The sequence below is a fragment of the Pseudomonas sp. GW460-12-10-14-TSB1 genome (genome assembly GCF_017349775.1).
Classification (GTDB): Bacteria; Pseudomonadota; Gammaproteobacteria; order Pseudomonadales; family Pseudomonadaceae; genus Aquipseudomonas; species Aquipseudomonas piscium.
In genome coordinates this window covers 1-57,671 of record NZ_JACNAC010000044.1, presented here as the reverse complement: position 1 = coordinate 57,671, position 57,671 = coordinate 1, and the positions used below count along the sequence as shown (strand labels likewise).

34 protein-coding genes and 2 pseudogenes (1 of these 36 running past the window's edge) are annotated in these 57,671 nt (G+C 64.4%); 19 read left to right on the top strand and 17 right to left on the bottom strand.

Annotation, left to right across the window (positions count from 1 at the left end; all coding sequences use genetic code 11):
- The 4 genes from J4D52_RS22225 to J4D52_RS22210 form a co-directional block, all read right to left on the bottom strand.
- Nucleotides 1-647 carry the 5' portion of a PepSY domain-containing protein gene (locus tag J4D52_RS22225; RefSeq protein ID WP_102677667.1) on the bottom strand. The gene continues 529 nt to the left of window position 1, outside the view, so the window shows 647 of its 1,176 coding nt (coding positions 1-647); it begins with the start codon at nt 645-647; the stop codon falls past the left edge of the window.
- A 63-nt stretch (nt 648-710) separates the two neighbouring features.
- A complete protein-coding gene (locus tag J4D52_RS22220; protein WP_102677666.1) occupies nt 711-3,206 on the bottom strand; it encodes a TonB-dependent siderophore receptor in 2,496 nt (831 codons plus the stop codon).
- A 103-nt stretch (nt 3,207-3,309) separates the two neighbouring features.
- Nucleotides 3,310-4,329 (bottom strand): FecR domain-containing protein, encoded by a 1,020-nt coding sequence (locus J4D52_RS22215; RefSeq protein ID WP_164485742.1) that lies wholly within the window; start codon nt 4,327-4,329, stop codon nt 3,310-3,312.
- The gene (locus J4D52_RS22210) at nt 4,326-4,826 is read right to left on the bottom strand and encodes a sigma-70 family RNA polymerase sigma factor (RefSeq protein WP_016705108.1); all 501 of its coding nucleotides are present in this window, start codon (nt 4,824-4,826) and stop codon (nt 4,326-4,328) included. The genes J4D52_RS22215 and J4D52_RS22210 overlap by 4 nt, the downstream gene beginning before the upstream one ends.
- On the opposite strand from J4D52_RS22210, the pseudogene J4D52_RS30790 reads away from it, so the two are divergent.
- Nucleotides 4,825-6,165 (top strand): annotated as a pseudogene (locus tag J4D52_RS30790) (cache domain-containing protein); the annotation flags it as partial. The gene J4D52_RS22210 and the pseudogene J4D52_RS30790 overlap by 2 nt on opposite strands.
- Nucleotides 6,166-6,234: 69 nt before the next feature.
- Nucleotides 6,235-7,020, top strand: coding sequence for a methyl-accepting chemotaxis protein (locus tag J4D52_RS30785; RefSeq protein ID WP_370686837.1), 786 nt, complete (start codon nt 6,235-6,237; stop codon nt 7,018-7,020).
- A 62-nt stretch (nt 7,021-7,082) separates the two neighbouring features.
- Here the strand turns inward: J4D52_RS30785 and J4D52_RS22200 are convergent, their stop codons facing one another.
- The 6 genes from J4D52_RS22200 to J4D52_RS22175 form a co-directional block, all read right to left on the bottom strand.
- On the bottom strand, nt 7,083-7,547 hold the full coding sequence (locus J4D52_RS22200) for an SRPBCC family protein (protein ID WP_063427697.1): 465 nt from the start codon (nt 7,545-7,547) through the stop codon (nt 7,083-7,085).
- Between the two features lie 23 nt (nt 7,548-7,570).
- The gene (locus J4D52_RS22195; RefSeq protein WP_102677665.1) at nt 7,571-11,005 is read right to left on the bottom strand and encodes a non-ribosomal peptide synthetase; all 3,435 of its coding nucleotides are present in this window, start codon (nt 11,003-11,005) and stop codon (nt 7,571-7,573) included.
- Between the two features lie 15 nt (nt 11,006-11,020).
- Nucleotides 11,021-11,950 (bottom strand): diiron oxygenase, encoded by a 930-nt coding sequence (locus J4D52_RS22190; protein WP_102677664.1) that lies wholly within the window; start codon nt 11,948-11,950, stop codon nt 11,021-11,023.
- Nucleotides 11,947-12,723 (bottom strand): DUF3050 domain-containing protein, encoded by a 777-nt coding sequence (locus J4D52_RS22185; protein WP_025808580.1) that lies wholly within the window; start codon nt 12,721-12,723, stop codon nt 11,947-11,949. Before J4D52_RS22185 ends, J4D52_RS22190 begins: the two co-directional genes overlap by 4 nt.
- 680 nt (nt 12,724-13,403) lie before the next feature.
- Complete coding sequence (locus tag J4D52_RS22180) at nt 13,404-14,159, bottom strand: thioesterase II family protein (protein WP_053276881.1); 756 nt, start codon at nt 14,157-14,159, stop codon at nt 13,404-13,406.
- A gap of 72 nt (nt 14,160-14,231) precedes the next feature.
- A complete protein-coding gene (locus J4D52_RS22175; RefSeq protein ID WP_102677663.1) occupies nt 14,232-14,924 on the bottom strand; it encodes a GntR family transcriptional regulator in 693 nt (230 codons plus the stop codon).
- Nucleotides 14,925-15,201: 277 nt separating this feature from the next.
- Between J4D52_RS22175 and lapG the strand changes: the two genes are divergently transcribed.
- Entirely contained in the window at nt 15,202-15,891 is a 690-nt protein-coding gene (gene lapG / locus J4D52_RS22170; RefSeq protein WP_025808577.1) for a cysteine protease LapG, read from the top strand.
- Nucleotides 15,892-15,905: 14 nt separating this feature from the next.
- Nucleotides 15,906-17,852, top strand: a complete 1,947-nt coding sequence (gene lapD, locus J4D52_RS22165; protein WP_102677662.1) for a cyclic di-GMP receptor LapD — start codon at nt 15,906-15,908, stop codon at nt 17,850-17,852.
- Between the two features lie 68 nt (nt 17,853-17,920).
- Here lapD and J4D52_RS22160 read toward each other — a convergent pair whose 3' ends face one another.
- Both J4D52_RS22160 and J4D52_RS22155 read right to left on the bottom strand, forming a co-directional pair.
- Nucleotides 17,921-18,259, bottom strand: a complete 339-nt coding sequence (locus J4D52_RS22160) for a hypothetical protein (protein ID WP_025808575.1) — start codon at nt 18,257-18,259, stop codon at nt 17,921-17,923.
- A gap of 147 nt (nt 18,260-18,406) precedes the next feature.
- On the bottom strand, nt 18,407-33,445 hold the full coding sequence (locus J4D52_RS22155) for a LapA family giant adhesin (protein ID WP_102677661.1): 15,039 nt from the start codon (nt 33,443-33,445) through the stop codon (nt 18,407-18,409).
- Nucleotides 33,446-33,803: 358 nt separating this feature from the next.
- Here J4D52_RS22155 and J4D52_RS22150 point away from each other — a divergent pair, with 358 nt between their 5' ends.
- From J4D52_RS22150 to J4D52_RS22100, 11 genes are all read left to right on the top strand, one after another.
- Nucleotides 33,804-35,153: a TolC family outer membrane protein gene (locus J4D52_RS22150; RefSeq protein WP_102677660.1), complete on the top strand. Its 1,350-nt coding sequence runs from the start codon at nt 33,804-33,806 to the stop codon at nt 35,151-35,153.
- Nucleotides 35,154-35,191: 38 nt separating this feature from the next.
- Complete coding sequence (locus J4D52_RS22145; protein WP_025808572.1) at nt 35,192-37,348, top strand: type I secretion system permease/ATPase; 2,157 nt, start codon at nt 35,192-35,194, stop codon at nt 37,346-37,348.
- Nucleotides 37,338-38,705 (top strand): HlyD family type I secretion periplasmic adaptor subunit, encoded by a 1,368-nt coding sequence (locus J4D52_RS22140; protein WP_097306287.1) that lies wholly within the window; start codon nt 37,338-37,340, stop codon nt 38,703-38,705. Before J4D52_RS22145 ends, J4D52_RS22140 begins: the two co-directional genes overlap by 11 nt.
- A gap of 353 nt (nt 38,706-39,058) precedes the next feature.
- Nucleotides 39,059-39,949, top strand: coding sequence for a TauD/TfdA family dioxygenase (locus tag J4D52_RS22135; protein ID WP_102677659.1), 891 nt, complete (start codon nt 39,059-39,061; stop codon nt 39,947-39,949).
- A 27-nt stretch (nt 39,950-39,976) separates the two neighbouring features.
- Entirely contained in the window at nt 39,977-41,014 is a 1,038-nt protein-coding gene (locus J4D52_RS22130; protein WP_009046329.1) for an ABC transporter substrate-binding protein, read from the top strand.
- A 5-nt stretch (nt 41,015-41,019) separates the two neighbouring features.
- The gene (locus J4D52_RS22125; protein ID WP_063427707.1) at nt 41,020-41,880 is read left to right on the top strand and encodes an ABC transporter ATP-binding protein; all 861 of its coding nucleotides are present in this window, start codon (nt 41,020-41,022) and stop codon (nt 41,878-41,880) included.
- A gap of 20 nt (nt 41,881-41,900) precedes the next feature.
- Complete coding sequence (locus tag J4D52_RS22120) at nt 41,901-42,767, top strand: ABC transporter permease (RefSeq protein ID WP_102677658.1); 867 nt, start codon at nt 41,901-41,903, stop codon at nt 42,765-42,767.
- 235 nt (nt 42,768-43,002) lie between these two features.
- Nucleotides 43,003-43,920 carry a LysR family transcriptional regulator gene (locus J4D52_RS22115; RefSeq protein WP_063427709.1) on the top strand — a complete coding sequence of 306 codons (918 nt, stop codon included), beginning with the start codon at nt 43,003-43,005 and terminating at the stop codon, nt 43,918-43,920.
- Between the two features lie 172 nt (nt 43,921-44,092).
- Nucleotides 44,093-45,637, top strand: a complete 1,545-nt coding sequence (locus J4D52_RS22110) for an MFS transporter (protein WP_063427710.1) — start codon at nt 44,093-44,095, stop codon at nt 45,635-45,637.
- A gap of 25 nt (nt 45,638-45,662) precedes the next feature.
- Complete coding sequence (locus tag J4D52_RS22105) at nt 45,663-46,721, top strand: HlyD family secretion protein (RefSeq protein WP_063427711.1); 1,059 nt, start codon at nt 45,663-45,665, stop codon at nt 46,719-46,721.
- Entirely contained in the window at nt 46,718-48,166 is a 1,449-nt protein-coding gene (locus J4D52_RS22100) for an efflux transporter outer membrane subunit (protein WP_102677657.1), read from the top strand. Before J4D52_RS22105 ends, J4D52_RS22100 begins: the two co-directional genes overlap by 4 nt.
- A gap of 6 nt (nt 48,167-48,172) precedes the next feature.
- Here J4D52_RS22100 and J4D52_RS22095 read toward each other — a convergent pair whose 3' ends face one another.
- The 3 genes from J4D52_RS22095 to J4D52_RS22085 all read right to left on the bottom strand — a co-directional run bounded on the left by J4D52_RS22095 (nt 48,173) and on the right by J4D52_RS22085 (nt 52,019).
- The gene (locus tag J4D52_RS22095) at nt 48,173-48,862 is read right to left on the bottom strand and encodes an NYN domain-containing protein (protein WP_063427712.1); all 690 of its coding nucleotides are present in this window, start codon (nt 48,860-48,862) and stop codon (nt 48,173-48,175) included.
- A gap of 236 nt (nt 48,863-49,098) precedes the next feature.
- On the bottom strand, nt 49,099-49,845 hold the full coding sequence (locus J4D52_RS22090) for a DUF3142 domain-containing protein (protein WP_063427713.1): 747 nt from the start codon (nt 49,843-49,845) through the stop codon (nt 49,099-49,101).
- Between the two features lie 2 nt (nt 49,846-49,847).
- A complete protein-coding gene (locus J4D52_RS22085; RefSeq protein ID WP_102677656.1) occupies nt 49,848-52,019 on the bottom strand; it encodes an outer membrane assembly lipoprotein YfiO in 2,172 nt (723 codons plus the stop codon).
- A gap of 241 nt (nt 52,020-52,260) precedes the next feature.
- On the opposite strand from J4D52_RS22085, the gene J4D52_RS22080 reads away from it, so the two are divergent.
- From J4D52_RS22080 to J4D52_RS22065, 4 genes are read left to right on the top strand one after another with little or no spacing between them, the layout of a single operon-like run.
- On the top strand, nt 52,261-53,043 hold the full coding sequence (locus tag J4D52_RS22080) for an efflux RND transporter periplasmic adaptor subunit (protein ID WP_063427715.1): 783 nt from the start codon (nt 52,261-52,263) through the stop codon (nt 53,041-53,043).
- Entirely contained in the window at nt 53,040-54,359 is a 1,320-nt protein-coding gene (locus J4D52_RS22075) for an efflux RND transporter periplasmic adaptor subunit (protein ID WP_063427716.1), read from the top strand. Before J4D52_RS22080 ends, J4D52_RS22075 begins: the two co-directional genes overlap by 4 nt.
- On the top strand, nt 54,359-56,455 hold the full coding sequence (locus J4D52_RS22070; protein ID WP_063427717.1) for a biotin/lipoyl-binding protein: 2,097 nt from the start codon (nt 54,359-54,361) through the stop codon (nt 56,453-56,455). Before J4D52_RS22075 ends, J4D52_RS22070 begins: the two co-directional genes overlap by 1 nt.
- Before the next feature lie 27 nt (nt 56,456-56,482).
- Nucleotides 56,483-56,986: a GNAT family N-acetyltransferase gene (locus tag J4D52_RS22065; RefSeq protein WP_053276899.1), complete on the top strand. Its 504-nt coding sequence runs from the start codon at nt 56,483-56,485 to the stop codon at nt 56,984-56,986.
- Nucleotides 56,987-57,046: 60 nt separating this feature from the next.
- Here the strand turns inward: J4D52_RS22065 and J4D52_RS22060 are convergent, their stop codons facing one another.
- Nucleotides 57,047-57,358 (bottom strand): DUF6916 family protein, encoded by a 312-nt coding sequence (locus J4D52_RS22060; protein WP_025808557.1) that lies wholly within the window; start codon nt 57,356-57,358, stop codon nt 57,047-57,049.
- A 53-nt stretch (nt 57,359-57,411) separates the two neighbouring features.
- Nucleotides 57,412-57,671: pseudogene (locus J4D52_RS22055) on the bottom strand (phage tail protein); the annotation flags it as partial.

Below are 57,671 nucleotides of genomic sequence, written 5' to 3'. Positions count from 1 at the left end.
GGCAGCAGCAGTAACCACAGCCATAACCCTCCTGCCCGATGCAGATCCATATTGAGACGATAGGCGTGCCCGCCCTTGATCTTCCAGGCAGTCGACCACTTTTTCCAGAACGGCCGGCCACGGGGCAGGGTGAGGAACAAGGCAATGAAGCAATCGATGACCCAGAAGATCGCCACCAGCCCCATCAATACCAGCCCCCAGTTACCCGGCAGCGTCAGGTTGTAGTGGAATTCGAGAATGAAGGGGATGAGATTCTCCCGCTGAAAACAGCAGGCACCCCAGAACCGCTTGCCGGTCTGCTCGCCACTGACCGGATCCAGGTAAAACACCTGGTTGGGATCGTCGAATGGCTTGCCCGTAGCCGGGTCGTTACGGGGTACCGCGGCGAGCAGCGCGGTATGCCCTGGCTCGTTGGGGTACTCCATGTACCAGACCTGCAGGCGCGGATGCTGCGTCTGCACCTGGTCGACCAGGGTTCCAGGCGGCAGTGCCTGACCCTCGGCAGGGGCCTCGTAGAACCCCGGGTTGAGCCACTCGTCCAGCTCGTGATTGAAGGCCAGCAGGCTGCCGGTCAGCCCCGCCAGCAACAGAAACACCGCGGTGGCCAGGCCGATATAACGATGCAGTAGAACCAGAATTGCGCGCATGGAATTTTCCCGTAGAGACGACAAAGCCAGCGCGTGCGCTGGCTTCGGGGGAACGACAAATGATTAGAACTGGTAGCTGACCGTGGCCGCGACGTTACGCTCCTCGCCCATGTAGCAGAAGCTCAGGCTGGCACAGGAGGCGATGTAGGATTCGTTGGTCAGGTTGTTGGCATTGAGCCGGACATCCACACCCTTCAGGCCGACCTTGCCCAGGTCATAGCCGATGGAGGCATCGAACAGGGTGTAGGACGGCACCTTCATGGTGTTCTCCGCATCCGCCCAGCTGTAGCCCACGTACCGCACACCGCCACCCAGGCGCAGGCCGTCGAGCGAACCGCTGTCGAACTTGTAGTCGGCCCAGAGCGAAGCCATGTGCCGCGGCGCCTGGGTCGGCGAGTTACCCTTGTTCTCGATGATGTCGGTGGCGGTGCTCAAGGTGCTGATTATCGACTTCGAGTACTCGATGTCGGTGAAGGTGTAGCTGCCGAGCAGCTTGAGGTTGTCGTTCAGCTGCAGGTGCGCTTCCAGTTCAAGGCCCTGGGAGCGTACGGCGCCGACCGCGCGATAGAAGTTTTCCTGGGGCAGCTTGGTGGCCAGGTTCTCCTGGTCGATGCGGAACAGGGAGGCGGTGTACAGGTCATCCGTGCCCGGTGGCTGGTACTTCAGGCCCAGTTCCCATTGGGTGCCATCGGTAGGCGCCAGCGGGTTGCCGGCGCTGTCCGCGTAGGAGTTGGGGTTGAAGGACTCGGAGTAGCTGATGTAAGGCGCCAACCCGTTATCGAACAGGTACAGCGCCCCGGCGCGGCCCGTCAGCTTGGTGCGCTTGTCATTGATCTCGGTGCCCACCGGGCGCGAGGCTTCGGCCAGGCGGTTTTCGTCCGAGGTCTCCACCCAGTCCTGGCGCAGGCCCAGGGAGAAGCGCCACTGGTCCATCTCGATCAGGTCTTGCAGGTAGACGCCGGTCTGCTCGAGGCGGCGCAGATAGCTGAGCGGGTCGTAATAAGTGATGGCCGAGTTGCCATAGACCGGATCGAACGCATTGATCGGCGCCACCGAGCCGCTGGTCCAGTCCACCACCGTCTTGCGGCGCTGGTAATCGGCGCCCATCAGTACCGTGTGCTTGGTCGCGCCGGTGAGAAATTCGGCCTGCAGCATGTTGTCGACGATGAACGCATGCAGCTTCTCGTCGCCACCGGTGTAGTAGCGGTTCAGCTCGTTGCTGGTCGGGGTGGTCCAGCCGTAGCCGTAGATCTGGTCCAGCTTCACCTTGGAGTCGAGGTAGCGGAAGTTCTGCCGCGCGGTGAATACATCGTTGAAGCGATGTTCGAACTGATAACCGAACGACTGCTGATCGCGCTTGTAGCGATCGATGCCCGGTTCGCCTTCGAAGAAGTTCTCGGAAATCCGCTGGCCGTTGCGCTGGTGCAGCGCACCGTCGGCCGGCATGCCGCTGTGGTAGCCGCCATCCGGATCGTGTTGCAGGTACGCCTGCAGGGTCAGCGAGGTGTCATCGGTGAAGTCGATGCTTAGGGTCGGTGCCAGGGCGTAGCGTTTTTCCTTGTTGTGGTCGAACTGGGTGTCGGAGCGGTCCGCCAGCCCGGTCAGGCGATAGGCGATGCGCTTGTCGTCGTCCACCGGGCCGCTGAAGTCGAAGCCCATGCCGCGCTGGCCCTGGGTGCCGACCGTGGCCTGGATCTGATGGTAGGGCTCGAACAGCGGTTTCTTGCTGGTCAGCGCCACCAGGCCGCCCGGGGAGCTGCGGCCATAAAGCACCGACGAGGGGCCCTTGAGGATGTCCACCCGCTCCAGGAAGTACGGGTCGACCTGCATGGTGCTGTAGGTGCCGCTGTCGCCCATGGACTTGAGGCCGTCGAGGTAGATGTTATCCACCGAGCCATCGTTGAAGCCGCGCATGGCCACGTAGTCGTACCTGTGGGTCGCGCCGTAGGGGTTGGTCAGCACCCCGGGGGTGTAGCGCATGGTCTGGGAGACGGTTTGCGAGCCCTGGTCGTCCATTTGTTCGCGGGTTACCACCGACACGCTTTGCGAGGTTTCCAGCAGCGCGGTACTGGTCTTGGTGGCGATCTGGCTGTGGGTGGCGTTGTAGCCTTCCATGCTGCCCAAGGCATTGCCCAGGGCGAAACCCTTGATATCGGTGGTTGGCAACGACAGGGCGCCGGTCTCGGGCAATGCCCGCAGTACATAGCTGCTGCCGTCCTGGCTCACCGCTTCCAGGCCGGAGCCGTTGAGCAACTGGCCCAGGGCTTGGTCGGTCGAGTATTCGCCTCTCAGGCCGGCGGACTGACGGCCCTGGAGCTGCGCCGGGGTCATCGACAAGGTGATGCCGGCCTCGCGGGCGAAGCGGTTGAGTACGTCGCTCAGGGCGCCGCCAGGGATGTTGTAGCTGTGGCTGAGGCTGGCCGCGCCCGTCTCGGCCGCCTGTGCCAGGCAAGGCAAGGCGACGACGCCCAGCGCAGAGGAGAGCAGGGCCACGCGCACGGCATGGCGCAGGCCGAGGGCGGGCCGTGCAGAAGAGAAGTGGTGGAAGTGCACAATCATGGAAGGGTTCCGTTGAGTCACTGAAGGCAGATGGAAGTGCTTACTGTCTAAGCCGGACTCACGGAAAAAAGCCGCCAAAAAAATTTCAACGAATTACAGCGCCTCAGGCCAGGCGCTCCAGGGTGACCCACCAGCGGGTGCGATAACGCAGGCGCACGGGCAGGGTTTGCGGGAGGATCGCCAGCAGTTTGTCGGTGTCCTCCAGGCGGAACACGCCGGACAGGCGCAGATCGCCGATCTCGTCGGCACAGCCCAGGTAACCGTGGCGGTAACGCCCGACCTCGCGGATGAAGTCCGCCAGCCGCATATTGCGGGTGACGATCAGGCCATCGGCCCAGGCGCCCACGTCCATGTCCAGCGGCGGCACTGGTAGCGCCTGGGACGCACTGACCAGATAGCTTTGCCCGGCCTGTACCCGGGCCGAGGCGCCATCGGCGGTATGTGGCGAGTGAATGGCGACGCTGCCGGCGGTGACGCTCAGGCGCGTGCAGCCGCCTTCCATGCGCACCACGAAACTGGCGTCGAACCCTTCGAACAGGCCATGGCGGGTCCGTACCAGTAGCGGCCTGGAGGGGTTCGCCTGCTGATCCGGCCCGCAGGTCAGCATGATTTCCCCACGGCTGAGCCGGATCAGCCGCTGCTGGGCATTGAAGTCCATGTCGGCGGCGCTGTCGGTGTTGAGTTCCAGGCGTGAGCCGTCCGGCAACTGGAAGCCGCGGCGTTCGCCAGTGGCGGTGGCGAAGTCGGCGCTCCATTGCTGCCAGGCCAGTTGCTCCTTGCCCAGCCATGCGGCGCAGCCCACCAGCATGACGCCGCCGAGCAGCTTCAGGGCCTGGCGTCGGCCGAGGCGCTGGGCGCTGTTTTCCAGGGTATCGAAGGCCACCTGGGCACCGGGCACCGCCCGCAGGTTGCTGTGCAGTTCCTGCTGTAGCGATTGCACCCGTTGCCAGGCCAGCTCGTGTTCGTGATGGGCCGCGCGCCAGGTATCGCACTGCTGCAACAGCCGGGGATTACCGGCGTTGTTGCGCAGGCGCAGCATCCAGTCGATGGCCTGCTTGACCACCAGGTGCCTGGGGTCCACGGGCCGGCGCAGATTGATCGAAGGGTTATCCACAGCGCTCATGCCTCATAGCGCAGCAGGTAGCAGTGGAACAGCGCGTCGGCCACGTAACGCTCCACCGAACGCAGGGACAGCCCCATCTGTTCGGCGATCTGCTTGTGGGTCAGGCCTTCGCACTGGGCCAGCAGGAATGCTTTGCGCACTTTCGGCTTCAGCCCTTCGAGCATGCGCGCGATGCTTTCCAGCAGCTCCAGCACCAGGGCGCGGGCTTCCTCGCTGGGGGCTTCGGCTTCTGGCAGATGGGCGATGGTTTCCAGGTAGGCGCGTTCGATTTCCTCGCGGCGCCAGTGGTCGATCACCAGGCCACGGGCGATGGTCCGCAGGAAAGCGCGTGGGGCCTTGAGTTCGAGGCGTTCGGTGCGCTGCAACAGGCGCACGAAGGTGTCCTGCGCCAGGTCGGCCGCATCGGCGGCGTTGCCCAGCCTGCTGCGCAACCATGTGTTGAGCCAGCCATGGTGATGGCTGTAAAGCGCCTGTACCGCGAACTCAGGTGATGACATGGATGCGACTGCCCGGGTGTCACAAATGATAATTAGTCGCATTGTCATCAAGGGTTTGGGATTTTGCAACAACCGCAGGGCGACCGGCTACGGAAAAGTCCGACGCGGCCGCTCTAGCCTGCCGTTCAGCAGGTTTTTTGCAGATAACAGGTACATTTCTGACAAATCGCTAAGATTTATCCGACTCGTGCCGACAGACAGTGAGACCCATGCGTGCACCAAAGTAGAGCGGTCGCAGAACGCCGCCTGCGCTGTTACATGGAAAGTTGCATCCCGTACGCATCCCCACTTTCGGCATAAGAAGTCCCATGACATGAATCTCAAGTTCAGCCATAAAATCCTTTTGGCCGCCTCCGGTGTAGTGGTTCTGGCATTCGCGTTGTTCACTTTGTACAACGACTATCTGCAGCGAAACACCATTCGCCAGAACCTCGAATCGTCGATCCAGCAGGCGGGTGACCTCACTTCCAGCAGCGTCCAGAACTGGATGAGCGGACGCATCCTGGTGCTCGAGAACCTCTCGCAGAACGTTGCTCACCAGGGCGCCAACGCCGACTTCCCGGGGCTGGTGGACCAGCCGGCGTTCACCACGAACTTCCAGTTCACCTACGTGGGCCAGGCCAACGGTGTGTTCACCCAGCGGCCTGACGCGAAGATGCCCGACGGCTACGACCCGCGTCAGCGTCCCTGGTACAAGCAGGCCGTGGCGGCCGACAAGACCATGCTGACCCCGCCCTACATGGCGGCCGTTGGCGGTCTGGTGGTGACCATCGCCATGCCGGTGAAAAAGAACGGCCAGTTGCTGGGCGTGGTGGGGGGCGACCTGAGCCTGGAAACCCTGGTGAAGATCATCAACTCGGTGGACTTCGGTGGCCTGGGCCATGCCTTCCTGGTCAGCGCGGACGGGCAGGTGATTGTCAGCCCGGACAAGGACCAGGTGATGAAGAACCTCAAGGACATCTACCCGGGCGACAACGTACACATCCAGAAGGGCACCCAGGAGGTGCTGCTCAAAGGCCAGGAGCGCATCCTGTCGTTCACCCCGGTGACCGGCCTGCCGAATGCCGAGTGGTACATCGGCCTGTCCATCGACCGTGACAAGGCTTTCGCCCCGCTGAGCAAGTTCCGCACCTCGGCGCTGCTGGCGATGTTCATCGCCGTGGCCGCGATTGCCGTGCTGCTGAGCCTGCTGATCCAGGTGCTGATGCGTCCGCTGACCACCATGGGCCGCGCGATGCAGGACATCGCCCAGGGCGAGGGCGACCTGACCCGCCGCCTGGTGGTGGAGAGCAAGGACGAGTTCGGCGTACTGGGCGGCTCGTTCAACCAGTTCGTGGAACGTATTCACGCGTCGATTTCCGAAGTGTCCTCGGCCACCCGCCAGGTGCACGACCTGTCCCAGCGTGTGATGGCGTCGTCCAACGCTTCGATCATCGGTTCCGACGAACAAAGCGCGCGCACCAACAGCGTGGCCGCGGCGATCAACCAGCTGGGCGCCGCCACCCAGGAAATTGCCCGTAACGCCGCCGATGCGTCGCAGCACGCCAGCGGCGCCAGCGAGCAGGCCGACGATGGCCGCCAAGTGGTGGAGCAAACCATCCTGGCCATGACCGAGCTGTCGCAGAAGATCAGCCTGTCCTGCACCCAGATCGAAACCCTGAACGCCAGCACCGACAACATCGGCCACATCCTCGATGTGATCAAGGGCATCTCCCAGCAGACCAACCTGCTGGCGCTCAACGCGGCCATCGAAGCGGCGCGCGCCGGTGAAGCCGGTCGCGGTTTCGCGGTGGTGGCCGACGAAGTTCGCAACCTGGCCCATCGCACCCAGGAATCGGCCGAGGAGATCCACAAGATGATCACCTCGCTGCAGATCGGCTCCCGCGAAGCGGTATCGACCATGAACGCCAGCCAGGCGTCCAGCGAAGAGAGCGTCGAAGTGGCCAACCAGGCCGGTGCGCGGCTGGTCAGCGTGACCCAGCGCATCACCGAGATCGACGGCATGAACCAGTCGGTGGCCGCGGCTACCGAAGAGCAGACTGCCGTGGTGGAAACCCTCAACGTCGACATCAGCCAGATCAACCTGCTGAACCAGCAGGGCGTGGCCAACCTCAACGAAACCCTGAAGGATTGCGACGCCCTGTCGCTGCAGGCCAACCGCCTGAAGCAACTGGTGGACAGCTTCAAGATCTGACCCGCTGCAAAACGCTGGGGCCGCAACGGCCCCAGTGTGTTTCACCGCAGGCCTTCTACGGCCTACTCGAACATCCTCCGCACATTGCCCATCGCCTCATCGGCAAACCCCTGCAGGAACCCCTGGAAGGCCGCCACCTCGGCACCGCCTTCGGCCGGGTCGGCGACGATGCGCCAGGTGGCGCGTGCCCGTTCGCCGGGCAAGGCCTCGACGCTCATGGCCGCCCACAGGTTGCCGATGCCCAGGGTGTCGTAGATCAGGCTCCAGGTCATGTACAGCGCCTGGTCGTCCCGTGAGTTGAGTTGTTCGATGACGATATTGCCGTCGTGGAAGAACTTCTTGCGCACCGAGCGCACACCTTCGCCCGTCATCTCGATATGCGACAGCGCGGGAATGAAGGCCGGGAAGCCGGCGAAGTTGCCGACGATGCTCCAGACGCGTTGGGCATCGGCACCGATGTCCACGGTGGACAGGACCTCGCAGGCGTTCGGGTTCTTGATCAGGGTGTCGGGTTGCAGGTTTTTCATGGTGTTCTCCAGCGTGGGTGGGTTCAGATAAAGCGGATGTCTTTCAGGTACTGGCAGCCCTTGCGCAGCAGCGCCGGGTCCTTGGCCGGGTAGTCGGCGCCCATGCGCCGCACCCCGGCCTCGGCGTTGGCGTGGCCGATCAGCGAGATATCGCCGATGTCTTCTTCGAAGCCGTTGAGGTAGAAACCGAGGACGCCGAACAGCGCGTTGTCGCGGTCGACCCGGCCCAGCTGGCGCTGCCAGTCGACAACGCTGACCATGCGGAACTCGCGCCCGGCCTCGCGGAACGAGGCGACATAGGCCTCCCAGCTCAAAGGCTGCGGGTTGTGCAGGTTGAACACCGCGTGGGCCGGTTGATAACGGCTGGCGTGGAAGGCGATGAAGCGGGCGAGGAAGTCCACCGGCATCAGGTCGAAGTTCATCGCCAGCTGCGGCACCTGGCCCAGTTGCAGAGAACCCTTGAGCATCAGCATCAGGCGGTTCCTGTGGGGCTGGCAGACCCCGGTCTGGCTGTTGAAACTGATGTTGCCCGGGCGATAGAGATTGACCCACACCCCTTGCTCGCGGGCGCGTTGCAGGATCCGCTCGCCGACCCACTTGGACAGGTTGTAGCCGTTGCGGATGTAGATCGGCGGGGTGGCCGCGGGCGGCTGTTCCAGCACCCGGCCCTGGGCATCGATGCTGCTGGAGGCGGACAGGGTCGAGACGAAGTTGAAGACCTTCTTGCTGCGCCCTTCGCACAGGCGCAGGCACTCGAACAGCGGCTCGACGTTGTCGCGCGCCAGCGCCGGGTAATCGAGCACGTGATTGACGTTGGCGGCGTTGTGCACCAGCGCGCCGTATTCGCGGTCGATGCGTTCGTATACCTGCGCCGCCAATCCAAGTTGTGGCTGGCTGATATCGGCGGCATGCACCCGCACCCGGCTCAGGTCCAGATGTTCCAGGCGGTTGTCGCGCAAGGCCTGGGCGAAACGTTCGGCGGCCGATTGCGTGGGCGTTTCCCGCACCAGGCACGCCACCTCGCTGGCGCCCCATTCCAGCAGCGCCTCGACTATGTGCACGCCGAGAAAACTGTTGGCGCCGGTGACCAGCACCTTGTGCACGTCGCCCAGTTGGCTGATGGGCAGCACTTGCAGGTCGAGTTCGGCGTTGGCATCGGCAAACACCTGGTCGAGGGCTGCGTCCGGGCCGTCGTGGGCGGCGCCGCCGATCAGGGTCGCCAGGTTGCTCAGGGTCGGGGCCTCGATAAAGCGGTTGATCGACAGGCTGCGGCCGAACTGTTCGCGAATCGCCAGCAGCAGGCGCGACAGCAGGATCGAGTGGCCGCCGAGGTTGAAGAAGCTGTCGTCGGTGCCGATGTCCTCGGCCGGCAGCTCCAGCAGCTCGGCCCACAGCTGCAGCAGGTGCTGTTCGTTGGCGTTCTGCGGCAGGCGTCGCTGGCGGTTGCTGCCCGGGGTACGCGGCAGGGCCAGCAGGGCGCGGCGATCGACCTTGCCGTTGGCGGTGTAGGGCATGCTCGGCAGTTCGATGTAGGCGCTGGGCTGCATGTAGTCCGGCAAGCGCTGGCGCACTTGTTCGCGCAGGGCTTGCAGCGCATCGCCGGCAGCGCTCGGCTGGGCCAGGTAGGCGAGGATCCGCCGCTGATCGTCGATCACCACCGCCACCTGACGGAACAGCTGGCCGTCGCGCAGGCAGTGTTCGATCTCCTCGGGCTCGACCCGGAACCCGCGGATCTTCACCTGGTTGTCGCGCCGCCCGCAGATCTCGATGCCACTGTCGGTCCACTGGCCGATGTCCCCGGTGCGATAGACCCGCAGTCGGCGCCCGTCCGGCAGGCCCAGGGTCAGGTAGCGTTCGGCGCTCAGCGCCGGGTTGTTCAGGTAGCCGAGGCCGACGCCCGGCCCGGCCAGGTACAGCTCGCCGGGGGTGCGCTCGGGCACTGGTTGTAGCTGTTCGTCGAGGATCAGCACCTGGCTGTTGGCGATGGGCAGGCCGAGGTTGCGCGGGTTGTCGTCGACCCGCAGGCGGCGGGTGGTGGCCAGCACCGTGGTTTCCGTCGGACCGTAGATGTTGTGCAGTGCGCACTGGCCGGCCAGGTGCTGGATGACGAAGGGTTCGCAGACGTCGCCGCCGGTCACCAGATGCTGCAGGCCCAGTGGCTGTTCCAGGGGCAGGATGCTCAGCAGCGCTGGCGGCAGGAAGGCATGGCTGACCCGCTGGTTCTGCAGCAGGGCCAGCAGTTGCTGCGGGTCGCGCCGTTGGTCCTGGTCGGGGACCACCAGCAGCGCGCCACAGAGGAAGGTGGGCAGGATATCCAGCAGCGAAGCGTCGAAGTTGATGGTGGAGAACTGCAGCACCCGGCTGTTTGGGGCCAGTTCGACATGGCCGATGTACCAGGCGCAGAAGTGGCTGAGATTGCCCTGGCTGAGCAACACGCCCTTGGGCTGGCCGGTGGTGCCCGAGGTGTAGATCGCCACGCAGGGCGCCTCTGGCGGCAGTGCCTGGCGCAGCAGTGGGAGGCTGTCCTCGGTCTCGTCAGGCTGCAGGGTGCGTACATCGAGTTGCGCCAGGTCGAGGTCGCCCAGGTCTTCGCGGCCGTCGTGCAGCAGCAGGGCGGCGCCGGCATTGTCGAGAATGTAGCGTCGCCGTTGTGGCGGATGCTCCGGGTCCAGCGGCAGGTACACCGCGCCACAGCCGAGAGTGGCGAGAATGGCGGCATAGAGCGCTGCTGACTTGGGCAGGCACAGGCCGATCACCGTTGGTTGGTCGGAGCTGGCGGGCAGGTGTCGGAGCATCTGCCGCTGCAGGTTGCGGCTCAGGCGGTGCAGGGTCTGGTAGCTGTAGTCGATGCCCTGGATATTCAAGGCCGGACGCTGGGCGAAGGCCAGCAGGCTCTGGTCGATGCGCTGGGCGATCGGTACCTGCATCTCTTGCAGCAATGCCGGTGCCGGCTGCTGGTTGTGCCGGTGTTCGAAGGCCAGCGAGTCCAGGCGCTCCAGGCCCAGCAGCGGTTCGCTTGGTTCATCCAGGGTGGCGAGCTGGCGGAAAAACGCCGCGCCGCGGGAAAAGCCGCTGACCAGCCGCGCAGTGCTGGCCACCAGCCTGGCGATAGCACCGCTGCGCACGGCCTGGCCATTGCCGCTGGCTTCCTCCGGCAAGGTCGCCTGCTCGATCAGCCGGGAGTCGTGGCGGTGGAACAGGCGCACCTGTGGCAGCCCGCAAGCCGCTTGGGCGATCAGGGCGATACGCAGTTCCAGGCGCATGGTGTCCGCCGCGAGGATGGGTGAATCACCCAGGCTGCCATCGTCGATCAGCAGATGGGGCCGCAGCCCCTTGGCGTTGGCGATCGCTTGCGGCGAGTCCAGCCGCCGCAGCAGATGGCCATGGCGCTCCAGCTCCGTGGCCAGTTCGTTCAGGGCCTGACTGCGGCCCGTCAATACAATGTCGAGGCGTCTCATGCTCGGGTCCCTCCGTTAGGGCAGGTAGTCGGCCAGTGCGTCCTGGACGCAGGCCGAATCCAGCATCGAACTGCTGCGGAAGAAGCGCAGGATGTTGGCGATCAGGGGGTGATGGCGGTTGATCGGGTAGGCCAGGGCGGCTGCCTCCTCGCGCAGCGCCTGCTTGATCGGGGCGGCGACGGGCAGTTGCTCGATCAGTCGCAAGTCGAAGCCCTTCTGGATGTCGTTGGTCAGGTACTGGGCGATGAACACCGGCAGCACCCGGGCGATCTCCGTGCGGTTGGCGTCGCTGGCGCCGTGCCAATAGATGCGCACCAGGCGCGACCAGAAACCCGAATGCCGGCCTTCGTCTTGCAGGTGGTCGGCCATCAGGCCCTTGATCGACGGCTTGACCGTGTCGTCCTTGGCGAAGGCGGCGACATCGTTGGTCACGGTGTTCTCGGCGATGGCCACACAGATCAGTTCCACCGCGTCGCGCAGGTGCTCGGGCGCCCGCTGCAGGGCGGCGGGGATGGCCCGGCTGAGTTCGATTTCCCGGGGCAGCTCGATGGGGTCGATGCCGCTCATGGCGATGGTCTGCTGCATGAAGTCCATCGCCACCAGCGCGTGGTAGTCCTCGTCCACCACCACGGTCATGGCGTCGTAGCGGCAGGCGAAGGGAAAGGCGATGGCGAAGCGGTTCTTGGCGATATTGCGGGCGGTCTTGTCCACCAGCTCGGTCTCGAAGATCACCACGTCGTTGATGAACTTGTAGAGGCTTTGCACCAGCACGAAATCCCGCAGGTGGGGGCAGTGGTCGAGAAAGCTCTGGCTGTGCACCAGGGGCTGGCGGCTCAGGGGGTAGATCAGCTTGTCGTCGTCCTCGAGCATGCGCCGCGGGCGGGTACGGATGGTCGCGCGCTCTTCCCAGGTGTCGGCGAAGGACTGGTAGTCGAGGGCGTTCATGCGCTCACCCCGATCGACGATTCCGCCATGCTCAGGCGCAGCCCGTCCCACAGGGCGATGCGGCTGTCCACCGCGGCGATGGCCGCGGCATACACCTCCTGCTGGCGCTGCGGGTCGTCAGCCACCAGCCGCTCCAGCAGCTGTTCCGCGGCCGGGCCGTGGTCGTCGGAATCAACCTCGATATGGCGTTGCAGGTAATAGCGAAAGGTCGGCGCCTGCTCGATACCTATGCCCCAATCGTCGAGGATGCGCTGGAACATCCGCGGGATGACGCTTTCCCGGCCGTGGAGAAAGGCCGCCGCCACGCAATGGGCTGGCGCCTGCACGGCGGTGTGCAGGGTCTGGCGGACAAAGGCGCTGGCGGCCGGATCGGCGTCGACGCTTTGCAGGGCGGTGTCGAAACTCACACCTTCCTGCTGCAGCGCGACGAAACGTTCCACCACCCGGGTGGCGGCGCCGACCTCGCGCATGGCGTCCAGGTACAGCTCGAAATGGCTGTAATGGCCTTGCCCGGGGCGATCGTCGGACTCTTCGCCGAGCACGATCTCGTTGATCAGTCGCGCGGCGTGAGGGTCTTGCGGTGGTAGCCAGGGCAGGCGTACGCAGGTCAGTTCCTGTTGCAGGCGCTTGGTCAGCGACATGAAGTCCCACACGGCAAAAACATGGGTCTGCATAAAGCGTTGAAGAACGGCAAGTGTGTTGATTTCGGCAAAAATGGGGTGGGCGCTGAGTGTGGCTTTCTTTGCGTCGAGAAGTTCTTTGCTGGCGTTCATTTAGGCTACCTGTCTAAGTGTGTTCGATTGGCCGATTAGTTGCGGCTCGTATAGGTGTTTTAATCAGTGTTTATTTGTTGCGGGCGAGCAGGGGCCTCAAACCTGAATTGATAATCTGGAAAGTTCTATAGTGCTGGCCGGTCTATCCGTTAAAGAACCGTTGCCTTGGCCTTGTTGGGTTTTTAGAGCCAATAAAGCCAAGGCTTGCCAGGTGTTCATAAACGGGTGATCGACGTTGCTTTAACGTCGACGAAGAAAAAACTAATACAGGGGTAAGTGTCGATCAAGTTGTTTTTGCAATACTTTTAAAACTTGTATTTTTGTCGCGCGACAAGTTGCTGCAAAACTTCTTGTTCAAGTTTTGTTGGGATGAAGTTGCCCCTTCCAACTTATATAAGTCAGAATTTTTAACGCTGAGTGAATGCCTCACTCGAAGCAAACTTCGAAGCGCTGAGTTGAAGTCATTGAATATCTGGGAGAAGGCATGCGGGAGCCGATCCCGGTCATGCCCTCCAGTCGCTGGGCTCCTTGCGTGGGTCTGCAGATCGACGTGTGCGGGCAAGTCTGCGTGCCGCTCACGTCCCTTTTTCAGTCGGCGACAGCAAGAGTGAGCCCAAATCGGCGACTGAGCCATCGCCGGCAGGCCTGTGAGGGCAGGAGCGGAGGAGGAAGACGGCGGATTATTCGCCGAGCAGGCCCAGGTGGGTATTGATGATCTGCAGCAGGCGCTGGCGCTGGGACTTGATGAAGAAGTGATTGCCGGCCACCTCGATCAGCTCGAACTCACGACGGGTGAACTCTCGCCAGTTGGCCATGTTGCTGGCGGGGGCCAGCGGGTCCTCGCTGCCATAGAGGGCGGTGAGGGGAATGTCGAGGTTGCCGCTCGACAGATCGCGCCAGGATTCGAACAGCTTCAGGTCGGCGCGCAGCAGCGTCTCGTACTGGTCCCGGCTGGCCTGGTCGCGGGGGATTTCGATCGGCGTGGCGCCCAGCGACAGCATGGCTTCCTGGAAGGGCGCCGTGGGCAGCACGTGCAGCATTGGCCGGGGCGATGGGTAGTCGGGGCTGCGGCAGGCGGAAATGAACAGGTGGCGGGTCTGGCCGGGGTAGTGCGCCTGGGCGTGCTTGGCGGTTTCGTAGGCCAGCATCCCGCCCAGGCCATGGCCGAACAGGGCGTGGGGCTTGGCCAACAGCGGGCGCAGCGCGGAGAAGGTATCGGCCAGCAGCCGCGGCCAGTCGTCGAGCGGTGTTTCAGCCTGGCGGCTACCGTGCCCGGGCAGTCGCACCAGCACCAGCTCGATGTGCCCGGCCAGCCCCGTGGACCAGTTGCGCAGCTGTTCCGGATCCGCGCCGGTCTGCGGAAAGCAGATGAGTCGGGTTTTCGCCGGCTCGCCGGAGTTGAGCACCATCAGCCATTTGTCATTGCGCGCGTGCACTGCTTTTCCTTAAGCCGGTGTGCCGGTCATTGAGTGTTGCATCGTGGCCGCGTCATGCCGCCGTTACCACTGTCAGGTCTCGGCGGACCGTTCGAGGTAGTTGCGAATGGTCTGCGCGGCCTTTTCCAGATGGCCCCGCAGCACCTCCACCGCCCGTTCGACGTCCTTGGCCTCGGCGGCGTCGGTCATGGCGTTGTGATCGTCCTGGGTCAGCTTGCCCAGGCCCATGGAGGATAGATGGAACCGCAAGAAGCGTTCCTCCTCGTTCAATTCGAGTTCGATCAGGCGCAGTAGCTTCTGGTTCGGCGCCCGGTGGTACAGCGACATGTGGAACAGGCGATTGAGACGGCCGATTTCGGCGTGGTCGGTTTCGCTTTCCAGCTGGGCGATATAGCCGCGGGCCTGGGCGATGTCCGCGGCGTCGAGCAGCGGGATCGACAGGCGCAGCGCCTCCAGTTCCAGCAGCAGGCGCAGGCCGTAGGTTTCCACCGCGTCATAGCCGATCAGCTCGGCGACCACCGCGCCTTTGTGCGGCACCACGTGCAACAGCGATTGCGCTTCGAGCTGGCGCAAGGCCTCGCGCACCGGCATGCGGCTGACGCCGAAGAGGTCGGCCAGATCCTGCTGGCGCAGTGCCGTGCCGCTGGGCAGGCGGCCGTCGAGAATCGCCGCGCGCAGGGTTTCCTCGATCACCGAGCGCGCGAGGTGGGCGGGGATTGGCCCGCTGACTGCGATCTTGCTCAAGGGCCTCGGTTTTTCTGTCACGTTAACGCTATCCTGTTTTCTATGAGATTTGGATCCAATGGACGCTAGATAGCGCCCTGCAGCTTGTCAAACCAGCCGTCTGAGCCCTGTCATGGCTTTGCCGGCGCTGATTCTCGGGGCAGCCCTCCTGCCGCTCAAGCACTGGCCGATAAACGAACAGGTCCCTGCTTTCAGCTTAGCGTCTCCAGAGGGGCTGTGATTGTAAGGTGCCATTGTCTTTTGGCGGACCAACCTGCACCATCCTTCGACCCACGACAGCTCCCATGGACTCTTCGCATTGGCGGCACGTTTAGCTCTTTCTCGGACCCTGCGCTGGCTGTTTTCGGCGCTGCTGCTGGCCGGCCTGCTGCTGGGCGGTCTGCAGGCCGATTGGGACTTTTCGCAGATCAGCCGCCGCGCCACGGCGCTGTACGGGCCGCTGGGCGAAGGTCAGAAGCGCATCGACGCCTGGCAGCAACTGCTGGCGACCCAGAATCAGGCCAGCGAGATGGAACAGCTCAGGGTGGTCAACCTGTTCTTCAACAAGAACATGCGCTACGTGGAGGACATCGACCTGTGGCGTCAGGTGGATTATTGGGAAACCCCGGTCGAGGCTCTGTGGAAGGGCGCCGGCGATTGCGAGGACTATGCGATCGCCAAGTATTTCAGCCTGCGTCACCTCGGTGTTTCCAGTGACAAGCTGCGCATCACCTACGTCAAGGCGTTGCGCCAGAACCGCGCGCACATGGTGTTGACCTACTATTCAAGCCCGGAGGCCATGCCGTTGGTCCTCGACAGCCTGATCGACGCCATCCAGCCGGCCAGCCAGCGTACCGACCTGCTGCCGGTGTACTCCTTCAACGCCGAGGGCCTGTGGCTGCCCGGCAAGGGCAACAAGAAAGTCGGTGACACCAAGCGCCTGTCCCGGTGGCAGGACGTGTTGAAGAAAATGCAGGCCGAAGGTTTTCCGGTCGAGACGACTCACTAGGAGCACGAGCTCAGATGTCTTTGTTCAAACAACTGTTGATCGCAATCTGTCTGTTCCTGGTGGTCGCCTTCAGCGGCAGCTTCATGGTCAGCCTGGAAAGTTCGCGGACCCAGTACGTCAACCAGCTGCGTTCCCATGCCCAGGACGCGGCCACGGCGCTGGCCTTGTCCCTGACTCCGAATATCGACGACCCGGCGATGGTCGAGCTGATGGTCAGCTCGATTTTCGACAGCGGCTACTACTCGAGCATCCGCGTGATCAACCAGGTCACCGAAGAGGTCATGGTCGAGCGCAGCGGCACGCCCGAGGTCAGCGATGTGCCGGACTGGTTCGTCAAGCTGATCGGCCTGGAGCCGGCCGGCGGCGACGCCCTGGTCAGCCGTGGCTGGCAACAGGCGGCGCGGGTCGAGGTGGTCAGCCACCCGATGTTCGCCGTCGCCAAGCTTTGGCAAAGCGCCCTGGGCAGCCTCGGCTGGCTGCTGCTGTGCGGTGCCGTGAGCGCGGTGCTGGGGGCCTTGCTGCTGCGGCGCCAGCTCAAGCCGCTGGACTACATGGTGCAGCAATCTCACGCCATTGCCCGCCGCGAATTCCTCAGCCTGCCCGAGCTGCCGCGTACGCCGGAACTGCGCCGCGTGGTGCAGGCGATGAACCAGATGGTGGAGAAGCTCAAGGCGCTGTTCCAGGAACAGGCCGAGCGCAGCGAAAAGCTGCGGGTCGAGTCCTATCAGGACAACCTGACCGGCCTGGCCAACCGCCGTTACTTCGAGATGCAGCTCAACGCCCGGGTGAGCAACCCGGAGCAGGCCAGCTCCGGCTACCTGCTGTTGCTGCGGGTCAAGGACCTGGCCGGCCTGAACCAGCGCCTGGGCGGGCAGCGCACCGACCAGCTGTTGCAGGCGGTGGGCGAACAATTACAGCGTGAGTGCGCGCGCTACCCGGAAACCCACAACCTGGTGACCCGTATCCGCGGTGGCGAGTTTGCCGTGCTGGCGCCGGGGCTGGTGCGCGGAGAGGCCCTGCAACTGGCGCAAAACCTGGAGAATGCCCTGGCCAGCCTGCACGCCACTGGTGCCACCGACGTGGCGTCCGTGGCCTCCATCGGCCTGGCGCCCTTCGTCCATGGCGACTCGCCGCAGGCGGTGCTGAGCCTGGGCGACCAGGCCCTGGCCCAGGCCGAAGCCCAGGGCGATACGAGCTGGGCCTGCCTGGAGCATGGCGCGGCGGCCAGCATCGGCGACGACCATCACGCCTGGCACACCCTGCTGGACGGGGCCTTGGGCCAGCAGCGCTTCGAGCTGTACTTCCAGCCGGTGGTCGCGACCCGGGATACCAAGCTGGTGCTGCATTACAAGGTGCTGTCGCGCTTGCTCGACGAGCAGGGCCAGACCATTGCCGCCGGGCGCTTCCTGCCGTGGCTGGAGCGCTTTGGCTGGACCTCGCGCCTGGACCTGCTGATGCTCGAACAGGTGCTCAAGCAGATGACCGAGCATCAGGACTCGCTGGCGTTGAACCTGTCGGCCGCGACCCTGGCCGATCCGCAGGCCTTGAACAAGGTGTTCGAGATCCTGCGCCAGCACGCCAACCTGGGGCCGCGCCTGACCCTGGAGATCGGCGAAGAGCAGTTGCCTGAACAGGCGCTGCTGGAACAGCTGACCCGACGCCTGCGCGAGCTGGGTTTCTCCCTGAGCCTGCAGCGTTTCGGCGGGCGCTTCAGCATGATCGGCAACCTGGCGCGCCTGGGCCTGGCCTACCTGAAGATCGATGGCAGCTACATCCGCGACATCGACCAGGAAAGCGACAAGCGCCTGTTTATCGAAGCCATCCAGCGCGCCGCCCACAGCATCGACCTGCCGCTGATTGCCGAGCGCGTGGAAACCGAAGGGGAGTTGCAGGTGATTCGCGAGATGGGCCTGTACGGCGTCCAGGGCCGCCTGTTCGGTGAGCCCGCCCCCTGGCGCTGAGGCGCTGCACGAAGAGCGCCGGCCAGCGGCTCCCGCGGTAGAGGCGGGAACCGCTGGCCGACGACGGATCAGATCAGGCCGGTTTCGTCGTCGTTGATCAGGTGGCTCAGGCCGCCCAGCGCTTCACGCGCCTGGGTCCGGTCCATCAGCTTGGCCTGGGCCGCCGGTGGCAGGTCGGTGACGCGGATCACGCCCTTGCTGGTCAGCACCTGAATCAAGTCGTCGAGTACCCGGATCATTTCCAGGTCGCTCTGCTTGAGTTGTTTCAGGCTGACTTCCACCACCTCGTTGGCGAACCACTGCTGGATCTCGCTGTGGTCGGCCTGCAGTGTTTCCGTGGCCTCGGCGTAAGGTGCGGGCTCCACGCGAACCAGCTGGCCCTGTGCATCGCGTTGCACGTAGAACATGGGGAATCCCTCGAAATATGGTCCGGCATCATGCTGTCAGCAGCATAGGCCAACGGCGCGCTTTGGTCGCGAGTATGCGACGTGGCGGCAAAATCGTCACGGTGGGAACAACCGGCCACCCAGGGCGGGTGGCCGGTCGACCCTGGATCAGCTGTTGTTGTGATCGATCTTGATGGTCGGGTCGCTACCGGCGATCAGCGAGTTGATGTTGGTGTTGGACCAGTTGTTGCCTTCCAGCTTGATCGTCACGTCCGCGTTGGCGATACCGCCCGCCGCGTTGAGCTTGCCTTCGGAACTGACCTGCAGGGTCGAGGTGCCGTCCACCGTGGTGATCTTCAGGAAGTTGTCGATGGTGCTGGCGCTCTCGCCCTGCAACAGGTCCCGCAGGTCGATACGGTCGCCTTCGCTGGCCTTGAAGTCCTTGATCACATCGTTGCCGGTATCGCCAGCCTTCCAGACGAAGGTGTCGGCACCCGAGCCGCCGATCAGGATGTCATTGCCCGCGCCACCGATCAGCGTGTCGTTGCCGGTACCGCCCAACAGGATGTCGTTGCCCTTGCCACCGTCGAGCAGGTCGTTGCCGCCCTGGCCGAAGATGATGTCATTGCCGGCGCCGCCCAGCAGCGTGTCATTGCCGTCATGTGCACCGGAGACATCGAAGTCGGTGTAGTGCTCGGTGATGTACTGGTGCACGTTGCTGGTGGTGACGCTGCTCGCGGCCACGCCGGTCTTCTGCGCCACGAAGGCCTGCATGGCCTGGTAGCCCTCGCCGGCGATGCCGTTGAAGCTCACCAGGTCGCCGAACAGGATGTCGTTGCCGTTGCCGCCGTTGACCGTGTCGGCGCCCGGCATGGTCGCTTCGGTATGGCCAAGGATGGCGTCGGCCAGGTTCGACGGGTCGATATTGGTCTGTGGGGTGCTGTCGGTGTCGTACGGCCTCAGGTCGTTGAGGCTGACGTCGTTGTTCAGGCCGATCGCTTCCACCTGCGACAGGTTGCTCAGCAGGGCGAAGCCGCTGTTGGAGTTGGTGGTGGTGGCGTTGTTGGTGTAGCTGCCCGCGCCGGCCAGGCTGGACAGCTCATAGGTGCCATCGCCCTGGGCGTGCAGGGTGCCGGCGTTGTAACTGGACCAGCTACCCCAGGCCTGCGTCCAGACCGTGACGCTGCCGCTGCTGTTGATATCGATCAGGTGAGTACTGTCCGGTTGCAGGCGAACGGTATCGCCCAACTGATAGTTGCTGGTCGTGATCACACTGTCGAGCCTGACACTGCCGTACAGGATCGGGTTGGTCTGCTCGCCGGACTGGTAGTACGTCGGTTTGCCGTCGGTAATGAAGTACGTCAGGTTGGTGGCGTTGGTATTGCTGGTGGCCGCGCTGCTCTGGAAGAAGTTGGCCGTGGTCTTGAACACGTCCTCGTAGTTGGTGCCGCCGCCGGACGCCATGGAGTCCAGGACCGACTTGAGCAGGGTCAGGGCGTTCGGATCGTTGAGGTTCACCGAGATCTGCTTGTTGACCTGGGTATCGAAGTCCGCCAGGAAGATGTTCACGGTGCCCGAGGTGCTGCTGCCCAGGCTGTTCTTCAGGGTATTGAACACCGTAGTCAGTGAGTTCTTGGCGGCGGCGAGCGAGGCATCGCTCATGCTGCCCGAGCTGTCGACCATGAACGCGATGTTGTAGTTCTTGCCCTGCACCACGTTCAGGCCGGCGACGTCGGCGACCATGATGTCGTTGCCCTCGGTGCCGACGAAGTTGTCGTCGCCCGCCGTGGCGACGCTGGCGCTGTAGGTCGCCGGGTACACAGTGACCGGGATCTGCGCGGTGCTGCTGGCTGAACCGCCCAGGGACTCGGTGGAGGTCGAGGTCACGGTCAGGTTGAACGAGCCGTTGTAGTGCGACGGCGGGGTGATCGTCAGCGTACCCAGGTTCCAGCCGGTGACATTGACCTCGCCGACGCTGGCGCTGGCGGTAAAGGTATGACCGGCGCCATCGCTGAGCACCGAACCTGCCGGAATGCCGCCGATCTTCACGCTCAGGCTTTCCGAGCCGTCGGTATCGGTCAGGGCGGTGGTGATCTTCGACAGCTTGACGCTGCCACCCTCGGCACCTTCGTTGAGCTTGTAGCCGTCGTAGTAGCCTTCGCCGTTGCTGCCGTGCAGCTCGGAGAGGGTGACGCCGGCATTGTTCAGCGCGGTTTCGCTCGGGTACATCGGGATGTTGGCGCTGCTCAGGTCGACCGGCGTGCTGCCATTGACCGACAGGTTGACGTCATAGCTGCCCGGACCGCTCTGGTTGGCGTGGTAGATGTCCAGGGTGTAGTAGCCGCTGGTGGTCGGGGTGAACGAACCGCTGATGCTGCCGCCGGCCCCCCAGGTCGCGGTGGCCACGTTCTTGCCGCCGATGGTGATCAGCAGGCTGTCGTCGCCGACACCGCTGAAGCTGTAAGTCTTGCCGGCTTCCAGGTAAATCAGGCCGGAGGTTTTCGAGCCGCTGCCGCCGGTCACGCTGGCGTCGGACTGGGCATTGGTCACCGTCGAGCTGCTGGTCGGGTTGCCGGAGTTGTTGAAGACGGTTTTCAGCGCATCGCCGGTGATGCCGTTGCCGTTGGTGCCCAGGCCGCTGAGGCTGCTCCAGGACTCCTTGAGCAGGCCGATGGAGTTCACGCTGTTGCTCGCCACGTCCAGGGTCGGCGCATCGGCCACCGGGGTGATGTCGATCTTCACGGTGCCGGTGTTGCCCAGGGCCTGGCCGTCGGTTGGCTGGAACTTGATCTGCGCGTAGTCGGCCTGCTGGTTGCCCACGCCGCTACCGTTGTAGCCGTCAACACCCGACTCGTTGGCATCCGGGGTGAAGCGCAGCTTGCCAGCATCGATATCGGCCTTGCTGAAGGTCTGGTTGGTGGCCACGTCCTTCCAGGTCGAGCCATCGAGGTATTGCAGCTTGCCGTCGCCCGGCAGCTGGGTGATTTTCACCCCGAGGCTGGCCGCGGGGCTGTCGACGTCGCTGACGCCGAAGGTGGCCCAGGTCAGGGTCAGGGCGGTGTCTTCGGTGCCGGTCACGGCGCCGCCGGTGGCCACTGGCGCGTCGTTCACCGCCACCACGTTGACCGTGGTGGTGGCGACGTTGGAGTAGTTGCTGCCATCGGTCACGGTCACGGTGATGGTCCGCGGCGTGGTGCTCGGGTCCTCACTGCTGTTGGTGAAGGTGATGTTCTTGATCTGCTGCATGTAGTCGGCCAGCGTCGCATTGCCGGACAGGGTCAGGGTGATGGTGCCCGCCTGGCTGTTGGCATTGATGGTGATGCCGTTGACGCTGGTGCCCAGGTTCAGCTCATCGCCCGGCTGACGGTTGGTCAGCACGATGGTGGCGCCGGTCAGCATCGTGCTGTCCGGATCGGTGATGCTCAGGTCGGTGTCGGCGATCGACACGCCCGCGCCCGGGGTGTTTTCGGTGAAGGTCACCTTGTAGTCGGCCCCGGTGGCGCCGCTGGAGTTGTTGGCATCCAGGTCGAGGACCGGTGGCGCATCGTTGTCGATGATCGAGGTGGTGACGCTGCCGTTGGTGCCGCTGACCACCAGGTTCTCGAAGTTGCCGCCGGTGGCCGAGTCGATCTTGACCACGAAGTTTTCCGTGCTCTCGGTGATCTTGTCGTCAATGGTGGCGACGTTGAAGCTGGCGCTGCTGGCGCCGGCCGGGATCTTCACGGTGTACACACCGGTGAAGTCCGAGCCGTCGGCGGCGGTGCCGCTGTAGCTGATCTTCAGGGTGACCTCGGTTTGCGCCGGGCTGGTCAGGCTGACGGTGTAGGTCGCGGCCTGGCCTTCGGTGACCGAGGTGCTGCCGTTGATGCTCACAGTGGTCGTATTGATGGTGTCGGTGACGCTGGTCACGGCCGGCGTGGTGCTTGGCACCAGGTGCTCGAAGTTGCCGCCGGTGGTGCCGGCGATACTGGCGCTGACGTTGCCGGCGTCGATGTACACATCGTCGGTCGGCGCGGCCACGGTTACGGTGCCCGTGGTGGCGCCAGCGGCGATGTTGATCACCGCACCGTTGCTCAAGGTCACGGTCACCGGAGTGCCCGCGGCGTTGGTCAGGGTCGCGGTGTAAACGATCGAACCGCCTTCGGCCACGGTGCTGGTGGCGCTGAGCGACAGGTTGGTGGTATCCGGGGTGTCGGTCACGGTGGTGTCGGCAGGCTTGCTGTCGACCGCCAGTTTTTCGTAGTTGCCGCCGGTGGCGTTGGTGATGGTGGTGCTCAGGGAGCTGCCGCCCGCCAGCGCATCGTTAGGCGCGACGAAGTTCACAGTACCGCTGCTGGCACCGACCGGAATGGTGATGGTCTGGCCATTGGACAGAGTGACGACGACCGGCGAGCCGGTGACCGGCGCAGTGACCGACGCGGTGTAAACCACGGTACCGCCTTCGGCCACATTCGAGGTCGCGGTGAGGCTGACGGTCGAGGTGTCGATGGTATCGGTGACGTTGGTCACAGCCGGTGCAGTGCTTGGTACCAGGTTCTCGAAGTTGCCGCCGGTGGCGGTCTGGATCGTGGCTTGCACGGTGCCGGCGTCTTTGTAGACGTCGTCGGCAGGAGCGGCCACGGTTACGGTACCCGTGGTGGCGCCAGCGGCGATGTTGATCACCGCACCGTTGCTCAAGGTCACGGTCACCGGAGTGCCCGCGGCGTTGGTCAGGGTCGCGGTGTAAACGATCGAACCACCTTCGGCCACGGTGCTGGTGGCGCTGAGCGACAGGTTGGTGGTGTCCGGGGTGTCGGTCACGGTGGTATCGGCAGGCTTGCTGTCGACCGCCAATTTTTCGTAGTTGCCGCCGGTGGCGTTGGTGATGGTGGTGCTCAGGGAGCTGCCGCCCGCCAGGGCATCGTTAGGCGCGACGAAGTTCACAGTGCCGCTGCTGGCGCCGACCGGAATGGTGATGGTCTGGCCATTGGACAGGGTGACCACGACTGGTGAGCCAGTCACCGGAGCGGTGACCGACGCGGTGTAAACCACGGTACCGCCTTCGGCCACATTCGAGGTCGCGGTGAGGCTGACGGTCGAGGTGTCGATGGTATCAGTCACGTTGGTGACCGCCGGCGTAGTGCTCGGCACCAGACTCTCGAAGTTACCGCCGGTGGCGGTCTGGATCGTGGCTTGCACGGTGCTGGCATCTTTGTAGACGTCGTCGGCAGGAGCAGCCACGGTCACCGTACCGGTGGTGGCGCCGGCCGCGATAGTGATGACCGCACCATTCGACAAGGTCACGGTTACCGGAGTGCCAGCAGCGTTGGTCAGGGTGGCGGTATAAACAATCGAACCGCCTTCAGCGACGGTGTCGGTTGCTGTCAGGCTGAGCGTGGTGGTGTCCGGGGTATCGGTAACCGAGGTGTCAGCAGGTTTGCTGTCGACATCGAGTTTTTCGTAGTTACCGCCAGTCGCGCCAGTGATGGTAGTGCTCAGGGAACTGCCGCCGGCCAGGGCGTCGTTTGGCGCAGTGAAGTTCACGGTGCCGGAAGACTCGCCGACCGGGATGGTGATGGTCTGACCGTTGGACAGGGTGACCACAACCGGCGAGCCGGTTACTGGAGCTGTCACGGACGCGGTGTAGACCACAGTGCCGCCTTCAGCCACGGACGGAGTTGCCGTCAGGCTGACAGTCGAAGTGTCGATGGTGTCCGTCACATCGGTAACGGCTGGAGCAGTGCTCGGCACCAGGTTTTCGAAGTTGCCACCGGTGGCGGTCTGGATCGTGGCTTGCACGGTGCCGGCGTCTTTGTAGACGTCGTCGGCAGGAGCAGCCACGGTCACGGTGCCCGTGGTGGCGCCGGCCGCGATGGTGATTACCGCGCCATTGCTCAAGGTCACGGTCACTGGAGTACCGGCGGCGTTGGTCAGGGTGGCGGTATAAACAATCGAACCACCTTCAGCCACGGTGTCGGTCGCGCTGAGCGTCAGGCTGGTGGTGTCTGGCGTATCGGTAACCGAAGTGTCAGCCGGCTTGCTGTCGACATCGAGTTTTTCGTAGTTACCGCCAGTCGCGCCGGTGATGGTGGTGCTCAGGGAGCTGCCGCCAGCCAATGCGTCGTTCGGAGCTGTGAAATTCACAGTACCGGACGATTCACCCACCGGAATGGTGATGGTCTGGCCGTTGGACAGGGTGACGACAACCGGCGAGCCGGTTACTGGAGCGGTGACCGATGCGGTGTAGACCACAACGCCACCTTCGGCCACGGACGGTGTTGCCGTCAGCGAAACGGTGCTGGTGTCGATGGTATCGGTGACGTCAGTAACGGCTGGTGTGGTGCTCGGAACCAGATTCTCGAAGTTGCCACCGGTGGCGTCCTGGATGGTCGCTTCGACCTTGCCGGCATCCTTGTATACATCGTCAGCAGGCGCTGCGACGGTGACGGAACCGGTAGTGGCGCCAGCCGCGATGGTAATCACTGCACCGTTCGACAGAGTCACGGTTACAGGCGTGCCGGCGGCGTTGGTCAGGGTTGCGGTGTAAACGATCGAGCCACCCTCAGCGACAGTATCGGTCGCCGTCAGGCTGAGCGTGGTGGTGTCCGGGGTGTCGGTAACCGAGGTTTCAGCCGGTTTGCTATCAACGTCGAGCTTCTCGTAATTACCGCCGGTAGCTTCCTTGATGGTGGTGCTCAGAGAGCTGCCGCCCGCCAGGGCGTCATTAGGCGCGACGAAATTCACGGTGCCGCTGCTGGCGCCGACTGGGATGGTAATGGTCTGACCGTTAGACAGGGTGACCACAACTGGCGAGCCAGTCACTGGCGCAGTCACCGACGCGGTGTAAACGACAACGCCCCCTTCAGCAACACTAGGCGTCGCGGTCAGGCTGACAGTCGACGTATCGATGGTGTCGGTGACGTCAGTAACGGCTGGAGTAGTGCTCGGAACCAGATTCTCGAAGTTGCCACCGGTGGCGTCCTGGATAGTCGCTTCGACCTTGCCAGCATCTTTGTAAACGTCGTCAGCTGGCGCCGCGACGGTGACGGAACCTGTGGTCGCACCGGCAGCGATGGTGATGACCGCACCGTTGCTCAAGGTCACGGTCACCGGAGTACCGGCGGCGTTGGTCAGGGTGGCGGTGTAAACAATCGAACCACCCTCCGCGACAGTATCGGTCGCGCTGAGGGTCAGGTTGGTGGTGTCCGGAGTATCAGTAACCGATGTCTCGGCAGGCTTGCTGTCGACATCCAGTTTTTCGTAGTTGCCACCTGTTGCACCAGTGATGGTGGTGCTCAAGGAGCTACCGCCTGCCAGGGCATCGTTCGGCGCGGTGAAGTTCACAGTGCCGGAAGACTCACCCACCGGAATGGTAATGGTCTGGCCGTTGGACAGAGTGACCACGACTGGCGAGCCGGTCACTGGAGCGGTGACCGATGCGGTGTAAACCACGGTGCCGCCCTCGGCGACGCTAGGAGTGGCGGTCAGGCTGACGGTCGAGGTATCGATGGTGTCGGTGACGTCAGTCACGGCTGGAGTAGTGCTTGGCACCAGGTTTTCAAAGTTACCGCCAGCGGCATCCTTGATGGTGACTTCAACCTTGCCGGCGTCTTTGTAGACGTCATCGGCCGGTGCGGCCACGGTCACGGAGCCCGTGGTGGCGCCAGCGGCGATGGTAATCACCGCGCCGTTCGACAAGGTCACGGTTACCGGCGTGCCCGCAGCGTTGGTCAGAGTGGCGGTATAAACAATCGAGCCACCCTCAGCCACGGTGTCGGTCGCGCTGAGGGTCAGGCTGGTGGTGTCCGGGGTATCAGTAACCGATGTCTCGGCAGGTTTGCTGTCGACATCGAGTTTTTCATAGTTACCGCCAGTTGCACCGGTGATGGTGGTGCTCAGGGAGCTACCGCCTGCCAGGGCGTCGTTTGGCGCGGTGAAGTTCACAGTGCCGGAAGACTCGCCCACTGGAATAGTAATGGTCTGGCCGTTGGAAAGAGTAACAACCACAGGCGAGCCAGTAACCGGCGCGGTCACGGAGGCGGTGTAAACGACAACACCGCCTTCAGCTACAGACGGAGTAGCGGTCAGCGAAACAGTCGAGGTATCGATGGTGTCGGTGACGTCAGTCACGGCTGGAGTAGTGCTTGGCACCAGGTTTTCAAAGTTACCGCCAGCGGCATCCTTGATGGTGACTTCAACCTTGCCAGCGTCTTTGTAGACGTCATCGGCCGGCGCGGCCACAGTCACGGAACCCGTGGTTGAGCCTGCAGCGATAGTGATCACTGCGCCGTTGCTCAAGGTGACCGTCACAGGTGTGCCGGCCGCATTGGTCAGGGTCGCGGTATAAACTATCGAGCCGCCTTCTGCCACGGTGTCTGTCGCACTGAGGCTCAGAGTGGTGGTGTCCGGAGTATCGGTAACCGAGGTATCAGCCGGTTTGCTATCAACGTCCAGCTTCTCGTAGTTGCCGCCCGTTGCACCGGTGATGGTGGTGCTCAGGGAACTGCCGCCCGCCAGCGCGTCGTTTGGTGCGGTGAAGTTCACGGTAGCGGACGATTCGCCGACCGGGATGGTGATGGTCTGACCGTTGGACAAGGTGACGACGACCGGAGAACCAGTAACCGGCGCAGTCACGGACGCGGTGTAAACCACGGTGCCGCCTTCGGCCACGGACGGAGTAGCGGTCAGCGAAACAGTCGAAGTGTCGATGGTATCGGTGACATCGGTCACCGCTGGAGTAGTGCTCGGCACCAAGTTTTCGAAGTTACCACCGGTGGCGTCCTGGATGGTTGCTTCGACCTTGCCAGCGTCCTTGTACACATCGTCAGCTGGCGCCGCGACAGTGACGGAGCCTGTGGTCGCACCAGCTGCGATGGTGATGATCGCGCCATTGCTCAGAGTCACGGTCACTGGCGTGCCGGCCGCATTGGTCAGGGTTGCGGTGTAAACAATCGAGCCGCCCTCAGCGACAGTATCAGTCGCCGTCAGGCTCAGAGTAGTAGTGTCCGGGGTGTCGGTAACCGACGTGTCGGCAGGCTTGCTGTCGACATCGAGCTTTTCATAGTTGCCGCCAGTAGCGCCCGTGATGGTGGTGCTCAAGGAGCTACCGCCCGCCAGCGCGTCGTTTGGTGCGGTGAAGTTCACGGTGCCGGAAGACTCGCCCACCGGAATGGTGATGGTCTGACCGTTGGACAGAGTGACGACTACCGGGGAGCCGGTTACTGGAGCGGTGACCGACGCGGTGTAAACCACGGTGCCACCCTCGGCGACGCTAGGGGTCGCGGTCAGGCTGACGGTCGACGTATCGATGGTGTCGGTGACGTCGGTGACGGCAGGCGTGGTGCTTGGCACCAGGTTCTCGAAGTTACCGCCCGCGGCATCCTTGATACTGACTTCAACCTTGCCAGCATCCTTGTACACATCGTCAGCCGGGGCTGCGACGGTCACGGAACCTGTGGTGGCGCCGGCAGCGATGGTGATTACGGCGCCGTTGCTCAAGGTCACAGTCACCGGCGTGCCGGCGGCGTTGGTCAGGGTCGCGGTGTAAACAATGGACCCACCTTCGGCGACGGTATCGGTCGCAGTCAGGCTGAGGGTAGTGGTATCTGGCGTGTCGGTGACCGAAGTGTCGGCAGGCTTGCTGTCGACATCGAGCTTTTCATAGTTGCCGCCAGTAGCGCCCGTGATGGTGGTGCTCAGGGAACTGCCGCCTGCCAGCGGGCTGTTCGGGGCAACAAAGTTTACCGACCCACTGCTTTCGCCAACCGGGATGGTGATGGTCTGGCCGTTCGACAGGGTCACGACCACCGGCGAGCCGGTCACTGGAGCAGTGACCGATGCGGTGTAGACCACGGTTTCGCCTTCGGCGACGGTCGCGGTTGCGGTCAGGCTGACGGTCGAGGTGTCGATGGTATCGGTCACGTCGGTGACGGCAGGCGTAGTGCTCGGCACTAGGTTCTCGAAGTTACCGCCAGCAGTCTCTTTGATGCTGACTTCGACTTTACCGGCATCTTTGTAAACGTCATCCGCAGGGGCGGCGACGGTGACAGAACCAGTAGTAGCGCCCGCTGCGATGGTGATGATCGCGCCGTTCGACAGGGTCACGGTTACCGGCGTGCCGGCGGCATTGGTCAGGGTGGCGGTGTAAACAATCGAACCACCCTCAGCGACAGTGTCAGTCGCTGTCAGGCTGAGCGTGGTGGTGTCCGGAGTATCGGTAACCGAGGTATCTGCTGGCTTGCTATCAACGTCCAGCTTCTCGTAGTTGCCACCGGTGGCACCGGTGATGCTCGTGCTCAGGGAACTGCCGCCCGCCAATGCATCGTTCGGTGCGGTGAAGTTCACAGTGCCGGACGACTCACCTACAGGGATGGTGATGGTTTGTCCGTTGGACAGGGTCACGACTACTGGCGAGCCAGTCACCGGCGCGGTGACGGAGGCTGTGTAAACGACCACTCCACCCTCTGCCACGCTAGGTGTAGCAGTCAGGCTGACGGTCGAAGTATCGATGGTGTCAGTCACGTCGGTGACCGCAGGCGTAGTGCTCGGAACCAGGTTCTCGAAGTTGCCGCCAGCGGCATCCTTGATGGTGACTTCAACCTTGCCAGCGTCCTTGTACACATCGTCGGCAGGTGCTGCGACGGTGACGGAGCCGGTAGTAGCACCGGCAGCAATAGTAATTACGGCGCCGTTGCTCAAGGTCACGGTCACAGGTGTGCCCGCGGCGTTGGTCAAGGTAGCCGTATATACGATCGAACCACCCTCGGCGACGGTATCAGTCGCTGTCAGGCTCAGGTTAGTGGTATCCAGAGTATCGGTAACCGAGGTATCCGCTGGCTTGCCGTCGACATCGAGCTTCTCGTAGTTGCCGCCAGTCGCACCGGTGATGGTGGTGCTCAGGGAACTGCCGCCCGCCAGCGCATCGTTTGGTGCCGTGAAGTTCACGGTGCCGGAAGACTCGCCGACCGGAATAGTGATGGTCTGGCCGTTGGACAGGGTCACTACAACCGGAGAACCGGTCACTGGAGCGGTCACGGACGCGGTGTAAACCACAGTACCGCCTTCGGCCACAGACGGAGTAGCGGTCAGCGAAACAGTGCTGGTGTCGATAGTGTCGGTGACATCGGTCACGGCTGGAGTAGTGCTTGGAACGAGATTCTCGAAATTACCGCCAGCGGTTTCTTTGATGCTGACTTCGACTTTGCCAGCATCTTTGTAAACGTCATCAGCCGGTGCGGCCACGGTGACAGAACCGGTGGTGGCGCCAGCGGCGATGGTGATCACCGCACCGTTCGACAGGGTTACGGTCACCGGCGTGCCCGCAGCATTGGTCAGAGTTGCGGTGTAAACAATCGAACCGCCTTCAGCGACGGTGTCGGTCGCGCTGAGCGTCAGATTGGTGGTGTCTGGAGTATCGGTGACCGAGGTATCAGCCGGTTTGCTATCAACGTCCAGCTTCTCGTAGTTGCCACCAGTTGCACCGGTGATCGTGGTGCTCAGGGAGCTACCACCGGCCAGGGCATCGTTTGGTGCAGTGAAATTAACAGTGCCGGACGACTCACCCACAGGAATGGTGATGGTCTGGCCGTTAGACAGGGTGACCACTACCGGCGAACCGGTCACTGGCGCGGTCACGGACGCGGTGTACACCACGGTGCCGCCTTCGGCCACAGACGGAGTGGCCGTCAGCGAAACGGTACTGGTATCGATGGTATCGGTGACATCAGTAACGGCTGGCGTAGTGCTCGGAACGAGGTTCTCGAAATTACCGCCAGCGGTCTCTTTGATGCTGACTTCAACTTTGCCTGCATCCTTGTACACATCGTCAGCCGGGGCGGCGACAGTCACGGAGCCCGTGGTGGCGCCCGCAGCGATAGTGATCACTGCACCGTTCGACAGAGTCACGGTCACTGGCGTGCCCGCAGCATTGGTCAGTGTCGCGGTGTAAACGATCGAACCGCCTTCAGCCACAGTATCGGTCGCGCTGAGGGTCAGGTTGGTGGTGTCCGGAGTATCGGTAACCGAGGTCTCGGCAGGCTTGCCGTCGACGTCCAGCTTCTCGTAATTGCCGCCGGTCGCACCGGTGATGGTCGCGCTCAGGGAGCTGCCGCCAGCCAGGGCATCGTTCGGGGCGACGAAGTTTACGGTGCCGGAGGACTCGCCCACAGGAATGGTGATGGTCTGGCCATTCGACAGAGTGACCACGACAGGCGAACCAGTGACCGGAGCCGTTACGGAGGCGGTGTAAACGACAACGCCACCTTCAGCCACAGACGGAGTGGCCGTCAGCGAAACAGTGCTGGTGTCGATGGTGTCGGTCACGTCAGTAACGGCTGGGGTAGTGCTCGGAACGAGGTTCTCGAAATTACCGCCAGCGGTCTCTTTGATGCTGACTTCGACTTTGCCTGCGTCCTTGTACACATCGTCAGCCGGGGCGGCGACAGTCACGGAGCCCGTGGTGGCGCCCGCAGCGATAGTGATCACTGCACCGTTCGACAGAGTCACGGTCACTGGCGTGCCCGCAGCATTGGTCAGTGTCGCGGTGTAAACGATCGAACCGCCTTCAGCCACAGTATCGGTCGCACTGAGGCTCAGGTTGGTGGTGTCCGGAGTATCGGTAACCGAGGTCTCGGCAGGCTTGCCGTCGACGTCCAGCTTCTCGTAGTTGCCGCCAGTCGCACCGGTGATGGTCGCGCTCAGGGAGCTGCCGCCAGCGAGGGCATCGTTAGGTGCCGTGATATTGACGGTGCCGGAAGACTCGCCGACCGGAATGGTGATGGTCTGGCCATTGGACAGGGTCACGACTACAGGCGAGCCAGTCACTGGAGCGGTCACGGACGCTGTGTACACCACGGTGCCGCCCTCAGCCACAGACGGAGTAGCGGTCAGCGAAACCGTCGAGGTATCGATGGTGTCGGTGATGCCCGTCACCGCTGGCGTGGTGCTTGGCACCAGATTCTCGAAGTTGCCGCCGGTGGCGTCCTGGATGGTCGCTTCGACCTTGCCGGCGTCCTTGTAGACGTCGTCGGCAGGCGCGGCAACGCTCACCGAGCCGGTGGTCGCGCCGGCGGCGATGGTGATTACCGCGCCGTTGCTCAGGGTCACGGTGACAGGCGTGCCGGCCGGGTTGGTCAGGGTGGCGGTGTAGACGATCGAGCCGCCTTCGGCGACCGAGCCGCTGGCCGACAGGCTCAGGCCGGTGTCGTCCACCGAGTCGGTGATGACGGTTTGCGCCGGCGTGGTGTCGGGCGTCAGTTGTTCGAAGTTGCCGCCGGTGGCGCCGGTAATGCTGGTGCTGACCGTGCTGCCGTTGTTGTAGGCGTCATTGGCCGGGGTATCGACCACCAGGGTGCCGACGGTTTTGCCAGCCTCGATAACGATGGTCGAGCCGTTGGACAGGGTCACGGTAACCGGAGTCTGCGCCGGGTTGGTCAGGGTCGCGGTGTAGGTGATCTGGCCGCCTTCCACAACGGTGCCGGTAGCGGTCAGGCTCAGGCCGGTATTGTCCACCGAATCGGTCACGGTGGTCTGTGCCGGCGTGGTGCTTGGTACCAGGTTCTCGAAGTTGCCGCCGGTGGCGCCGGTAATGCTGGTGCTGACCGTGCTGCCGTTGTTGTAGACGTCGTTGGCCGGGGTATCGACCACCACGGTGCCGGTGGTTTTACCGGCGTCGATGGTGATGGTCGAACCGTTGGACAGGGTCACGGTGACCGGGGTCTGCGCCGGGTTGGTCAGGGTCGCGGTGTAGGTGATCTGGCCACCTTCGACGACTGTGCCGGTGGCCGACAGGGTCAGGCCGGTGGCGTCCGGCGAGTCGGTGATGGTGGTGACCGCTGGCGTGGTGTCTGGCACCAGGTTCTCGAAGTTGCCGCCGGTGGTGCCGGTAATGCTGGTGCTGACCGTGCTGCCGTTGTTGTAGACGTCGTTGGCCGGGGTATCGACCACTACGGTGCCGACGGTCCGGCCGGCTTCGATGGTGATGATCGAGCCATTGGACAGGGTCACGGTGACCGGCGTCTGCGCCGGGTTGGTCAGGGTCGCGGTGTAGGTGATCTGGCCACCTTCCACGATTGTGCCGTTGGCGGTCAGGGTCAGGCCGGTGGTGTCCGGCGAGTCGGTGATGGTGGTCACCGCCGGTGTCGGGTTCGGTACCAGGTTCTCGAAGTTGCCGCCGGTAGCGCCGGTAATGCTGGTGCTGACGGTGCTGCCGTTGTTGTAGACATCGTTCGGCGGGGTGTCGACCACCACGGTGCCGACGGTCTGGCCGGCGTCGATGGTGATGGTCGAGCCATTGGACAGGGTCACGGTGACCGGGGTCTGCGCCGGGTTGGTCAGGGTCGCGGTATAGGTGATCTGGCCACCCTCGGTCACGCTGGAGCCCGCGGTCAGGGTCACAGTGGTGGTATCCACGGTGTCCGTGACCTGGGTGACGGCTGGCGTCGGGTCGACGGTCACCACCAGGCCACCGCCGCCGGTGGTGCCGGTGACGCCCACGCTGATCTGTTTCGGGTCGTTGTAGACGGTGTCGTTCGGTGCCATCGGGACGTTGATGGTGCCGGTCAGTTGCCCGGCCGGAATCACGATCACCGAGCCGTTGGACAGGGTGATGGTCAGGCCGGTCAGCGGCGCCTGGGTCAGCGTGGCGGTGTACACCAGCACGCCGCCGGCTTCGGTAATGGTCGGGGTTGCGCTCAGGGTCAGGGTCGAGTCGCGCAGGATCTCGGTGGTAGTGCTGTTGTCATCGGTGGTCAGCGCGCCGGTGGTGTCTTGCGCTGCGGTTCCCGCCGCGCCGAGGCCTGCGGTCGGGAAGCCGATGGTCGGGTCGACCCGGCCCGCCGTGGCGTCGAGCATCACGAAGCTGTGGCCGCCGCCAGCTGCACCGGTACCCGCGGCGGTCGGGCCGGCCGCGGTGGCTTCCAGCTCGGTGGTCGGGTCCGCGCCGGCGACGATTGCCTGCTGCAGCTCAGCGACCGACGGCGCGGCTTGCTCGGCGGCCTCGGCCAGGTCGGTGCTGGAGTCCGGAGCGCTGCCGCTCCATTGGGTCTCGCGGCCCAGGTCCAGGGTCCGGCCATCGGCCAGTTCCAGGCTGACGGCGCCCGCCAGGCCGGTATCGACCTGGTCGCCTACGTACAGGCGATCACCCTCAACGAGTACGCGGCGAACCCCTTCAGGGGATACGACGAAAACTTGGCCAACAATGCTTTTGACGGTAGCAACAACACTGCTCATTGAGGATTCTCCGGGGGGTACCGTTCAGTAGACTTCCATGTTCCTGACGGGCATACGCCGACGCAGTCTGGACGTTCTTCAGAGTGTAGAAACACGTGATTTTGACGCGAATACTTGTCAATAAATTGGCTATATTTTTTTGCTATTAACCATATGCCAAACTATTGACCTTCTGAGTGTCATCCTAAACAATCGTCAAGGTAATGTCACATTGATATTCATGCGGCGACCTGTCTAAAAGTGTGTGACCCAGTTCATGGTTTGAACTTTCCGATATACGGTCATTCCGGTTGCCATCATCCGATGCAGCACCTCGTTTTGCTGTGATTTGGGACAAGAAGTCCTGGGAACCCCCTCTATGCGTCCGCAGTTGTTCAAAGCCTTACCCTTCGTACTCGCCGCCAGTTTTGCCCAAGCACAAACCCTGCCTGAAGCCATGCAGAAAGCCTTGGATGTCCATCCGGAAATCCAGGCCGCGGTGAACAGCCGTCTGGCGGCCGATTACCAGCTCAAAGCAGCCAAGGGCGGCTATTTGCCGCGGGTCGATTTGCTGGGCGGCTACGGCCGTGAGGGCACCGACAGCCCGACCACCCGTGCAGGATCGAGCAATCACTGGGAGACGCTGAACCGCAGCGAGTCAAGTTTGCGTCTCCAGCAAATGGTTTTTGACGGTTTTGCCACCTCCAGTGAGGTAGGGCGTCAACAAGCCACCGTCAATTCCCGGGCGTACTCGTTGCTGGGCACTTCCGAGCGCACCGCGCTGACCGTGGCCCAGGTGTACCTGGATGTGCTGACCCGTCGCGAGTTCGTGCGCCTGGCCGAAGACAACATGCGCAATCACGAGCGCATCTACGATCAGATCCAACTGCGCACCCAGCGCGGCGTCGGCAGCCGCGCCGACCTCGACCAGGCGGAAGCGCGCATGGCCCAGGCGCGCAACAACCTGATCACCGAACAGACCAACCTGGCTGATGCCCAGACCAACTACCTCAGCGCCGTCGGCCAGATGCCGGACCAGCTGGAGCGTCCGGCCGGTTTCATGGCCCTGCTGCCGGCCACCCTCGACGAAGCCCAGCGCCAGATGCTGGAAAACAGCCCGATCCTGCGTTCGGCCGAGTCCGACATCGTCGCCGCCGAGAAGCAGTACGAAGCCGCCAAGTCGACCTTCTACCCGCGCTTCGATGCCGAGCTTGGGCGTACCGCCGACAACAACCTGGACGGGATCGACGGCCACAACAACGAATGGCAGGCCATGTTGCGCATGCGCTTCAACCTGTTCGCCGGCGGCAGCAACAAGGCCGACCTGGAATCCAAGGCCTATCAGTCCAACCAGGCGCTGGATATTCGTAACAACGCCCTGCGAGTTCTGAATGAGGAGCTAGGCTTGGCGTGGAACGCCTTGAACAACGCCAATGCGCAAGTGCCGATCGCCCAGCAATATGTCGATCGCAGCGCCAGCGTGCGTGAGGCGTACCAGAAGCAATTCAGTCTGGGCGAGCGCACCTTGCTCGACTTGCTCGATAGCGAGAATGAACTGTTCACCGCCTCGCGGCGTTTGGCGGAAATCAAGAACATTCAGTTATTTACTCAGTATCGAATCAAGGCGACCATGGGCGAATTGCTCAAGAGCCAGGGAGTGGTCGCCCCCATGGCTTCCGTCGTACAGAACGATGTGAAGCCCAAGGTCCAACTGCCTGGGATGAATTGAGTACATTTCATCCAATAGACAGTTAAAGAGTGCCGAGCGTGGAATCAGAAGTCAGTCGAGTGCAACTTAGCCATGATCCACGCGGCATGCATGACGACCCGCTGCTGGATGCCCTGCTAACCCTGTGCTCCTTGCATCAGAAGCCGGCCAGCGCGGCGATGTTGACCACTGGCCTGCCGTTGCCTTCCCAGCGCCTGAGCGCCGAGCTGCTGCCCCGCGCCGCCGCTCGCGCCGGCCTGCAGGGGCGTCTGCTGCGGCGCAAGCTGGAGCAGATTCCCGCCATCGCCATGCCGGCCATGCTCTTGCTCAAGGACGGCCGCAGCGCCGTCCTGCTCGGCTGGCAGGGCGAAGACCGGGCCCGCCTGCTGCTCAGTGAGAGCGACGGCGGCGAGGTCAGCGTCAGTCGCCAGATGCTGGCCGACGATTACAGCGGGCAAGTGTTCTTCGCCCAGCCGCAACACAAATTCGACGTGAACCATGGCTCGCTGATTCCCCGCGCCCGCTCCTGGTTCCGCGACACCTTGAAGCGTTCGCGCTGGCTGTACGCCGACGCCATCGCCGCCAGTCTGCTGATCAACGTCATCGCCATGGCCGCGCCGCTGTTCGTGATGAACGTCTACGACCGCGTGGTCCCGAACCAGGCCGCCGCCACCCTGTGGGTGCTGGCCATCGGCATCACCGGTGCCTACCTGTTCGACCTGATCCTCAAGAGCCTGCGCAGCCTGTGCCTGGACCTGGCCGGCAAGAAGACCGACCTGATCATCTCGGCCACGCTGTTCGAGCGCATCGTCGGCATGGCCATGAAGTACCGGCCGGCGCGGGTCGGCAGCTTTGCCCAGAACATCCATGAGTTCCAGAGCCTGCGCGACTTCCTCGCCTCGCTGACCCTCACCAGTCTGATCGACCTGCCGTTCACCCTGCTGATCTTCCTGGTGATCGCCATCCTCGGCGGGCACCTGGTGTGGATTCCGGTGCTGGCCTTCCCGATTGCCCTGGGTATCGGCTACGCCCTGCAGAAGCCGTTGATCGCCACCATGGAAAAAACCATGGCCCTGGGCGCCGAGCGCCAGTCGAGCCTGATCGAAACCCTGGCCGGGCTGGATGCGGTGAAGGTCAACAACGCCGAAAGCGAACGCCAGTACCAGTGGGAGCAGACCATCGGCACCCTGGGCCGTCTCGAGCTGCGGGTGAAGATGCTCTCCAGCCTGGCGATGAACATCACCCTGCTGATCCAGCAGTTGGCCGGGGTGATCATGATCGTCTTCGGCGTGTACCAGATCATCGACGGCAACCTCAGCATGGGTGGGCTGATCGCCTGCTACATGCTCAGCGGCCGCGCCCTCAGCCCGCTGGCCTCGTTGTCCGGCCTGCTGACCCGCTACCAGCAGGCGCGGGTGACCATGACCTCGGTCGACCAGATGATGGAGCTGCCCCAGGAGCGCAACTTCGACGAGCGCCCCCTGAGCCGCAACGTGCTGCAGGGCGCCATCGAATGCCGGCAGCTGAATTTCACCTACCCGGGGCAGCAGAACCCGGCGCTGAAGAACATCAACCTGGTGGTCAAGCCGGGCGAGAAGATCGGCATCATCGGCCGCAGCGGCTCGGGCAAGAGCTCCCTGGCCAAGCTGTTGGTGGGCCTGTATACCCCGGACTCCGGCGCCTTGCTGGTGGACGGCGTGGACATCCGGCAGATCGACGTCAGCGAATTGCGCCACAACATCGGTTATGTGGCCCAGGACATCCAACTGCTGGCTGGCACCCTGCGCGACAACCTGACCTCCGGCGCCCGTTACGTCGAAGACGAACTGGTGCTGCAGGCCGCCGAACTGGCCGGCGTTCATGAGTTCGCCCGGCTGCACCCGCAGGGTTATGAGCTGCAGGTTGGCGAGCGTGGGCAGAACCTCTCCGGCGGCCAGCGGCAGAACGTTGCCCTGGCCCGGGCCCTGCTGCTCAACCCACCCATTCTGCTGCTCGACGAACCGACCAGCGCCATGGACAACACTGGTGAAGAACGCTTGAAACAACGCCTGCAAGCCGTGGTGGAAGCCAAGACCGTGGTGCTGGTCACCCACCGTGCCTCGCTGCTGTCGCTGGTGGATCGCCTGCTGGTGATCGACCGCGGGCAGATCCTTGCCGATGGACCGAAAGCGGTCGTGATGGAAGCGTTGAAGAAGGGGCAGATCAGTGTTGCTTAAGTCCGATTTCAAAGACTCGATCCTGCGTTACTTCAAAGGCACCGAGTCGCTGCACGACCAACCCCTGCCGGAGGTCAACAAGGCACTGATCGAGGATGCGCCGCGGGTTATCCGCCTGACCATCTGGGGCATCATCGGCTTCTTCCTGTTCCTGCTGCTGTGGGCCAACTTCGCGGTGATCGACGAAGTGACCAAGGGCGAGGGCAAGGCGATTCCGTCGTCCAAGGTGCAGAAAATCCAGAACCTGGAAGGCGGTATCGTCTCCGAACTGTTCGTCAAGGAAGGGCAGATAGTCGAGGCCGGCGCGCCGCTGATCCGCCTGGACGATACGCGCTTCAAGTCCAACGTCGGCGAGACCGAGGCCGACCGTCTTTCGATGTTGCTACGGGTCGAGCGCCTGAGCGCGGAGATCGACAACCGCGAGCTGAACTTCCCTGCCGATGCCCTGGAGGCCGCGCCCGGCCAGGCCGCCAGCGAGAAGTCCCTGTATGAAAGCCGCCGCCAGCAGTTGCACGATGAAGTTGGCGGCCTGCAGGAACAACTGATTCAGAAGCAGCAGGAACTGCGCGAGTTCACCTCCAAGCAGGCGCAGTACCGCCAGCAACTGGGCCTGCAACGCCAGGAAATCGCCATGTCCGAGCCGCTGGTGGCCCAGGGCGCGGTGTCGCCGGTGGAAGTGCTGCGGCTCAAGCGCGCCGAAGTCGAGACCCGCGGGCAACTGGACGCCACCACCCTGGCGATCCCCCGTGCCGAGTCGGCGATCAAGGAAGTCCAGCGCAAGATCGACGAAACCCGCGGCAAATTCCGCAGCGAAGCCCTGACCCAGCTCAACGAGGCACGCACCGAACTGAACAAGGCCAGCGCCACTGGCAAGGCCCTGGAAGACCGGGTCAGCCGGACCCTGGTCACCTCGCCGGTGCGCGGTATCGTCAAGCAGCTGATGGTCAACACCATCGGCGGGGTGATCCAGCCGGGCAGCGACATGGTGGAGATCGTGCCGCTGGACGATACCCTGCTGGTGGAAGCGAAGATCCGTCCGCAGGACATCGCCTTCCTGCACCCGGGACAGGAAGCCGTGGTCAAGTTCACCGCCTATGACTACACCATCTACGGCGGCCTGAAGGCCAAGCTGGAACAGATCGGCGCCGACACCATCACCGACGAAGACAAGAAGACCACCTACTACGTGATCAAGCTGCGCACCGACCGCAGCCACCTGGGCACCGATGAGAAGCCGTTGCTGATCATCCCCGGCATGGTCGCCTCGGTGGACATCATCACCGGCAAGAAAAGCGTGCTCAGCTACCTGCTCAAGCCGATCATCCGCGCCCGCGCCGAGGCGCTGCACGAGCGTTGAGGCGGTAACCAGGCTGCGTCGACCCTGAGGCGGACGCATCGCAGTGGTTGCAGCGGTGATTCTTAAATCCTATCGCGAGCAAGCTTCGCTCCTACAGAAGCCAACACGGCCACTTGTAGGAGCGAAGCTTGCTCGCGATGGCGCCTGTGGATTCACCACTGAATTCCCCTGCCCGAATCGCCATATCGTTATTCTCTAACGGTATTTAAAATTAAGTTCTTATATCTATAAAGTCGACTCCCTGCGTACCTGCCGACCAATCGGCGCGCCGCACGAAATGAACCAACACGGGACCTCCGTGAGTTTCTGATCGACGCGCGCGCCACCGGGCGTGCTCTGCGTGGGAGTGATTTATGTCCGTACTGTCTCCAAGTGCCGCGCCCATCGCCGCACAAGCTTTTGATATCCGCCCGTTCAGCGGCGCCGTCGGTGCCGAGATCGTCGGCCTGGACCTGGCCAAGCCGGTCAACGACCAGGATTTCGCCCGTATCCACCGCGCGCACCTGGATCATCACGTCGTGGTGTTCCGCGACCAGCGCATCACCCCCGAACAGCAGATCGCCTTCAGCCGCCGTTTCGGCGTGCTGCAGATCCACGTGCTCAAGCAGTTCTTGCTGGCCGGGCACCCGGAAATCCTCATTGTTTCCAACATCATCGAGAACGGCCAGTCCATCGGCCTGGGGGACGCCGGCAAGTTCTGGCATTCCGATCTCTCCTACAAGGAACTGCCGAGCCTGGGCTCGATGCTGCACGCCCAGGAGCTGCCGTCCGAGGGCGGCGACACGCTGTTCGCCGACATGCACAAAGCCTGGGACAGCCTGCCCGAAGCGCTGCGCAAGGCGGTCGAGGGCCGCTGCGCCGCCCACTCCTACACCGCGCGCTACAGCGAGACCAAGTTCGAGGGCAACTGGCGCCCGACCCTGACCCCGGAGCAACTGGCCCAGGTCCAGGAAGTGGTGCACCCGGTCGTGCGCACCCACCCGGAAAACGGTCGCAAGGCGCTGTTCGTCAGCGAAGGCTTCACCACCCGCATCGTCGGCCTGCCGGAAGACGAAAGCCGCCAGCTGCTGGCCGAGCTGTACGCCCACAGCGTGCTGCCGGAAAACATCTACCGCCACCAATGGCAGCCCCATGACCTGGTGTTCTGGGACAACCGCTCGCTGATCCACCTGGCCGCCGGCTGCCCCAGCCACCTGCGCCGCAGGCTGTACCGCACCACCATCCAGGGCGACGCCCCTTACTGATCGGCCACCCACGGCAGGAGAAACACCATGTCCCAACCTACTCAACGCCTCCCGCGCCTGGGCAAACTGGCGGCCGCCATCGGCCTGGGCTTCAGCCTGCTGGCCGCTAGCCTGGTCGCGCCGACGGCGGCCCATGCCGAAGGTGAGATCCGCATCGCCGAACAGTTCGGCATTGTCTATCTGCTGCTCAACGTGGTGCGCGACCAGAACCTGATCGAGAAGCACGGCAAGGAAGAAGGCATCGACATCAAGGTCGACTGGACCCAGCTGTCCGGCGGCGCGGCGGTCAACGACGCCTTGCTCTCCGGCTCCATCGACATCGCCGGGGCCGGCGTCGGCCCGCTGCTGACCATCTGGGACCGCACCCACGGCAAGCAGAACGTCAAGGCGGTGGCGTCGCTGGGCAACTTCCCTTACTACCTGGTGAGCAACAATCCCAAGGTCAAGACCATCGCCGACTTCACCGAGAAGGACCGTATCGCGGTGCCGGCGGTGGGGGTTTCCGTGCAGTCGCGCTTCCTGCAGTACGCGGCGGCCAAACAGTGGGGCGACAAGGAGTTCAATCGCCTGGACAAGTACACCATCGCCGTTCCGCACCCGGACGCCACGGCGGCGCTGATCGCCGGTGGCACCGAGCTGACCGGGCACTTCTCCAACCCGCCGTTCCAGGACCAGGCGCTGGCCAACCCGAACGTGCACGTGGTGCTCAACACCTACGACCTGCTGGGCCCGAACTCGCCGACCGTGCTGTTCGCCACCGAGAAATTCCGTACCGAGAACCCGAAAACCTACAAGGCCTTCGTCGAGGCGCTGGCCGAGGCCGCCGACTTCGCCCAGAAGGACAAGGGCGCGGCGGCGGATACCTACATCCGCGTGACCAAGGCCAAGATCGACCGCGAGGCCTTGCTGAAAATCATCGACAACCCGCAGTTCGAATTCACCGTCACCCCGAAAAACACCTACCCGCTGGCTGAATTCCTCTACCGCGTGGGCGCGATCAAGAACAAGCCGCAATCGTGGAAGGACTACTTCTTCCAGGACACCACCCCGCTGCAAGGGAGCTGATCGCCATGAACGCCCCCTTGCAAGGCCACACGGCCAGCAACCCGGCCGCGGCGGCGCAGGCGCTGCTGGCGGTCGACCAGGTCAGCCTGGAATACCGCACCCCGCAGCGCGTGGTGCGGGCCACTCACCAGGTCAGTTTCGAAATCGATCCCGCCGACCGCTTCGTCCTGCTCGGGCCCTCGGGCTGCGGCAAGTCGACCCTGCTCAAGGCGGTCGCCGGCTTCATCCAGCCCTGCGAGGGCGAGATTCGCCTGCAAGGACAGCGGGTCAGCCAGCCGGGGCCGGACCGGATCGTGGTGTTCCAGGAGTTCGACCAGCTACCGCCGTGGAAAACCGTCAAACAGAACGTGATGTTCCCGCTGCTGGCGTCGAAAACCCTCAACCGCCGCGAGGCCGAGGAGCGCGCGCTGCACTACCTGGACAAGGTCGGCCTGGCGGCGTTTGCCGACGCCTACCCGCACACCCTGTCCGGCGGCATGAAGGCCCGGGTGGCCATCGCCCGCGCCCTGGCGATGCAGCCGAAGATCCTGCTGATGGACGAACCCTTCGCCGCCCTCGACGCCCTGACCCGGCGCAAGATGCAGGAGGAATTGCTGCTGCTCTGGGAAGAGGTGCGTTTCACCCTGCTGTTCGTCACCCATTCCATCGAGGAGGCGCTGGTGGTGGGCAATCGCATCCTGCTGCTGTCGCCCCATCCGGGGCGGGTACGGGCGGAAATCCACAGCCATCAGTACGACCTGCAAAGCCTCGGCGGCGTGGCGTTCCAGCAGACGGCGCGGCGCATCCACCGGCTGCTGTTCGACGAAGGCCAGTCGCCGGAAACCGAGCGCGAGCTGGATTTCACCGATATCCGTATCGCTTATTGAGCCTTTAAGAGGAACGCCCGATGAGCCATTCATCACCTGTTCGCCAGGAATACGAAGTTGCCCTCGAACCCTTGCTGGCGGTACCGCTGGAGCGTGAATTGCCGCTGGGCCAGCGCCTGTGGCAGCAAGGCTGGCTGCGCAAGAGCCTGATCCTGATCCTGCTGGCGCTGCTCTGGGAGGCCGTGGCCCGCTACCAGAACAACTACCTGCTGCTGCCGAGCTTCCTGCAGACTGCCAGCGCGCTGTACGACGGCCTGTTCAGCGGCGAGCTGTTGGGCAAGGTCGGCATCTCCCTGGTCGTGCTGCTCAAGGGCTACCTGATCGGTATCGCCCTGGCCTTTGCCCTGACCACCCTGGCGGTGTCGACCCAGGTGGGCCGCGACCTGCTGAGCACCCTGACCTCGATGTTCAACCCGTTGCCGGCCATCGCCCTGTTGCCGCTGGCCCTGCTGTGGTTCGGCCTGGGGGAGAACAGCCTGATCTTCGTGCTGGTGCATTCGGTGCTCTGGGCCTTGGCCCTGAACACCTACGCCGGGTTTCTCGGGGTTTCCGAAACCCTGCGCATGGCCGGGCGCAACTACGGGCTCAAGGGCATGCGCTTCGTGCTGTTCATCCTGATCCCGGCGGCGCTGCCGTCGATCCTCGCCGGCCTGAAAATCGGCTGGGCCTTCGCCTGGCGCACTCTGATCGCCGCCGAACTGGTGTTCGGCGCCACCAGCGGCAAGGGCGGCCTGGGCTGGTACATCTTCCAGAACCGCAACGAGCTGTACACCGACAAGGTCTTCGCCGGCCTGGCGGTGGTGATCCTGATCGGCCTGCTGGTGGAGAACCTGGTGTTCGATACTCTGGAGCGGGTCACCGTGAAACGCTGGGGCATGCAGCGCTGAGCCTGCTACCGATCAACCTGTAGCCGCTGCCGAGCCCGCGAGGCTGCGATCGACGGCGCAGCCGGTGCAAAACCTGACAGCACATTTTGCCTGGCACACCACATGCGCAGGTCTGGCGAGGACTTTGTCCTCGATCGCAGCCTGCGACAGCGGCTACAGAGAGTGGTGTCCCTGACTGAAATGACCCTGCTAGCATTGCGCCTGACTCATCCCCGATCAGCCACGAGTGCTCAGCATGCAACTCCCGGACATGAACCTTCTGGTCGCCCTCGACGCCCTGCTCGACGAGGGCAGCGTGGTTGGCGCGGCGCGGCGTATGAACCTCAGCCCGGCGGCCATGAGCCGGACCCTCACGCGGATCCGCGAGGCGCTGGGCGACCCGATCCTGGTGCGCGCCGGCCGTGGCCTGGTGCCCACGCCCAAGGCCCTGGAACTGCGCGGCCAGGTACGCGACCTGGTGGAGCAGGCGGCGCTGGTGTTCCGCTCAGGCGATCAGGTCGACCTCAGCACCCTGCGTCGGCGCTTCAATGTGCGCGCCAACGACTTTTTCGTCGGCGTCTATGGCGGCCGGCTGATCGACACCCTGGAGCGCCAGGCGCCCCATTGCGAACTGCGTTTCGTCCCCGAAGGCGATGGTGACGACGAGGCTCTGCGCGAAGGGCGGATCGACCTGCGGATCAGCAACACCCGGCCGCTGACCCCGGAAGTGAAGGTGCAGAACCTGTTCTCCACCACCTTCGTCGGTCTGGTGCGCAAGCATCATCCGTTGCTCGACGAGGAGATCACCGCCGAGCGTTTTGCCGCCTTCCCGCACATCAGCATGTCCCGGCGCGGCATTGCCCGCGGGCCGATCGACGTGGCGCTTGGCGACCTGGGCCTGGAGCGCCGGGTGCCGCTGATCGCGCCGAGCTTCCATGCCGCGATGTTCATGCTGCCGGACTCGGACCTGATCCTGCCGGTGCCCAAGGAAACCCTGCTCAGCGTGTCGCGCCTGGGCCTGCACCTGCGTTCCTTCGTCTTGCCGATTCCCTTGCCGACCCTGGTACTGACCCAGGCCTGGCACCCGCGCTACGACAAGGACCCGGCGCACAAATGGTTCCGCGAGACCCTGCGCGCTTCCTGCAACGAAACCTGGCGCGCCGCCCAGCCCTGAAAAAACATGCCCCTGGTAGGATCGCCGCCCGCTCGCTCCTACAGAGCACCACAACCCCTGTAGCCATCCAATCGTTGTGTCTGGTGCACCTATAAGCTGTCGATAAGTCAGTTTTCGTCAGCTGTCGGGCTTTTTAAACTGCTTCGGTATTTCTATCGGAGTCCTTCCCTTCATGAGTTCCCTCGCCGTGGCTGTGCCGGCACCCGTTGAAGTGGCCAGCAAACCGGCAGCCGTCAGCCCTCCTGTCTTCGGTCCGCGAATCATCATCGGCCTGCTTGGCGTGTTGCTGGCGGTGCTGGTGTCGGGCCTCAACGAGATGGTGACCAAGATCGCCCTGGCCGATATCCGTGGCGCCCTGGCCATCGGCTACGACGAAGGCACCTGGCTGGTGGCCAGCTACACCGCCACCTCGGTGGCGGCCATGGCCTTTGCGCCCTGGTGTTCGGTGACCTTCTCGCTGCGCCGTTTCACCCTCTGCGCCATCGCCCTGTTCACCTTGCTGGGCGTGCTCTGTCCGTTTGCCCCGAACTACGAAAGCCTGTTGCTGCTGCGCACCGTGCAAGGCCTGGCCGGCGGTGCGTTGCCGCCGATGCTGATGACCGTGGCCCTGCGGTTCCTGCCGGCCAACGTCAAGCTCTACGGCCTGGCCGGCTATGCCCTGACCGCCACCTTCGGCCCGAGCCTGGGCACGCCGCTGGCCGCCCTGTGGACCGAATACGTCGGCTGGCAATGGGCGTTCTGGCAGGTGGTGGCGCCCTGCTTGCTGGCGATGCTCGCGGTGGCCTACGGCCTGCCCCAGGACCCGCTGCGCCTGGAGCGCCTCAAGGCCTTCAACTGGCGCGGCCTGCTGCTGGGGTTTCCGGCGATCTGCATGCTGGTGATCGGCATCCTGCAGGGCAACCGCCTGGACTGGTTCGGCTCGCCGCTGATCTGCCTGCTGCTGGGCGGGGGCGGGTTGTTGCTGGTGCTGTTTCTGATCAACGAATGGTCGCAGCCGATCCCGTTCTTCAAGTTGCAGATGCTCGGCATCCGCAACCTATCGTTCGCCCTGCTGACCCTGGCCGGGGTGCTGGTGGTGCTGACCGCGGTGATCATCATTCCGTCCAGCTTCCTGGCCCAGGTCCAGGGCTACCGGCCGTTGCAGACCGCCCCGGTGATGCTGGTGATGGCCCTGCCGCAACTGATCGCGCTGCCGCTGGTGGCGGCCCTGTGCAACCTGCGCTGGGTCGATTGCCGCTGGGTGCTGGGCATCGGCCTGACGATGCTGGTGCTGTCGTGCCTGGGCGGCACGCAACTGACCTCAGCGTGGATCCGCGACGATTTCTACGTGCTGCAACTGCTGCAGATCTTCGGCCAGCCGATGGCGGTGCTGCCGCTGCTGATGCTCTCCACCGGCAGTATCCAGCCGATCGAGGGGCCGTTCGCTTCCGCCTGGTTCAACACCGTGAAGGGCCTGGCGGCGGTAATCGCCACCGGCGTGCTGGATGCCCTGACCACCCACCGCCTGCACTTTCACTCGACCATGCTGGTGGACAGCCTCGGCAACTCGCCGCTGAGCGCCATCGACGCCAGCAACCTCGCCCAGCGCTTGCACCGCCAGGCCGTGGTGCTGACCTCCGCCGACCTCTACTACGTCATGGCTGGCGTGGCGGCGGCCCTGATCCTGCTGATTTTCTGGCTGCCGACGCGGATCTATCCGCCACGCGCGCCGACTTGAACGTTCACTGAGACAGAAGGTTTTTATGACGATCCATATCAAACACAAAATCGCCGTCAGCGTGGCGGCGGTCGCGGTCCTTGGGGTGCTGGTGTACCTGGTCACTGGCAAGGCCACCGAGCAGACCACCAACGACGCCTTCGTGAGCGCCGACTACACCCTGGTGGCGCCGCGCGTGGCGGGCTTCATCAAGGAAGTGCTGGTGGAAGACAACCAGCGGGTCAAGGCCGGCCAGTTGCTGGCGCTGATCGACGATCGTGACCTGCGCGCCGCGGCCCAGGCGGCGGACGCCGAAACCCTGGTGGCCAAGGCGCAGCTGCAGAACGCCCGCGCCACCCTCGACCGGCAAAGCTCGGTGATCGCCCAGGCCCAGGCCTCGGTGGTGGCCGCGCGGGCGGAAATGGCCTTCGCCGAACATGAACTGAACCGCTACAACCACCTGGCCGGGGTCGGCGCCGGCACCGTGCAGAATGCCCAGCAGGCCAAGACCCGCATCGACCAGGCCAGCGCGCGGCTGGCCACGGCCACGGCGGCGCTGGCGGCGGAACGCAAGCAGGTGGAGATCCTCACCGCCCAGCGCGACGCCGCCGAGGGCGGTCTGAAGCGCGCCCAGGCGGCCCTGGAAATGGCCAGCTACGAGCTGTCCTACACGCGCATCGTCGCGCCGGTGGACGGCATGGTCGGCGAGCGCGCGGTGCGGGTCGGCGCCTATGTCACGCCGGGCAGCAAGATCCTCGCCGTGGTGCCGCTGGAGCAGGCCTATGTGGTGGCCAACTTCCAGGAAACCCAGCTGGCCCGCATGCACCCCGGGCAGCCGGTCGCGGTGCGGGTCGACAGCCTGGACGGCGAAACCCTGCGCGGCCGGGTCGAGAGCCTGGCGCCGGCCACCGGGGTGACCTTCGCCGCGGTCAAGCCGGACAACGCCACCGGCAACTTCACCAAGGTGGTGCAGCGCATTCCGGTGAAGATCCTGCTGGAGCCCGGCCAGCCCATGGCCGAGCGCCTGCGGGTCGGGATGTCGGTGGAAGCGAGCGTCGATACCCTGGGCAAGGCCAGCTCCGTGCGTGAGGTGGCGAAGCGATGAGTCGTCTGCTCCAGCCGGTATTTGTCCTGAGCCTGTTGTCCCTGGCCGCCTGCACTGTCGGCCCGGATTTCCAGCGCCCCGAAGGGCCGCGGGTCGAGGCCTGGGCCAGCCCGCAAAAGGCCGCGCCGAGCCAGGTGGTGACTAGCCCCCTGGACGAGCGCTGGTGGGATGTCTTCAACGATCCGCAGCTGTCGGCCCTGAGCCGGCGCGTGCTGACCGACAACCTCGATCTGCAACTGGCCACCAGCCGCCTGCAACAGAGCCGCGCGGCGCGCCAGGTGATCACCGCCGAGCGTTATCCGACCAGCAGCGCCAGTGGCGGCTACGCGCGTAAACGCAACAGCGGCGAAGGCTTGAACGACCCGTCGGGTCACGAAGGCAAGTCCGCCTTCAACCTGTGGGACGCCGGCTTCTCGGCGTCCTGGGAGCTGGATTTCTGGGGCCGCGTGCGGCGCGAAACCGAGGCCGCCGACGCGACCTTGGAAGTCGCGGAAAACGATCGGCGCGGGGTGTTGCTGTCAGTGCTGGCCGAGACCGCCCAGGACTACATCCAGCTGCGTGGCGTGCAGAGCACCCGGGCGGTGACCGAGCAGAACCTCGAGGTCGCCCGCCACAGCCTCAAGCTCTCGCAGCTGCGCCTGGCCGACGGCGTGGCCACCGACCTGGACGTGGCAGAAGCCGCCGCGCAGGTGGCGACTATCGAGTCGCAACTGCCGGCCTTGCAGCAGCGCCAGGCGCAACTGATCAACGCTTTGAGCCTGCTGATGGGCGAGCCGCCCCAGGCCCTGCACGCCGAACTCGCGGCGGATGCGCCGGTGCCGCAAACCCCGAGCCAGGTTGCTATCGGCCTGCCGTCGCAACTGGCCGAACGCCGCCCGGACATCCGCCAGGCCGAAGCCCGCCTGCATGCCGCCACCGCCAGCATCGGCGTGGCCAAGGGCGACTTTTATCCGCGCATCACCCTGTCGGGCAACTTCGGCTCCCAGGCCATGCAGCTGTCGGACTTCGGCTCCTGGGGCTCGCGCCAGTTCGGTATCGGTCCGCAGTTCAGCCTGCCGCTGTTCGACGGCGGCCGCCTGCGCGGCATGCTGCACCTGCGCGAAGCCCAGCAGCAGGAAGCGGCCGTCGCCTACCAGCAGACCGTGCTGCGCGCCTGGCATGAAATCGATGACCAGCTGACCCGCTACAACAGCAGCCAGCTGCGCCGCGACAGCCTCGCCGAAGCCGTGCGGCAAAACCAGATCGCCCTGCGCACCGCGCAACAGCAATACGTCGAAGGCGTGGTGGACTTCGTCAACGTCCTCACCGTCCAGGGCGCCCTGCTCGCCACCCAGGAACAACTGGTGGAAAGCTCGACCGGCGTTTCCCTGGCCATGGTCGGCCTGTACAAGGCGCTGGGTGGCGGCTGGGAGTCGGTGTATCCGTTGGCGGCTGCACGGCCTTGAGCCGCCTCACCAGTATCCAGGCTTGATGGCCGGCGCCTTGTGCGTCGGTACGCGTTCCGGAAACTGGTGCCGCTGCAACTCATCGACCGTGACGACCCGCCTCATCCAGTGCGCACAGGCCTTCAGCGAGCCCGGCGCGGGGCGTTTGAATTCAGGTCGGTGAGGCAGGATCACGCCCAGTGTCAGCTGTGGGAAATCCGCGCGTATGGCTTTCAGTGCTGGGGTCATGTCGGTATCGCCAGAGACCAGCACCAGTTGTTCGATTGGCGGGCCGTTGGTGGCGCAAGCCTGCCTGGCCGCAAGGCGATACATGCTGATCGCGATATGCACGTCGGTTTCTTTTTCTTCGAGTTTCCAGATATCGACTTTGTCCTGCCGCGAAGCGCCGGTCTTTTTGTCGATGAAGCGTGGCGCCCTGGCGGGTTCGAGCTGGTGCCGCCCGAAATGAACAGTGACATTGGCGGCCTTCAGGGCGCGTACATAGGTGTCCTGGGCCTCCTTGGAAAGCCGGCCACGGGTGGCGAGTTCGGGTTTTACCGAGGAGGTGAAGTAGTCCACCGAAACCAGCTCGCTGGCCGGGTTCTCGACGTGGGCTATATGCGCGAGCAACTGCGGCAGATCCAGCCACTTGTACGGCGTACCGGCCAACAGCCCGTAGAACAGGTTGTAGCCGTCAACGAAGAAGGCGGTGCGCACAATTCCAATCCCTGGAAACGAAAAAACCGGCCTGGGCCGGTTTTTTCACCCCAACGGCCAGCGAACTTAATCGCTGCGTACGGGGTTGAGTTGTGGGGGCGATCCTAAGTTCGGGTGGTCGACTTCGTCAACCCTGCTCCGACTTAAGGTATCGACCTGCAATAGGTTCCGAACCTGTGCCAGCTGTTTTGCCTGTGCGGAACCGGAGCGTCAAGGGCACGGCGGGTACGGATCTGTTAGGGCGTGTTGCGCGTGCTGCTGCCCTGCGATGGATTCTGCAAAAACACCACATACCCCCTGAACCACGGGCTGTCTTTCAGATAGTCCGGTTCCTGCCATTCGCCGCCCTGGATCAAGCCCACCTTGAACGGCAGGCCCATGCGGTCGAGGCGGGGCAGGTAGGCGGCGTAGTTGGCGATGCTGTGGCGGCCCTGGTAGGTCTGCACCACCACTTCATCGACGACGCCCTTGAGCCCGGCGATGGCCTCGGGGTTGGCGTTGCTGCTCCAGTCCATCAGACCGGTGATGCTCAGGCGGTACTGCGCGGGCAGGCGCTGGCGCAGGTCGCGCAGGAAGCTGGTGTACTCGTCGAGGTAGCGGGTGCGGGCGTCGAAGTCGATCTGGATGCCGACCACCGGGTTGCCGGCCTGCTGCCAGCGCTGCACCTGGCCCAGCAGCTGGCTGTAGACCGACTCCGGCCAGTGCAGGGTGTGGGCGCGGTAGACCACCCAGACCTCACCCTGGCGCAGGCGCGGAATGGCCATGCCCTGGGCGATGAAGTGCACGTTGCCGCTCGGGTCGCGACGCGAGCGGCTGATCTGTCCTTGCAGGATGTACAGGGTCTTGGCCTGGTTCAGCACCGGCTGCGGGGCGACGCCGCTCCACAGCCAGAAGGCCTGGTGATCGCGGGCGTCGACCGCCGCCTGGGCACTGCCGGTCAGCAACAGCCAGACCGGCAGCAGGCATTTCCAGAAACCGCTCATGCTTACCAGTAGTACTGCAGCGACTTGCCCCACTGGGTGTCGGCGAAGGTGCCTTTGAGCTGACGGAACCAGGCCTTGCGCACCGCCGGTTCGACGTCCTTGCCGCCACAGCTGTTGTAGCCCGAGGGCGCGTAGCAGTTGATGGCGCGGTACAGGGCGTAGGCGCGGTCGTCGCGCGGCGCCTTGCTGTTGGCGATCACCTGTTTGTAGCCGTCGAGGCGGGAGAACAGCTCGCCCTTGAAGGCCGATTCCGTGCCGCCCAGGGACTGCTTGTCGGGCTGGCTGTCCAGCGGCATGCCGTCCAGGCCGTTGCGCAGGATGAACTCACCGAAGCAGTTCAGGCCTTGCGGGTTTTTCCCATCCTTCTCCAGGGCCGCCGCGGTTTGCGCGATGTTCGGGCAGGCGTAGCCGGACTCGGCCTTGTCGCCGCTCCACTGGAACAGCTTGAGCGACTGGCCGTCGCTGTAGACGTAACCCAGGCTGTAGCCGAGCTTGTCTTCAGGGGCGCTGGCCGGCAGTTGCTTGAGGTCGCTGGCAAAGGCCGCGTACTGGCTGCGCAGCAGGTCCTTGTAGAGCAGCACGAATTGCGCGGTGTTGCGCTCCACCGGGTCGGCGGCCTGGCTGATCTGCTGGCGCAGCAGCGCGGCATCGGCCACGTTGCGCAGCAGGGTGAAACGCACCTGCGGGCTTTTGATCGGCGAGTCGGCGGCGAACACCTTGGCCAGTTGCTGGTTGCGTTCGTAGTTCATCGCCAGGGCCAGCTCCAGCTGTTCCCGTTGCAGCGGTTGCTTGGCCAGGGGCAGCAGTTGCAGCCACAGGGCCTGGGCGCCCGGGCCGTCGTTCTGCGCTTCCAGGGCCAGGCCGCGCAGGGTCTGCTGGCTGAAGGCGAGGTAGTCGAGGTTGGCGGGCGGCTCGCTGGGCAGCAGTTTCAGCGCGGCGTCCGGGTTGTTGTCCACATACAGGGCGAAGGCCGCCAGCAGGTAGTCGTGCAGCGCCGGTTGTTCGGCGAAGACCGCCTTCTGTTGCTGCAAGGCCTCGCGGGTCAGCCGGCCTTCGGCTTGCTCGCGCATCCACATCAGGTCATTGACCGCCAGCAACAGGGGCGTGCTGACCGGGTTGCGGTTGACCATCAGCAGCTTGGTGTCGACTTCTTCCACCAGATCGTTCAACGACAAGTTGCGCTGCTCGTCCTTGGCCTGAGTCATCTGCCAGGCGTAGTCGGCGGCCAGCTTGTCCGGATTGCCGTCCAGCCAGTGCACCCGGCGCAGCAGGCCCTTGGCCGAAGCGGCGTAGGCGCCCTGTGGATAAGTTTGCAGGTAGCTGTCGAAGCCGGCTTCGGCCTGGTGCAGCGCGGACTTATCCACATGCTCGAGCGCGGGCATGCCGTATTCGTCGAAGGCGTTTTGCTGGGCGCTGTTGAGGGCCGTGCGGGCGTTCATGTACAGCGCGGTTTCTTTCAGCCAGGTATTCGGGCTGTCCTTGAGCGTGGCGAAAGCCGCGTCGGCCTCGCTGAAGCGGCCGCTGTAGAAGTCGCCGGCGGCCTGTAGATAAGTGGCGAAACCCTTGCCCAGCGGGGTCTGCAGATTGGTTGGCAACAGGCTGGCCAGTTGCGGGCCGTCCCAGCTGCAGGCGGCGAGCAGCTTGACCCGGCTTTGCGCCAGAACCTGGCGCTCGCTGTCTGGCAGGTCGGCGGCGATCAGTTGGTCGACAAACACCTGGGCGCTGGCGTCCGAGTTGCTGCGGCAGCGGCTGCCTTCGCCGGACAGAAACGCATCGCCGGCCGCCTGAGGGGCTTCGCGCACTACCTGCAAGGCTTCCAGGCGGCCGTTGAGGTCAGTGTCGGCGCTGGCTGCTTTGGCATCCGCCGCTTCGGGGCCGGGCGCCGGGTTCAGGCGAGACACCGAAAACGGCACCGGTCCATAACCTTCGGCCAGGTCGTCGGCGTCCAGCGCTTTCGGGGCCAGGGGCAAGGCGCCGCTGTCGGCCAGCAACAGGCGCAGGTTCACCCGGCTGTCGTTGCCCGGGTTGAGAAACGGCAGGCTGCTGCAGCTTTCGAGGTTGTTTTTGAGCAGGGTCCAGTGCGGGTAACAGGAATCGTCGGAGCTGGCCTGGGCCTGATTGCAGAGGAGGGCGCCGAGCGCCAGTGTCAAAGACGACAAAAGACCGATACGCATGAATTGTCCTTAATCCGAAACCATGGGAGCCGAAGGCCCAAGTGTGGCGCAAATCATACAGAAGGCACTCGCGGGCATCTAAAATACCCACACGACCCGATACAAGCCGCGCCGGGCAAGGCATCTATGCTGTCAGGCGGGCGCTCGATGCCGTTGTCGGGATTGATAAAGATAGTGGCCATTTGCTTGACGCTTGCGCTTGCTGTCTTAGACTCCGCCCATCCGTCAGGGAGTTACGGTTATGCGGCGATTTCAAGGATTGGGATTCGGATTGACCTGTCTGGCGTGCCTTGCACAGGCGCAAACACCTGCACCAGACGATCCGCTGCTGAATGACAATGCTGCCGGCGCCGCCGTGGTGAGCGGCAGCGAAGCGCGAGGCGTGCTGCGGGCCAAGGATCAGGCGGTATTGGCCGGCGAACTGTCCGGGCGCATCGTCGAGTTGCCCTACAGCGAAGGCGAGTCCTTCAAGAAGGGCGATGTGCTGGCCCGCTTCGATTGCTCGGCCTACCAGGCCCAGCTCAATGCCGCTCAGGCCGCCAGCCGTGGGGCCAACGAAGAGCTGGCGCACAACCGCCAACTGGCCTCGCTCAACTCGGTCGGCCGCTTCGAAGTGGCGCGGGCCGCGGCCAAGGTCTCCGAGACCCAGGCGCAATCCCAGGTCTATCAGGTGCAGGTCAAGCGTTGCAGCGTGGTCGCGCCGTTCGACGGGCAGGTGGTGGAACGCAAGGTGCAACGCTACGAAAGCGTGACGGCCGGCTCGCCGCTGCTGGAAATCGTCGACAACCGTTCCCTGGAAATCCACCTGCTGGTGCCGTCGAGCTGGATGGGCAAGCTCAAGGCCGGGCAGACCTTCAGCTTCGTCCCCGATGAAACCGGCAAGCCGCTGGCCGCCACGGTCAAGCGTCTCGGCGCGCGGATCGACGAGGGCAGCCAGACGCTGTTGCTGGTGGCAGCCGTGCCCAATGCCGAGGGCCTGTTGGCGGGCATGAGCGGCACCGCACGGTTCGCGGAGCTCAAGTGAACGCCCCGGTAGCGGGCGCCGCCGAACAGGTCTTCGCCCGGTTCCTCGACCTGGAGCGCCAGACCCGCGCCGCGCGTACCGTCGAGCAACTGGCCTACAGCCTGGTCAACGACAGCCAGGCGCTGTTCGGCTTTCGCCACGCGGCACTGGTGATCGCCGGCAAGGTCCGCGCGGTGACCGGCGTCAGCGCGCTCGACCCGAACGCGCCCTTCGTGGCTTTCGTCGAACAGGCGGTGGCCCAGCTGTTCAAGCTCGAATGGGTGCAACAGGCGCGGGTGGTCGCGGCCGAGCAACTGAGTGTCCCGGTACGGGCTGACTGGCAGAGCCTGTCGGCGGCGCAGGTGTTCTGGTTGCCGCTGATCGATCGTCAGGGCGCGGTCTTTGGTGGCCTGTGGCTGGCCCGCGACACACTGTGGAACCCTTCCGAACAAGTGCTGCTGGCGCAACTGGGCGACACCTACAGCCACGCCTGGCTGGCGCTGCAACCGCGCAAGCCGTGGCGCCTGCGCTGGAATCGCAAACGCCGGCTGGCGCTGCTGGCGGTGGTGTTGCTGGGCCTGCTGATTCCGGTGCGGCAATCGGTGCTGGCGCCGGCCGAAGTGGTGCCGCTGGGCGGGCGCGTGGTGGCGGCGCCGCTGGACGGGGTGATCGCCGAGTTCCTGGTCAAGCCCAACCAGACGGTGAAAACCGGCGACCTGTTGCTGCGCTTCGAAAACACCACCCTCAACGCCCAGGCCGATGTCGCCGCCCGCGCCTTGGGCGTGGCCGAGGCGGAATTGAAGGCCAACTCCCAGCGGGCCTTTGCCGATGCCGAATCCAGCTCGAAAATCGACCTGCTGGCGGCCCGGGTCGAGCAGAAACGTGCCGAACGCGATTACGCCCGCGAGCTGCTCAAGCGCAGCGAAGTGCGCGCCGAACGGGATGGCATCGCCGTGTTCGCCGACGCCGAGCGCTGGACCGGCAAACCGGTGCAGACCGGCGAGCGGCTGATGGAAATCGCCGACCCGAGCCAGGCCGAATTACGCATCGAACTGGCGGTGGGCGACGCCATTGCCCTGGAGCCTGGCGCGCAGGTGGCGCTGTTTCTCGACAGCGACCCCTTGCAGCGCCACCTGGCCAGCCTCGAACGAGCGGCCTACGAGGCGCAGCCGACACCGGGCGGACAGCTGGCCTACCGCCTCGATGCGCGTTTTCGCGATGCGCCGCCGCGGATCGGCCTGCGTGGCACGGCCAAGCTCTTTGGTGAACGCGCGCCGCTGGCGCTGTACCTGCTGCGCCGGCCCCTGGCCGGTCTGCGGCAGAGCGTGGGTTTGTAATGGACCTGCCGGGCCTGCGCGCGGACTTGCAGCTGTCGGCAGCAGCACCGGCGCTGGACGGTTCGCCGCGCTGGACCCTGGCCGACCCGGTGCGCGGCCGTTATTTCAAGCTCGGCGCGGCGGCGATGCGCTTGCTCAGGCACTGGTCCCTGGGGGACGCCGGACAGGTGCTGCGCGCCGCCAATCGTGAGCCGGGGCTGCCCCTGGGCGGCGCGGAACTGGATGAGTTGCTGGGCTTCCTGCGCAGTCATGACCTGATCACCGCCCTCGATCCGCAACAGCGCGCCAGCTATGAGCTCAAGGCCGCCGCGCAGCACCAGAGCCTCTGGCAGGTGCTGCTGCACCAATACCTGTTCTTTCGTATCCCGCTGTGGCGCCCGGACGCTTTTCTCAATCGCGCCTGGCCGTGGCTGGCGCGATTCGGGCCGGGGCTGTTGCGCTACGGCTTGCCCTTGACCCTGGGCCTGGGGGTGTTCCTGGTGTCGCGGGACTGGCAGCGCTTCCTGGCGACCTTTCCCCACCTGTTCAGCCTCGGCGGCGCCCTGGCGTTTGGCGTGGCGCTGTTCTTCGCCAAGCTGTGCCATGAGTTCGGCCACGCCTTCATGGCCAAGCGCGCCGGCTGCCGGGTGCAGAGCATGGGGGTGGCGTTCATGGTGCTGCTGCCGATGTTCTACACCGACGTCAGCGATGCCTGGCGGGTCAATGACCGCCGTGCGCGCTTGCTGATCGGCGCCGGCGGTGTACTGGCCGAGCTGCTGCTGGCCAGCATCGCCCTGCTGGCCTGGTCGCTGCTGCCGGACGGGCCGGCGCGCACTGCGGCCTTCATGCTCGCCAGCGCCACCTGGATCACCACCCTGGTGATCAACCTGAATCCCTTCATGCGCTTCGACGGCTACTTTCTGCTCAGCGATTTCTGGGAGGTGGATAACCTCCAGGGGCGGGCCTTCGCCCTCTGTCGCTGGCGCCTGCGCGAGGCTTTGTTCGGCTACCGGCAGCCCGCGCCGGAGCCCTGGTCGCCGGCCATGCAGCGGCGTCTGCTGTGGTGGGGTTATGGCTCGTGGCTGTGGCGCGCAGTGCTGTTTTTCGGGATTGCGTTGGCGGTGTACCACCTGTTTTTCAAGCTGCTGGGCATCTTCCTGATGCTGGTGGAGCTGGTGTGGTTCATCTTCCTGCCCATCGTGCGCGAGTGGCGCGAATGGTGGACGCGCCGCGAACAGGCCGATGCGCTGCGAGTGTTGCTCAGCAGCCTGGGGCTGGTGGCGGTGTTGCTGCTGGTGGCGGTGCCCTGGCGCAGCTCGGTGGAGGTGCCGGCGATGCTCGAAGCTGGACGCGCCAGTGCCTTGCATGCGCCGGTGGCGGCGCGGGTTCGGCAGGTCAATGTCAGCGACGGCCAGGCAGTGAGCAAGGGCCAGGTACTGGTGGAACTCGAATCCCCGGACCTGGCCTCGCGCCAAGCCATCGCGCGCCGGGAAATCGAGATCCAGCAATTGCAGATGCGCCGTCGCGCCGGGCGCAGCGAGACCGCGGCCGACGCCGGGATTGTCGAGCAGCAGCTGGCGGAAGCCGTGGCCGAATACCGCGGCCTGTCGGCGCAACGCGAGCGCCTGCTGCTGCGCGCACCCGAGACTGGCCAACTGCGCGACCTGCTGCCACAACTGCAGGTGGGCCGCTGGGTATCGCCCAAGGATCCGCTGGTCCGGGTGGTCGAACCGGGGGCGCGCTTGCGTGGTTTTCTCGCCGAGGCCGACCTGTGGCGGGTCGCGCCGGGCGCCACGGGGCGCTTTATCGCCGACGACCCGATGCACCCGGCGCTCGAGGTGCAACTGACCGAAGTCGACACCAACGGCGTGGCTTATATCGATCAGGAGGCGCTGACCTCCGATCACCATGGGCCGATTGCCGTGCGCCGCGATGAAAACCACCGCGCCGAACCGGTCCAGGCGCACTACGGCGCGCGGCTCAAGGTGCTCGACGCCAGCGTCACCCCGAGCCAGCCGCTGCGCGGCGTGGTGGTGTTGCAGGGGCGTGGCGAGTCGCTGCTGGGTACGGCCTGGCGGCGTCTGGCGGCGCTGGGCGTGAGGGAAAGCGGGTTCTGAAACAAGGAATTTTCAGGGAGAACGCATATGTTGCATAAGGATTCAGCCATGTCCGATGGCCTGGTGGTACGTCCGTCGCGGCCCACCGACGGACCGTTCCTGCAAAGTCTTTACCGTTCGGCGCGCAGCGATCTGCAATGGATCGATGGCGAGCAGGAGCAGATCGAGCAGGTGATCGCCCAGCAGTTCCAGATCCAGGAGCAGGGGGCGGGGGAGAACTTCCCCGGCGCCATGCACTACGTGATCGAGAAACTCGGCAGCGCCATCGGTGCCTTGACCACCGATTTCGGCCCCAATGAAATCCGCGTGCTGTACCTGGCATTCATTCCCGCCGCCCGCGGTCGCGGTTACGGGCGCACGGTGCTGCAGGGTGTGCAGAAAGCCGCCGAGCAGGTGCGCTGCCCGGTGGCTACTGTGGTCTGGGCCAGCAATCCCCATGCGCGCCGGCATTACCTGGCGCTGGGGTTCCAGGTCGAGGAAGCCAACCCGGCGGCCGAGCGGCTGGTGTGGTACCCCGGCCCGCGCGGATAAGCGGCGCAACCCCGCGGGTTCGAGCCAGTGCCTGGGGCGATACCGCCAGGCACGCTCGGTTCAGTTGAAGGCGATATAGAAATAGCCCAGCGTCGGATCGCGACCCAGGGCCGGCACCCGCGACACGAACATGTCTTGCAGATGGCCGACGCCGGGCAGCTCCAGGTCGCACAGACCGTCGACGAACTCAGTCGGCTCCAGGCTGTTGAGCTCGACGCAGAAGGGCATGCGCGCGCTGTTCGGCATGCGGGCCTGGGGGGTGTCCTTGATGGACTCGATATGGACCGGCAAGACGCTGCCGTCCGGTAGCAACAGGTTGCAGGTTTGCCCCAGCAAGGGCTGGAAATGCTCACTTTGCAGCAGATGCAGCATGGCGCCACTCCTGGCCGGAAAAAGGGCCGGGGGAATGTCCCCCGGCGCGAACTTCAATTGCGCGATGGGAACAGGCCGTTCAGGGCCACGCTGAAGTTGATCACCAGGAACGGGTTCATCACCTGCAGCGGTAGCCCGTTGCCGGCGGGCGAGATGGTGCCGGTGATCGTGGTGTTGACCCCCTGGAGCGGCACGGGCGTGGTGCCTTGCTTGTCGGAGTAGATGGTGGCGGTGCCCGGCCCGCCGCCGGAGGTGCCGATGAACGAGTTGGTGGCCGTCGGGGTACTGGCCGGATTGCTGGCGGGGTTGGCCA

What these genes read in the sequence shown, in the direction of transcription:
- J4D52_RS22220 (WP_102677666.1), bottom strand. Translation starts at nt 3,206, where the DNA reads ATGATTGTGCACTTCCACCACTTCTCTTCTGCACGGCCCGCCCTCGGC.
- J4D52_RS22215 (WP_164485742.1), bottom strand. Translation starts at nt 4,329, where the DNA reads ATGAGCGCTGTGGATAACCCTTCGATCAATCTGCGCCGGCCCGTGGAC.
- J4D52_RS22210 (WP_016705108.1), bottom strand. Translation starts at nt 4,826, where the DNA reads ATGTCATCACCTGAGTTCGCGGTACAGGCGCTTTACAGCCATCACCAT.
- J4D52_RS30785 (WP_370686837.1), top strand. Translation starts at nt 6,235, where the DNA reads ATGGCGTCGTCCAACGCTTCGATCATCGGTTCCGACGAACAAAGCGCG.
- J4D52_RS22200 (WP_063427697.1), bottom strand. Translation starts at nt 7,547, where the DNA reads ATGAAAAACCTGCAACCCGACACCCTGATCAAGAACCCGAACGCCTGC.
- J4D52_RS22195 (WP_102677665.1), bottom strand. Translation starts at nt 11,005, where the DNA reads ATGAGACGCCTCGACATTGTATTGACGGGCCGCAGTCAGGCCCTGAAC.
- J4D52_RS22190 (WP_102677664.1), bottom strand. Translation starts at nt 11,950, where the DNA reads ATGAACGCCCTCGACTACCAGTCCTTCGCCGACACCTGGGAAGAGCGC.
- J4D52_RS22185 (WP_025808580.1), bottom strand. Translation starts at nt 12,723, where the DNA reads ATGAACGCCAGCAAAGAACTTCTCGACGCAAAGAAAGCCACACTCAGC.
- lapD (WP_102677662.1), top strand. Translation starts at nt 15,906, where the DNA reads ATGTCTTTGTTCAAACAACTGTTGATCGCAATCTGTCTGTTCCTGGTG.
- J4D52_RS22160 (WP_025808575.1), bottom strand. Translation starts at nt 18,259, where the DNA reads ATGTTCTACGTGCAACGCGATGCACAGGGCCAGCTGGTTCGCGTGGAG.
- J4D52_RS22155 (WP_102677661.1), bottom strand. Translation starts at nt 33,445, where the DNA reads ATGAGCAGTGTTGTTGCTACCGTCAAAAGCATTGTTGGCCAAGTTTTC.
- J4D52_RS22150 (WP_102677660.1), top strand. Translation starts at nt 33,804, where the DNA reads ATGCGTCCGCAGTTGTTCAAAGCCTTACCCTTCGTACTCGCCGCCAGT.
- J4D52_RS22135 (WP_102677659.1), top strand. Translation starts at nt 39,059, where the DNA reads ATGTCCGTACTGTCTCCAAGTGCCGCGCCCATCGCCGCACAAGCTTTT.
- J4D52_RS22130 (WP_009046329.1), top strand. Translation starts at nt 39,977, where the DNA reads ATGTCCCAACCTACTCAACGCCTCCCGCGCCTGGGCAAACTGGCGGCC.
- J4D52_RS22125 (WP_063427707.1), top strand. Translation starts at nt 41,020, where the DNA reads ATGAACGCCCCCTTGCAAGGCCACACGGCCAGCAACCCGGCCGCGGCG.
- J4D52_RS22120 (WP_102677658.1), top strand. Translation starts at nt 41,901, where the DNA reads ATGAGCCATTCATCACCTGTTCGCCAGGAATACGAAGTTGCCCTCGAA.
- J4D52_RS22115 (WP_063427709.1), top strand. Translation starts at nt 43,003, where the DNA reads ATGCAACTCCCGGACATGAACCTTCTGGTCGCCCTCGACGCCCTGCTC.
- J4D52_RS22110 (WP_063427710.1), top strand. Translation starts at nt 44,093, where the DNA reads ATGAGTTCCCTCGCCGTGGCTGTGCCGGCACCCGTTGAAGTGGCCAGC.
- J4D52_RS22105 (WP_063427711.1), top strand. Translation starts at nt 45,663, where the DNA reads ATGACGATCCATATCAAACACAAAATCGCCGTCAGCGTGGCGGCGGTC.
- J4D52_RS22100 (WP_102677657.1), top strand. Translation starts at nt 46,718, where the DNA reads ATGAGTCGTCTGCTCCAGCCGGTATTTGTCCTGAGCCTGTTGTCCCTG.
- J4D52_RS22090 (WP_063427713.1), bottom strand. Translation starts at nt 49,845, where the DNA reads ATGAGCGGTTTCTGGAAATGCCTGCTGCCGGTCTGGCTGTTGCTGACC.
- J4D52_RS22085 (WP_102677656.1), bottom strand. Translation starts at nt 52,019, where the DNA reads ATGCGTATCGGTCTTTTGTCGTCTTTGACACTGGCGCTCGGCGCCCTC.
- J4D52_RS22080 (WP_063427715.1), top strand. Translation starts at nt 52,261, where the DNA reads ATGCGGCGATTTCAAGGATTGGGATTCGGATTGACCTGTCTGGCGTGC.
- J4D52_RS22070 (WP_063427717.1), top strand. Translation starts at nt 54,359, where the DNA reads ATGGACCTGCCGGGCCTGCGCGCGGACTTGCAGCTGTCGGCAGCAGCA.
- J4D52_RS22065 (WP_053276899.1), top strand. Translation starts at nt 56,483, where the DNA reads ATGTTGCATAAGGATTCAGCCATGTCCGATGGCCTGGTGGTACGTCCG.
- J4D52_RS22060 (WP_025808557.1), bottom strand. Translation starts at nt 57,358, where the DNA reads ATGCTGCATCTGCTGCAAAGTGAGCATTTCCAGCCCTTGCTGGGGCAA.